Raw genomic sequence first — 57,522 nt, 5'->3', positions numbered from 1 at the left:
AATCTCCAACGGTGTCGAAAACACGCGGTGTTCCACATGACCCGTATTGGTAACGAGCACCGCTACAGCTTTTTCATGAGACAGAGGAGTAATCTGGATTTGTTTAAGTCTGGTTTCGAAAACTTCCGGCCCGAGAATGATAGAGGTGTAGTTGGTAAGGTCAGAAAGTATTCCTGCCGACTTTTCCACCACCTGTTCAAACTCCAGCGTTTTCTTCCCGAAAGATTCCCGAATGAGGTTTTTCTCCCTGGAACTCAGCGTGGAGGGAGAAAGCAGATGATCCACATAAAATCGATACCCTTTCTCAGACGGTGCTCTTCCTGAAGAGGAATGAAGCTTTTCCAGAAAACCCATTTCCTCGAGGTCCGCCATCTCATTACGAATAGTCGCCGGACTGAAGTCCACGGTTTCTTTCTTGGAAATGTACCGTGAGCCCACCGGCTGGGCAGTAAGAATAAAATCATCAACGATTACTTTTAGTATTTGCAACTGACGATTTGTTAGCATCGATGATCACCTCTGTTAGCACTCATTGGTTCCGAGTGCTAAATCTATAATTAAGTTATCAAAAGGTCAGAAAGATGTCAACGAATAAACCGGAAAAATTCTCAGTCGATTAAAAAAGAAGCAAAGACGTCATTGCCGAACAGCTTCCCCTGTTCCGTCAGCTTTATATATCCGCCATCCTCTTCTAAAAGGCCCCGGTCGATCAACGTATCGACAGCTCCTCCGAAAACTTCGTCAGGGTCCCTGTCGTACTTCTCTTTAAATCGTGCCCGGGAAACACCTTCCATCTTCCTCAACCCGAGAAACATTTCTTCTTCCATCATTTCTTTCAATTCTACCGGCTCTTCATGCAGTACCGGCTTTCCATCTTCAAATACTTTCTTCAAATAGGCAGGGAGCGGCCTGATATTAATGGTCCGTTTTCCGGGCAGGTACCCGTGAGCGCCTGCACCGATTCCATAATAATAAGCGTTGTCCCAATAAGTGAGGTTGTGCTCGCTCTCATAACCCGGGCGGGAAAAATTGCTTATTTCGTAATGGTAAATGCCTTCTTCCCGGAGTTTTTTCTGCAGAAGATGATACATTTCCACTTCATCTTCTTCCGGGGGTTTTGAAAGTTCACCTTTTTTGTACCGCTGATGGAACACCGTCTTCGGCTCTATCTGTAACGAATAAGAGGAATAGTGGGGCAGGTTCAGTTCGAGTGCCTTGTCCACAGATTCCTCAAAGAGTTCGACGGACTGGTTCGGAAGGCCATACATAAGATCGATACTTATATTGTCTATTCCTGCGTGACGCAACCTGTCAATATTAAGATATACATCTTCTTCTTTATGGACCCTGCCGAGTTCTTCCAGAAGTGTATTATCAAAAGTCTGAACTCCGAGAGAGATCCGGTTCACTCCGTACTTCGCAAGCAGATCGGCTTTCTCCTGATCAAGATCACCCGGGTTCGCTTCAAAAGTATATTCTTCACATTTATCTATATCAAAATGGCCATCGATCATTTTAAGCAGTTTTTCCAGCTGTGCGGCTGTCAGAACGGTAGGTGTGCCGCCTCCTACATAAATCGTCTTCATCACCTGTTTCGCACCCGGGACATACCCGTCCATTTCTATTTCCAGCGCTTCCAGATACTGATCTGCAGCTTTCTCGTCGTAAAAGAATTTAACAAAATCACAATAGTGACAAATCTGCTGACAAAACGGAATGTGGATGTAAGCTGAAGAAATTTTCATATTCTATTCCTCCCCACTAAAGAAAACCGCAAGCATTTCCCTGCGGTTTTCCGTTGATCAATCATCATTAATTTCAAGCACGGACATAAAAGCCTCCTGAGGGACTTCTACAGACCCTACCATCTTCATACGTTTTTTACCTTCCTTCTGTTTCTCAAGGAGCTTCCGCTTTCTGGAAACGTCTCCGCCGTAACACTTGGAAAGTACGTTTTTCTTCATGGCTTTGATAGTGGATCTGGCAACGATCTTATTACCGATAGCTGCCTGAACAGGAACTTCAAACTGCTGTCTCGGTATGAGATCTTTCAGCTTCTCCGTAATCTGCTTGCCGCGCTCGAAAGCGAAATCTTTATGGACGATGAACGAAAGAGCGTCAATCGTATCGCCGTTCAGAAGGATTTCCATTTTCACGAGATCGGACGTACGGTTACCTATGAACTCATAATCGAAAGAAGCATACCCTCGAGTCTGTGATTTCAGCGTATCGAAAAAGTCATAAACGATTTCGGATAACGGGATATCATAGATGATGTTCACGCGATTATCATCAAGGTATTTCATGTCCACAAAATTACCGCGTTTCCTCTGGCAAAGTTCCATCACAGGTCCGACATACTCGTTCGGCACCATTACGGTCGCCTTCACATAAGGTTCCTGAACTTCTTCAAGTTTCTGGTTGTCAGGCATCATGGAAGGGTTATCCACCTGTTTTTCTGTTCCATCCGTCAGGATAACGTTGTAAATAACACTTGGAGCCGTAGTTATCAGGTCGATATTAAATTCCCGTTCAATCCGTTCCTGTATGATTTCCATATGCAACATACCGAGAAATCCTGTACGGAAACCGAAACCGAGAGCCTGCGACGTCTCAGCTTCGAACTGCAGGGAGGAATCGTTAAGTTGAAGCCTCTCCAAAGCATCTCTCAGGTCGTTATAGCTGTTGGAATCAACCGGAAACATTCCGCAGTAGACCATAGGATTCATTCGTTTATACCCCGGCAATGGTTCGGCAGCCGGATTTTTGACGAGAGTAATCGTATCCCCGACCTGGGAATCTCCGATATTTTTGATGGAAGCTGTAAGGTAACCGACATCACCCACTATCAATTCTTTAACCGGAGTAGGTTCCGGGCGGAAGACGCCGATTTCCGTCACTTCAAATTCCTTACCTTTCGCCATCATCCGGATTTTGTCACCTACCCGGATCGAACCTTCCCTTATACATGTATAAGCGATGACTCCTTTGTAAGAGTCATACAGGGAGTCGAAGATCAGCCCTTTTGTCGGGTTCTCTTTTGCTCCGGCGGGAGCCGGAATGTCCGTTACTATCCGTTCAAGTATTTCGTCGATGCCGACTCCATCTTTGGCGGAAGCGAGAATGGCTTCCGACGCATCGATACCGATAACGTCTTCGATTTCCTGTTTTATCCGGTCCGGATCAGCGCCTGGCAGATCAATTTTATTGATGACAGGAATGATTTCCAGTTCGTTCTCAAGAGCGAGGTACACGTTCGCGAGCGTCTGGGCTTCAATCCCCTGGACAGCGTCCACGACTAAAATCGCCCCTTCACAGGCGGCCAGGCTCCGCGACACTTCGTATGTAAAATCCACGTGACCCGGTGTATCTATAAGGTGAAATAAATAATCCTCATCCGCTGCAGAGGTGTAGTTCAACTGGACTGCGTTCAGCTTAATGGTTATACCTCTTTCACGTTCAAGATCCATTCCGTCAAGGAACTGCTCCTTCATTTCTCTCTGCGTCAACGCCTTCGTTTTTTCCAATATACGATCGGCGAGCGTAGACTTTCCGTGGTCAATGTGGGCTATAATTGAAAAATTACGCACATTCTCCTTTTTGATTTGCGTTGTCACATATATCACTCCTAGTAAAATCGCGCATACAGCTAGGTTGATTATAGCAACTGAACAGGAATTATTCAATTACATCCCTTCATCTGTATCAACCTTTTCAGCTACGGTTCCTGCGTAACGTCGATTCAGAGCGGAACTGATCCCCGGAGCGTATTCTCCTTCTTTGTTATTTTAAAGATTGCAGAACGAATATCATTGAAATAACAGCGCCGCTTTGATACAATATCCCTTGTTCGAATGCAATTATGCTACTGTTTTTACCTAGGAGGTGAAAGAATGGCTAACCTTAAACAATCCAAAAAACGCGTACGTGTTAACGAAGAAGCTCGTCAACTGAACGCAGCTTTCAAATCAGATATGCGTACTGCGATTAAACGCGTAGAAAAACTGGCGCAAAGCAATGACCAAAACGCAGGAGAAGCTCTTGACGGGGCAATTAAGAAGATTGATAAAGCCGTTAAACGTGGAGCAATTCATGAAAATAACGGTAACCGTAAAAAATCCCGCTTGACGAAGCTTGTTCAAAACGCGTAACAGGTTTTCTTTTATGACCAACAAACGATCCGTGAGCGGGTCGTTTTTTTTATACCGTATATAAATGAACATAACAGAGGCGCACCTCCCCGTTACGGGGTCAGTGCGCCTCTGTTATGTTCAGCTATAATATCGTAAAGCATCATCTCAAAAGCCAGTCCCTTCTCCATCTGTCCGGTTTTCATATACTCATCCGTCCTTGCGAGGGTAAGAAGAATGTGGTCCAGTTTCTCCTGAGTGAATTTCTTTTCCCTCTGGCCTGCCAGTTTCAAAACGTAGGGGTGAGCTTTAATGTAATTTTTCATATGGTTTTCCGTATACCCTTTCTGCTTCAGAATCTTCACCTGGGCGATCATTCTGAACTGGGAGGCCAGCAGAGCAATGAGAGCAATAGGTTCTTCATTCATCCTCAACAGTTCTTTATAAATGGACACGGCTTTGCCTAAATCTTTATTAATAACAGCATCCACGAGCTTCAGTCCTGAAGTGTCAAGAGAAGATGAAAGAAGCTCCTCGGCAATATCCGTGGAGATGTAGTTATTTTCTGCATAAAGACCGAGCTTTTCAAGCTCACTTCTCATAACCATAAGGTTGGTGCCGGCAGATTGTATAACCAGTTCTTTCACCCCGGGTGCCAGGTCAAGATTCAGTTCCACGGCTAATTTGTCCACCCACTCTTCCATGTTCCATTCCCTGATGGCCGAAAAGGATTTCACTTCCGCTTTTTTCTTCAGTTCCTTCATCACTTTTTTCCGTTCGTCCACTTTTTCATATGGAGCAATAAGAACGAGAGTTGTGTAAGGTGCGGGATCATTTATGTACGTCAACAACCGGTTTATATCATGCTCCACTTCCGACTTTGGAGGTTTGGCAAGTAAAAATACAGGGTTTTCTGCGACGATAAGTTTACGATCTCCGAGAAAAGGCAGAGTTTCAGCGTCCGCCACTACTTCTTCTACAGGCGTATCTTCAAGATTAAACGTACTGTAATTGAATTCTCTTTCCTCTTTCGTCGTTTCTGCTCTGACAATCTTTTCTTTTTCCTGCTCGATCAGGTATCTTTCTTCTCCGTATAACACGTAGATTTTCCCCATTGTATAACCTCGCTCACATTTAAACGTACCGACTTCCTGTCTGTTTCATCACTATTATTTTAAAAAGGAATCCTTCTCCTGTCAAAAAAACCTCCGGAAGGCGGCGGGACCATTTTATACAAAGAAGTTTACATACACAATGGTAATCCCTTACAATGATAATATATTTTCATCTGGATTTTTTTCTATAATTCTTTTATACTTAATGAAGATATAGGAGGGTGAGTCATGAACCAATTTGAAAAAGAAATTCAAACAAAAACAAATGACGTCATCGATTCGGGGCTCGGATTTGTTTTTTCATTCGTTTTCTTCTTTATCATTTTCTTTATCGGAACGGCTTTTTCCGTATTAGGATCATAGTCGTGTAAAGACTGCTTCGGCAGTCTTTTTTTTATGGAGAAAGAAAACCCGTAACCGCCGCAATGTTGTCATCCGTAAAAGTGACAGTGACAGCACCATGTCTGTCCGTTCTCCACACTTCGACCCCCGCCTTTTCCAGTGTATGGAGCACTTCGGGATGGGGATGGCCATATCTGTTGTTACGCCCGGCCGAGATAATTCCGATACCGGGTTCAAAAGTATCGAGGAAAATTTCCGAGGTAGAAGTTTCACTGCCGTGGTGAGCCACTTTCAGAATATCAACAGGAAGCAGCCCATGAGCCTCCTTCACCGTTTTCTCCACCCCTGCCGAAATATCTCCCGTAAATAGCCATCCTTTTCCGCCGAGTTCAATATGTAAAACGAGTGAATTATCATTTTTATCCAGGTGATCTTCCTCCGGGGACAGTACGTGGAATTCGTACCCCTCTATTCCGTAAGTATCTCCGGCGGAGAGTTCCGTCTTTTTGAATTTGTAGTCCCCCTCATCATAAGGGGAGACGAAAAGACGGCCGACATCGATATCTTTAAGCAAACCGGCGAAACTGCCGTTGTGATCAGTATCATTATGAGTGATGAACACTGCATCCACTTTCTTTATCCCCCGGGAGTTGAGAAAAGGCATAAGAATATTTTCCGCTATTTTATCCCGATTCTCCTGGAAGTGTGGAGGACCTGCCGCATCCACTATAATTACACCTCTTCTGCGAGGAAGTTCTATAACTGCACTGTCCCCCTGACCGACGTCCAGAAAAGTCACTTTCCCTTCTTCATTCATGTAAGGGAGAGAACTGTGGACAATAAGTACCAGAGACAGTAGCGTTCCGTAACAGAACGCTGCCCGGTTTTCTCCTTTCACAACATGGTTCATCATTACGTAAAAGCATAAATAGTACGGAAGAAACCAGGAAAGAGGGAACTCCCCTGTCACCCACTGTACGTTAACTTCTTCTCCCAGATAAAGAACTGCATCGATAAATTTGACGTGTATTTCGCCCAGCATTGCTGTGAACGCTTCATATACGAACTCCGGAAGGCTGAAGAACATCAGAAACAAAAGGAAAATGGAAGGAATAAAAAAGAGGGTGAAATAAGGAACGAGCAGTAAATTGATCAGGGGCGATAAAGGGGAGAATCCATAAAAGTAGTAAAGCTGGAGAGGCAGGAGCGCTAACTGGGATATCAACGCGACCCGTAGGGAAAGAACCCACGCCCGCGTGTCCCTTACAAGGAAATTAGCGGAAAGCAGCAGACTGAATGTTACAGCGAACGAAAACTGAAACCCTGCGTTATAAAGAAGTGAGGGGTTTATGAAAAGAAGTATAAAAGCGGCGGCCGACAATATATCAGTCATGGAAGGCTTCATTTTCAAATACCACAATATCGCCATAAAACATGCCATCAGGGAAGCACGGAGTACGGAAGGCTGTGAGCCTGCCACGAAAGCAAAAATCGGGAGCACGGACAGAATCAGTATTTTCACCTGTGACAACGTCATAACACCGCTTCGGTAGAAAAGAACGTATATCAGGCCACACAATAACCCCACGTGTAAGCCGGATATAGCCAGGATATGAGAGGCTCCCCATTTACGGAACGCCTGGAGGGTCTCTTCCCTGATTTCTGTCTGTTCCCCGAAAACAAGAGCTTTCATCCAGGGCCACAGGGCAATTGAAGTCTTCCCTGCCAGCTCGTCCATAACCATTTCTCTTCGTTCATAAAACTCACCGAGCAGACTCGATCCGTCACACGTAATTTCAGCAGGATGTTCGACCTTCACCTGACCCCCATAGCCGCGCTTTTGCATAAAATCGGAGTAATCGAATTCACCGGGGTTGGACGCTGCAGGGAACGTTTCAATTTCTCCCTGCACCCTGCATTCAGCGCCTGCTTTGAATTCATCAAAGAAAAAGGATCTCTCTTCTCTGACAAAGTGAGTTATGTCCAGAATCCCCCCTCCGTCTGTCTTCAGTGAAAAAGATTCTGCACTTCCGTTATATTTGGGGGGAGAAAGAATTTTTCCCGTATAAGGGCTTCCTGCATCTTCAATCGTCTGGACAGATAAACTGTATACAAGCACGCCGGAAAAGAAAGCTGCGAGCATCACCGGAAACAAAACTCCCGACCGTATAAAGAAGAGCATCCATATCAGAAAAAACGGGAGGATCACCCACGATGGTGAAAACTGGATCAACGAGGCGCCTAGTAAAAAACAGAGAAGGGGAAAATGCCATTTCCCCTTCACAGATTTGAACTTATCCGTTCATTCGTAAGGTTCTCAACTTTCCTGCGGAACTCTTCGTACTCCGGATCGTCTTTTTCCTTCAGACGTTCCAGCATTTCATCCATAAGCCGGCTCTCTTCCTCGGAATCTCTTATAGCTACTGTCGATGGTACTTCTTCTGTATGTACGCCTGCGTGCTGAAGCAATTCTACGGCATAAGGGTGATTTTTATAATCCCCCCCATAATACACCGCTCTGATACCCGCCTGGATGATAGCTTTTGTACAATGCACGCACGGGAAGTGACTTACATATATCTCTGCGCCTTCTGTGGCTACTCCGAATTTGGAACACTGGAGCAGCGCGTTCATCTCTGCATGGATCGTTCTGATACAGTGACCGTCCACAACGTAGCACCCTTCATCTGTACAATGAACACCACCGGTGACACTTCCGTTATAACCTCCGGCGATCATTCTCTTTTCTCTTACTATCACTGCTCCGACGGAAAGGCGTTCACACGTACTTCTCGACTTGAGTAAATGAGCCTGGGCCATGAAATATTGGTCCCATGCAATTCTAGCCATTGCTCTCACATCCTTTTTGAAAAAGTTTAAATATTTCCACCTGCTCCGTCAAATCTTTTCAGGGGATCAGAATATATTCCTCCATATTTTCAAGAGTTTTCTCTCCTATCCCACTGACTTCCAAAAGTTCTTCGGGCTTCCTGAACATTCCGTTTTCTTCTCTGTAGGCTATAATAGCTTCTGCTTTTGAAGGTCCTATACCATTGATGGTGGTTATTTCATCCACTGTGGCATAATTAATTTTTACTTTGTCGCCTTGCTCCGAAACGGCCACGGCTGTGCCGCCCTCCGTCCCGGTATCAACTGTTACAAGAATCACCATTTCGTCCTCAAGTTTCTGAGCGAGATTTACGCTCGCCTCGTCCGCCTGATCGGTAAACCCTCCGGCCATCTCCACAGCGTCATATACCCTCATCCCGGCTTTCCCTTCATAGATGCCCGGGGCGTTGACTTCCCCTTTAACATCGACGATCAGATCACCTTCGGCAACTTCGGCAACTTCTGCTTCATCATTGCCCTCCGGCTCCGCCTTTGTGATTAAAGGGTTTTCTTTCTGCTGCAGTACTTCCTCTCTGCTGCCGGTCGTAAAATTGAACAATAGGCTGATAACGATAATAAGTACGATGCCCGCCGGCCAATATCTTTTTATGAACGTCATATCCGAGCCTCCATATCCGGGAGGAGAAAGTGGACATCGGAGACGAAAAGGAAGGGGATGGATAGTGGTAATTGATTATGATGTGTTATTTGAGGGGGATGGTGTCAGTAAGTAAATATTCGACATTTATTCTCATATTCCTCTTTTACGTCCCTTTAAGTTACACACCTATGAAAAAAAGATGTGAAGTTATCACACCTTTTTACATACAAAAAATAACCGGTCGCCGTCTTCTGCTTCATCCATCGAAAAGTCGCTGTAAACACCCGAAATTTCAAAGCCGGCATCCGATAGCGCTTTACGGATATAGTCCGGTTGGTATATGCGCTGATGATGCACTTCATCAAAACGACGGTAGACCCCCTCATGTTCTACGAAAAATGTAAGGTCATGAGTCATCACATCGTCCTCTTCATCACAGAACCATATATAGCTGAGGTCATCATAAACTTCTGCAAAAGTCTGACCCGACATATGTTCATGGGCATGGGAAGGCGAATGGATATCAAAGATGAACACCCCTCCTTCTTCGAGAGCCTCATAAGCGTTCAGAAACATCGATTCAAGTCCTCTCGCTTCTGTGATGTAGTTGACTACATCACAAAAACTGATGACCGCCCCGTATCCCCGCAGGCCTTCTAGGTTTGCAATATCCTGCTGCACCCAGCGGACGGAGGAGTTGCGTTTAGAGGAAGCGATCGCAAGCATCTCTTCCGACAGGTCGACGCCGGTCATCTTAAAACCTTCCTCTTCCAGCCGCTGAGTGATTTCACCGGTACCGCACCCGAGTTCAAGTACATATTCGGCACGGACCTCTTCGTTTGATAAAACGTTCAGAAAAAATGCTTTCCACTCATCATATGGAGCATCCTCCATCAGCCGGTCGTAAACGACGGCTAACTGCCCGTAACTCATGAACTCGCTATTCCTTCAAGTGACATTGTTTCGGCATCTCCCCATAGTTTTTCGAGATTGTAATGGTCGCGTTCGTCTTTGTGGAAGATGTGGCATACAACATCTTCAAGGTCTACAAGAATCCATCTTCCTGTCTTTTCTCCTTCTACGCGCTTTACTTCAATTCCATTTTTATCCGCCTGGTCTTTCACTTCCTTGGCAATAGCCTGCACCTGTCTTTCATTGGAACCGTCGCAGATCAGGAAATAATCAGTGATCAGTGAAATTCCTTCCATATTCAGAGCAACTATATCGTTGGCCCTTTTATCGTCGCAGGCCTGAGCCGCTATTTTCACAAGTTCTTTACTATCCATAATGTTCCTCCTGTTTTCGTTGTAGTTCGTTATAAGCATGAAACGTATCCGGGTAGACGGTCTGCTTCTTCTTCATCAGAAAACCGATCGTATTGGTAAGGGCAGCGAGACAGGCCTGGTCCAGACTCTCTTCGGCGATCTCCCTCACTTCCTCCACTCCCGGAAAAGCACGGGCAGGTTCTATATAATCGGCCAGGAAAATAATTTTATCATACAGGGACATATGAGCTTTCCCCGTCGTATGGGAAGCGATGGCTGTACGTACCTCCGGCTGCAACGGCCCCCATTCCTTCTCAAGCATCTTCACAGCTACCGGTCCGTGCCAGAGAACCGGGGAATAATCCAGAAGATCCTTCGGCAGCTCCACGCTCCCGGAAATCCAGCGGGCCATTTCCTCTTTCGGCCTGAACTTGGCATAATCGTGGAGCATACCCGCTTCCTCAATTTTATCACTGTCTCCGCCGAATCTGCCACTCAGCTGATGCGCAGTATCCGTCACCCGGATGGTGTGTCTGAACCGTTCCTCTGTTAAATGAGGGCGGACAAACTCTTTCAGCACTTCTCTATTCGTGTTCATACAGACCCTTCCTTTTGATATAAAAGTAAACCGGCTCGGGTACCATATAGCGGATGGTCAGATTCTTCTCCATCCTTCCCCTTATTTCACTGGAAGATATAGACAGAGGAGGAATTTCCACCTTCGACACAGGATAATCAGTTCCGAATGAGTAACCGGGCCGGTTCACTCCGATAAACGAAACCTCCTGCATAAGCTCTTCAATGTGGTACCAGCTTCCGAGAGACTCGACCATGTCTCCGCCTATGATGAAAGAAAACTTTTTATCCGGATACCGTTCTTTCAACTCACGTACCGTTTTCAAAGTGTAGGATTTATCACCCCTCAGGAGCTCCAGATCACAGACTTTGAACTTTTCATTCTGGCTGATGCTCTCCCTCACCATCTCCATACGATCCCTGCCGCTGACGGAAGCTTTCTCTTTGTGTGGAGGAAGGTGAGAGGGGATAAACCATACCTCATCAAGCTTCTCAGCTTCCCGAACAGCTTCTGCAAGAATCATGTGACCGATGTGAAGAGGATCGAACGTACCTCCAAACAAACCTATTTTCTCCATTTAAGTACGCTCCTTCTAAGGAAGCTCGATCTCTTTATTTTCTTCCGATTCTCTGTAGAGGATGATCGTTCCTCCGATCACCTGTACAATTTCAGCATCTGTATCCTGCGCTATTTCTTCTGCAGCAACAGATGGTTCTTCCATCGAGTTCTGAAGAATACTGACTTTAATCAGTTCTCTTTTCTCCAGTGCTTCGTCTATCTGAACGACCAGATTGCTGTTCAGACCGCCTTTTCCAATTTGGAATATAGGCTGTATATTATGGGATAATTTCCTTAAGTGTTTCTTTTGTTTACTTGTGAGCATGATATCATCCTTCCAGTTTCGATTCCATTTCTGTTATTAAAGAAGCGGGCAGCACTTCTTCGTTCGTCCAAAGAGCAAATGAGTAAGCAGCCTGATAAAGCAGCATCAGATGCCCGTAATGAACTCTAGCTCCTTTTCTTTTTGCTTCCAGCAAAAATCGGGTCTCAAGCGGCCTGTACACTATATCACTGAACAAAGCATCTTCTTTCACTTTCTTTACATCAATCGGAATTTCTTCCGGCTTCGGTGCCATTCCCACTGAAGTGGTCTGGATCACCCAATCATATTCATCCAGCGCAAGGGCAGCTTCATTCAGTGTTAAAACGCGGCCCCGAACAGCTTCCGGAAGATCCGAAAGCAGCTCTTCGGCCCTGGAGGGAGTGCGATTCGTAATGTCGATTTTAAGCGATAAACCACTTAAAGAAAAAGCGATTCCCCGGGCGGCACCCCCGCTTCCGATGATGAGCACCCTCTCGGCAGAGGAAATGATGTCAGGGTAGACAGCACGGACTGATTCGAGATAGCCGTCCCCGTCAGTGTTATACCCCCTCCATTTTCCATCTTGCACTACCACTGTATTTACGGCTCCCAAATGGGAAGCCCGGTCATCAATGCTGTCCAGAAACGGAATGATTTCTCTTTTGAAAGGAACTGTTACATTAAACCCGTTCATTTCCCTGTCTTTCAACGTGCTGATTTCCCCGGAGAAATTCTCCGGCTTAATCTCCATCAACTGATATTCACCCTTCAGTCCTGTCTGCTCCAGGAAATTGCTGTGAAGCCACGGGGATAAAGAGTGTCCGAGCGGTGATCCGATCAATCCTAATTGTAACATGTAAGACCTCCCTCTTTTTAAATAAGTGATTCGCGAAGGGAAATTTTCACTCCCTCGGGTGCATGGATGTGGACAGTGACTTCACCCTCGGGAATCATGATCCAGCCGAGCCCGGATATGACTACATCGTGTTTTCCTTCAGGAACTCTGAAAGTCTGCCGCTTCCACTGAGGCAGTTTTGATAATGAGTTCTCATCCGGAGGCACGAGCATTTCCCCTATCCTGTTTTCGGTGATATGCCCGGCTTTTTCCATCTTCGTACGATGGATCGGTATACGGTTAGAAAGATAGCATACAAAGGAAGAGTGCTCCCCTTTAACGAAATCCATACGTGCCAGGCCACCGAAAAAGAGGGTCTGCTCCTCGTTCAGCTGATAGATTTTCGCTTTAATTTCTTTCTGGGGAGTGATGAGTTTGAGATCCTCATCCGAAACGTAATGTGCCAGCTGATGACGTTGAATTACACCAGGCGTGTCATATAGAGAGCTGTGATCATCCAGCGGGATGTCGATGAATCCGAGTGTAGTTCCCGGGAAGTAAGATGTAGTAATCGCATCCTTGATTCCTGTCGACCGGTTGATGAGCTCATTGATAAGCGTGGACTTCCCGACGTTCGTCGTGCCCACGACAAATACATCCTTCCGACTCCGGTTCTGTTCAATCGCTTCGGCAAGTTCGTCGATCCCCTGGTTCGTGGAAGCGGAGATAAGATGGACGTCTTCCACGAGAAGGCCTGCTTCCTTCGCTTCCCGTCTCAGCCATTTCTCAACTTTGTTGAGGTTCACCGATTTCGGAAGTAGATCCATTTTATTCGCCGCAAGTATGACAGGATTGTTCCCCGTCAGACGATTCAGGCCGGGGATCAGACTGCCATTAAAATCGAATATATCTATAAGCTGTACAACCAGGCTGTCTGTATCGTTAATTTGCTGCAGCATTTCCAGGAAATCGTCATCGTCGTAATCGACATCCTGTACTTCGTTGTAGTGTTTCAGCCGAAAACACCGCTTGCAGATCACCGTTTCTCTTTCGAGTGCCGACTTCGGAGCGTAACCCGCTGCCGATTCATCCTCCGTCTGGATTTCCGCGCCGCACCCTGCGCATATCAATTTGTCCATATTTGGACCTCCCATGTTATATTTTTCCTTTATGTTTGAGATTCTTCATAATGACTTTTTCTATTCTTCTGTTTATCTTCGTCCAGAACCCGTCACTGTCTACGATAGGGGTAACGAGTACTGTGTAATACCCGGCCAGGTTCCCGCCCAGTACGTCTGTCAGGAGCTGATCCCCTACTACGATGATTTCTTCTTTCTTAAGTCCCATATCTTTTCTCGCTTTCTGAAAAGCCCGCGCCAGTGGTTTTCTGGCACTATGGATAAAGGACTTGTCCAGAGGTTCGGAGAAAAGTTTGACGCGGTTCTCATTGTTGTTGGAGGTAATTACTATCTCAATTCCAGCGTCTCCCATCCTTTTGAACCACTCTATTATTTCCTCCGGAGCGTCCGGCTCGTCCCAGGCGACAAGTGTATTGTCGAGATCCGTAATGATACCTTTAACATTCTCTTTTTCAAGTTCTTCCGGAGTTATTTCCAGAATGTTGTTTGCATGCCTGTCAGGAATAAATATATTAAACACCTGCTTCTCACTCCCCGTTCCGATATATACCTTTTCAATCATATACAAAAATTGCTCAGGGTTCAAAGCCATTCTATTCTTAACAGCTGATTCTCTCCCCGGGACATTCATAATGTCAGATAATCTATGATTGTTTATATGTTAACTGTTCTGTTTTATTTTATTAAATTACTGTTCAGATAACTACCCTATTGTACCTCACATGTCATCCGTTAGTAACCTCTCCAATGACCCGGCACTTATTTTTCGCTTATGTTCCTTTGGTTTCACACTGCTACTTATGTATATGTACACGCTCAGGCGTTCCGGAAAACCGATAATCCGTCCCCTGCAAAGAATTTTTATTAGTCTCGAACCCTCTGTCTCTTCCTATTTAATAAATAAACAAAATGGTGTATGTATCTGCTGCACAGGAAGAAAGATTAGTTGAATAATAACTGTGTTTTTGATTACAATTGAGAAGACATTCTAAAAGGACGAGAGATTGAGGGAGGCACCTTTAGATGATACTACCCGTATTATTACCATTTATCATTGCTATTTTCATCCCTTTCCTGAGCAAATGGAAAGAAAAGTTTCATACAGGTATAGTGGCTACAATTGTACCGCTTATAATATTCATTTATTTTGCCAGTTTCTTTGCAGGAGGTTTCAGCAGCGTAACGAAAAGCTACAGCTGGATTCCCTCTCTCGACATGAACCTGGTTTTTCATCTGGATGGCTTAAGCCTTCTGTTTGTGCTTCTTATTTCAGGTATAGGGACACTGGTAGGTCTGTATTCTATTTACTATCTACATACGACAGAAAAACTGGGCCACTTCTATGTTTACTTTCTGATATTCATGGGGTCTATGCTCGGAGTAGTGCTTTCCGATAACGTATATGCACTTTACAGCTTCTGGGAATTCACTTCCCTGTCTTCATTTCTTCTGATCGGGTTCTGGAACCACAAACACGCTTCCAGATACGGTGCTCTGAAGTCGATGCTCATTACGGTGTTCGGCGGACTCAGCCTTCTCGGGGCGCTCGTTTTCATGCACTCCATCACCGGCACTACGAGTATCCAGCAGATGCTGGGTGACAGTGAAGCTATTTTAAATAGTGAATTCTTCCCGTTAATCCTTACACTTCTATTATTAGGAGCATTCACAAAATCGGCACAGTTTCCTTTTCACATCTGGTTACCGGACGCTATGGAAGCTCCGACGCCGGTCAGTGCATATCTGCATTCGGCTACCATGGTAAAAGCGGGACTGTATCTCGTAGCCCGCTTTTCACCTATGCTGTCTTCTTCCGAATGGTTTTTCATCATCGTCTCCAGCTTCGGAATCCTCACTTTGTGCTGGGGTTCCTATATGGCGGTAAGACAGACGGATCTGAAAGGGATTCTGGCCTTCTCAACCATTAGTCAGCTTGGTATGATTATGGCTATGTTAGGATTTGGTACGAAAGTAGCTGTATTTGCAGCCATGTTCCACATTTTAAACCATGCCACTTTCAAAGGAAGTCTGTTTATGGTCGCGGGAATTGTCGATCATGAAACCGGAACACGGGATATCCGCAAGCTGGGCGGTCTAATGAATTACTTACCGATGACCGCGACTCTGGCTATGTTCGGCGTATTTTCGATGGCAGGTTTCCCGCTTCCGTTTTTAAACGGATTCTACAGTAAAGAAATGTTCTTTTTATCATCGCTGGATCTGAGCGGGCAGGGAGAGTTTGCGTCGATAGTCGCAAGCCTCGTTCCTTATCTGGCGGTTTTTGGAAGTATTTTTACATTCGTATATTCCATGTACTTTTTCTTCGGAACATTCCGGGGACGGGCGAACCTTGGAAAACTGCCAAAAAAACCGCACGAAGCACCTGTGGGTATGCTTATTTCTCCTGCGATTCTGGTGCTGCTCGTAGTGATTATCGGACTATTCCCGTCTTTCATCAATGAACCTTTCATCAGTCATGCAGCATCAGCCGTTTACGGCGGAGACGTTTCCAAGGATATATATTTCTGGCATGGGTTCAACCTTCCGCTCATCATGTCTCTGACGGTGGTGGCTTTCGGAACGATACTGGCGTTGACCATCCCTCGATGGAGTACCGTCTACAACTACGTGCCGGGTATACTGAGCATGAACAAGGCCTATGATTACACAGTCGATAAGTCTGTGACCTTCTCGACGAAATTGACCAGAGGGTATATGAACGGCTCTCTTGCTCTTTATATGAAACTGATACTCGGGGCTATTATAATAGTCAGTTTCTCGTTTTTCTTCCTTACGGATGGGTTTGCGATAGATACATCACAACTTGCACCAGTCACCACGATTGAAATCATCGTAGCGATCACAATGGCTATTGCTGCGCTCGGGACGATATTTACGAACAATCGGATTGCGGCTATTCTGATACTAGGAGTGGTCGGGTACGGGCTTGCCATGCTGTTTATCATCTACCGGGCCCCCGACCTTGCTCTTACCCAGCTGATTATTGAAACGGTCACAGTAGCACTGTTTCTGCTGGTATTCTACCACCTCCCTTCGCTTAACAGCAGGGATGAATCCAGACCGGATCAGATATCCAACTGGATCATTTCCATAGGGTTCGGGTTGCTCGTTACCACTGTAGCGATCTCTTCCCACAGTAGTAAGTTGTTTGATTCGATTTCCAGTTACTTTGTCGAAAACTCCTATAAACTGGGAGGCGGAGACAATATAGTAAACGTCATCCTCGTAGATATGCGGGGACTGGATACTATTTTTGAGATCGCCGTTCTCGGTATCGCAGCTATGGCTATTTACAGCCTGATCAAAATCAAGAATAAGAAGGAGGAATAAGAATGGAAATAGTGATGTCCGTCCTCGCCGGTCTCTTGTTTATGACCGGCGTGTACAACCTCCTCCAAAAACAGTTACTGAGGATTGTCATAGGAACAGCGCTCGTTTCACACGGTGCTCACTTGACTATCCTTACTATGGGTAAGTTGAAAGAAGGGGCTGCTCCTGTGCTGACCGACGGTGTGGAAAATTACACCGACCCTCTCCCGCAGGCGCTGATCCTTACTTCCATCGTTATCAGCTTCGGAGTTACCAGCCTCCTGCTAGTATTAGCTTATCGGGCATCCAAGATAAATCACACGGACAATATGGAAAAACTGAGAGGTAACGACTATGAGTAATTTAGCTGTACTGCCTATCATCCTGCCGTTTCTGGCAGGGATACTGGTAGCTTTCTTCCACAAAAATTTAATTGCATCAAGAATTTTTTCAATCATAGCGACGATGCTTCATCTGGCCCTTACTATTTTCGTCTTTTTGAATGTACAGGAATCAGGCAGTTATGTGCTTGAAGTCGGAGGCTGGGAGGCGCCTTTCGGTATCGTCATAGTGGCTGATCCCCTGTCTTCCCTTCTGACTATGACCACGGCTGTCGTAGCAGCGGCAGCGGTCATTTATGCACCGAAATCACTTTCCCGGATCCAGGAAGAGTTTTACTTTTACAGCTTTTTCTTCCTGCTGATTGCCGGGGTGAACGGAGCCTTCCTGACCGGAGACCTCTTCAACCTGTTCGTTTTCTTTGAAGTACTGCTCATGGCTTCTTATGGACTCATTGTTCTCGGGAACGGAAAAGCTCAGTTAAGGGAGTCACTGAAGTATATTTTGATCAACCTGTTCTCCTCTATGCTTTTTGTGACCACTATTTCGTTCCTTTATTCGGTAGTTGGTACAGTGAATATGGCGCAGGCGGCCGAAAGAGTGGGTGAGGTCGAACAGCAGGGCGTACTTACCGTAATAGGTATACTACTGTTTTTCGTTTTTGCTACAAAAGCGGCTGTTTTTCCTCTTTACTATTGGCTCCCTTCTTCCTATACCGTGCCTAACGCTGTCGTATCCGCATTGTTCGGAGCGCTTCTGACCAAAGTAGGGGTGTACTCCATCCTCCGTACGTTCACGCTCATCTTCAACTATGAAGTCGGTTTGACGCATACTCTATTCATTTACCTGGCGATGTTCACGATGATATTCGGGGTAATAGGAGCATTATCAACGAACAACGTGAAGTTGATCATAGCCTATAATGTAATTCCGGCTGTCGGTTTTATGCTGATGGGGATCGGCATTTTCACGGAAACGTCCATTGCCGGGTCCATTTACTACCTGGTCCATGACATGATTATTAAAGCCGTTTTATTCCTTCTGATCGGTGCTGTCACTTATGCTGCCGGCACGTCCGATCTGAAGAAGATGGGAGGACTCATCCACCATTATCCGGTTCTCGGCTGGATGTTCTTTCTATCCACCCTGGTACTGGCAGGAATCCCGCCCTTCAGCGGATTTATAGGGAAACTTCTGCTGCTTCAGGGAGGACTGAATCAGGAAGAGATTCTGATTGTAATCGTAGCTTTAATCTCCAGTCTCGGGATACTGTTTTCCATGATCCGGATATTCATTGGAGGATTTTGGGGAGCAGCTGATATAATGGAGCTACCGAAACAGAAACCTTCTCTGGGCGCGATGACCTGGCCGATCGGTATCCTTCTCAGCCTTTCCATTCTTCTCGGTGTGGGTGCAGAGATGTTCTATCCTGCGGTTTCGTCTATCGCCGATTATGTTATGAACCCTGAATTATACATTGAATCTGTCCTTAAGGAGTAAACGTCTATGCCATTTCAAATAGTTTTAAACATTATTATCGCTGTTATGTGGATGTTTTTGAGTGAAACATATAACTTCTCAACTTTCGTGGTCGGATATATTTTAGGGATTTTCCTCCTCTTCGTCATGCGGAGATTCATTAAAAGCCCTTTCTATCTGAACAGAGTCTGGAAAGTGAACCTGCTGCTTCTGTTGTTCATCAGGGAACTCATTATGTCCTCTATCGACATCGTGAAATTCGTTTACAAAAAGGACCTGGATAACCGCCCGGGGATTTTCGCTCTCCCTCTCGAGGTGAAGAGCGACTGGGAGGTGACGCTTCTGGCCAACCTGATTTCTCTTACCCCGGGAACTCTTTCACTTGCGGTAAGCGAAGACCAGGAGACATTGTATATACATGCCATGGATATTCCTGATATTGAATCCTCCATATCAGATATCAAAGACACTTTTGAGAAAGCGATTATGGAGGTGACCCGCTGATGGAAAATGCATTGAATGTAACAAGGACCATTATGGAAATCTCAACCCAGGTGGCCATCGCAGGCGTCGGGATATCTATTTTCATGTTACTGTACCGGGTGATCAAAGGGCCCACCAACCCTGACCGGGCCGTAGCCCTCGACGTAATGGGCATTACTCTGATGGCGCTGGCCGGACTGGTGACTATTCTTCTCGTTACAACAAAACTGAACGATGTGGTCCTGTTGATCGGGATACTTCTTTTCATAGGAACGATCGCCCTGGCGAAATTCATAGAAAAGGGTGTTATTATTGAACGGGACAATCATTAATTTGCTGATAGATATTCTGATTATATTTTTCCTGCTTTCCGGCACGTTTTTCGTTTTTTCCGGAGCTTTGGGAGTAGTAAGGTTCAAAAACGTATATTTACGCCTTCACGCCGCTACCAAGAGTTCAACTCTCGGTGTGGCCGGCCTTATGCTGGGGGCTTTTCTTTTCATGCTTAACGAACACGGCATCGTCAGCGGAAAACTGCTGCTCGGTATTCTGTTCGTTCTCATCACAGCCCCCGTCTCCGCTCATATGATCGGTCGTGCCGCCTACAAAAGCGGTATTCCTCTTTCTGAGGAAGCGGTCCAAGATGACTACAAAGAAACTTTTGAAGAGTAACCCGGCTGCTTTTTCCTGAGGACAGGAATTTATTTAATCCATACAAAACCCGGAGCAGAGAAGATGCAGTATGCATCCTCCCTTCTCCGGGTTTTTTTCTGACTATTCCCTTCTGACTATATGAGAGCTTTGATTAAATCGGTGGAATTTTTCGCAGCCTGATCGAGAAACTTCTGAAAAGATACAGCCGATTCTTTTCCTGCCACGTCGGACAGGGCGCGTATGACGACGAATGGAGTGTTGTACCTGTAACATACCTGCGCCACCGCGGCAGCTTCCATCTCGACAGCAATAAGCTCGGGAAAACGTCCTCTCACTTCGTTGATTCTCACTTCTTCCTGCATAAACGTATCTCCGGAAGCAATGACCCCCAGTTTTCCGTTCAGCCCCATTTCTTTAAGCTGACGCAGTGCATCAAAAGCAAGCTGTTTATCGGCAGGGTATACAGCCGGCATCCCCGGGACCTGACCGTGAACGTAATCGAATGCGGTAGCATCCACATCGTGGTGCAGAACGGTCTCAGAGATGACTATATCTCCTGTTTCCAGTTCATAATCAAAACCGCCTGCAGAACCTGTATTGATGCAGTAGTCTATGTCAAACTCTTCATGCAGAATGGTAGTGGACATGGCGGCATTCACTTTCCCTATACCTGACAATAACAGTACTACGCTTTTTCCATTTAATTGCCCCTTCGTAAAAACCTGCCCTGCTACTGTACGTTCCTCTTCTACTTCCATCGCTTCTTTCAAATGCTTTATTTCCTGATCCATCGCTCCAATTATACCTACACTCATCCAAAAGCTCCTTTATTCCATCAATCGTATGGGTTATTCTCTAAAACTTCTTTTTCAATCGGCTTGTAACCCTGCCCCTCCTGCCATTCGATGAGCACACGGTAAACACTATTCTGCTGACTGTCCGAAACAACGGTATTCACCAGTTGAGGTCCGCCGCCGTTTTCGACCCTCCAGGCGATCATGTCGCTCCGGTTCAGACCGGCAGCATTAGCGGCTGCCTGCAAAATCTCATTCCAGTCCTGTGAGCCCCGGTCGTAAGTGACTCTGTGAGACCCTGAAGTATCCTGTTCCGTTTCTACAACCTCGAACTGTCCGTCTTCCTCACTGTTTTCCTTCTGCTCTTCTTCAGAGGATGCATCTTCATCCGATTCATCACCGGAAGACTTTTCTTCGTCTGAAGAACTTTCCTCGTCTGAATTCTTTTCCTCTTCGGAAGAATCTTTATCTGAGGAAGACTCATTCTCTCCGGAAGAATCTTTATCTGAGGTAGATTCATTCTCTCCGGAAGAATCTTTATCTGAGGTAGATTCATTCTCTCCGGAAGAATCTTTATCTGAGGAAGACTCATTTTGTGAACTCCCGCCTTCAGACTCCTCTTCACTGCCCGAGCTCCCGTTTCCGGACTGCGTTTCTTCCGTGCCGGAAGCAGACTGATCATCCGCCTGCTGATCATTTCCTCCCGTCAGGCTGCCTGCCACCCAGAACAACAGGAGCACGGCCACTAATACAATCGCTGCCGAAACTACCGTCTTCTTCTTTCTTTTTTCTTTCATCCGTTCCTGTCTGGAATTGTTTTTCGATTCACTCATGTAAGAAATCCTCCTTCACATATGTATTATACTACGTATTGAAAAAAGATGAATATAGCAAAAAAGCAGGAAATGTATTCCTGCTTATGAAACCGATATAATTTTAACTTTCAGATCACCTGCCGGAGTCTGTACCGTAACTTTATCCCCTATTTCTTTACCCAGCAGACTTTGCGCCATCGGAGATTCGTTGGAGATTTTACCTTCGAAAGGATCGGCTTCGGCACTACCGACAATCGTATACTCCTCTTCGTCTCCGTCAGGAAGTTCCTGAAATGTGACGCTTTTACCGAGAGTCACGACATCCGGATTATCGGACGTATTTTCAATGATAACTGCATTTCTGATCATATTTTCTATCTGCTGAATACGGCTTTCCACAAAAGCCTGTTCATCTTTAGCAGCATCATATTCAGAGTTCTCGGAAAGATCCCCGAAATCTCTCGCTGTTTTTATACGTTCCACTACTTCCTTACGTTTCTCTGTCTTCAATTCATGAAGTTCGCTTTCTAAATTCTTTTTACCTTCTTCTGTCATATAAAAGCTTTTTTCTTCTGCCATTTTTTACACTCCTTAATGAACTTCTCCACTATTCATAACAATCTCTCTATACTTTACCAAATTATGAAAAACAGTCAAATAATTTCCCGTATCAAAGGCTGTCCGGGATGAGGCCCCGCTCTCTCAGAATAGTATGGATCTTCGTAGCCATGATATCAATAGCGACATAGTTCTGTCCGCCTTCCGGTATAATGATGTCCGCATAGCGTTTCGTCGGCTCCACAAATTGCAGGTGCATGGGACGCACAACGTTCGTATACTGCTCTATGACAGAGTCCAGCGTCCTCCCCCGCTCATTGATGTCACGGAGCATTCTTCGTATAATGCGGACGTCCGCATCAGTATCTACGAAGACCTTGATATCCATAAGATCACGAAGTTTTTCGTCCTCGAGAATCAGAATGCCTTCGAGGATAATTACGTCTCTCGCTTCCACCTGCACCGTTTCTTCGGAGCGGGTATGCATTTTATAATCATATACCGGTTTCTCAATCTGTTCCCGTTTAATCAATTTGTTGATATGCTCGATTAACAGATCGTTGTCGAAAGCAAGAGGGTGATCATAGTTCGTATTCAGTCTCTCCTCAAAAGGGAGATGAGACTGATCTTTATAGTAGTAATCCTGCTCTATCATTAATATGGACTGTTCTGTGAACTGCTGAATAATTGATTTTGTCACACTGGTTTTTCCGGAACCGGAACCACCGGCTACTCCTATTACAATCGGTTTATCTTTCATCTGAAAATTTTTCTCCCCTCTTTGGTCTTCTGGGCTTCCGGGTAGTGATTGCCACGCCGTCTCCTGAAGGGACGATGGACGTTTCGAAATCTTCAAGCTGCATAAGCCAGTCGTTGAAACTGCGGATTTTCCCGGCAATCTTTCCAAACCTTTTTTCAGCATTATCCGGGTCGGCCACCAGCCCTTTGAATAGCACGTTGTCGGTGACGATTACCCCTTCTTCCCTCAAAAGAGGCGTGTATAGCTCAAAAAACCGTTTGTACTGTCCTTTTGCTGCATCGATGAATAATAGATCAAACGGCCCTTCCTTCTGTATAACGTCTTTCATCTCAAGAGCGTCTCCATGGTAAAGAATGAGATCAGCTCCACAGGGAGACTTTTCCCTGTTTTCCCTCGCCTCTTCATACCGTCCGGCATCTCTTTCTACAGATACGACACGCATCCCCGGAGACGCCTCGGCCATCTGAATAGCAGAATAACCGATTGCAGTTCCGATTTCCAGAATGACTGCGGGTTTTTGAAGACGTATCATCTGTCTGAGAAAATGGATGGAGTCTTTCTCCATGATAGGTACGTGATTTTCTGCTGCGTATTCTTCCATCTCACGTATATGGCCTTCCGAATCAGGAAGGAGTTCCCTGATATATTCGTTATCATTATTCATAGACATCTTCCTTTATTAAATTCCGTTCACAACTTAATTATTCTAACATAAAAAAATTAAGGAAAGCGAGGGTTATTCCCGCTTTCCCTATTCAATTACCGGAGATGTATTTTTCCTTTTTCCTATTGTGTTCCTTCAGCGTTTTTGAGTAGTGTATATTACCTTCCCCATCCGCAAGGAAGTACAAGTATTCAGAATTTATAGGGCTTGCCACAGCTTCCATGGAGTTCTTGTTGAAATTGGAAATCGGTCCGATAGGAAGTCCGCTTATATGATAGGTGTTGAAAGGAGACTCAATCTCCAGATCATCATATTTCGTACGTTCCAGGTGCTCCCCGTGTGCGTAAGCGACAGTAGGGTCCGTCTGAAGGCGCATATCTTCTTCCAGACGATTATAGAACACTCCGGAGATTTCCCTGCGGCTTTCAGCTGTTCTTGCTTCATTTTCAAGCAGCGAGGCCATCGTTACCGCTTCATGAATGTTGAGACCCTGTTCCTTCACTTGTTCTTTATAAGGAATAACGACCGAGGATGTTTTCGACACCATTTTCTCTATGATCTTTTCGATACCCACCTCTTCTTTGTAAAAGGAATAGGTGGCTGCGAACAGATATCCTTCGAGCGGATAACGTATCTCTTCCTGCATGATAGCTTCGCTCAGCAGTTCCGGATATTTCTCTCTCAAGCTCGAGATGTAGTCGGTGTCCTTCATCTTGTCCATAAATTCCTTTTTGGAAAAAGAAAATTCACCCGCGTAAATCTCCGCTATCTGTTCCACTGTCTGCCCTTCCGGAATAGTGACCCGTTTTTTGGGTTCTTTAACGACTTTTCCGGACTGAAGTGAATCTATAATACTATCCGTCTTCATCGCGGGCGTAAATTCGTATGAACCGGCCTGGAAGCCCGTCTCATTTTTGAACTTCGTATAAAATCTGAAGATGGTAGAATTCGATATAACTCCTTTGTCTTCCAGAATCGAAGCTATCTCGGAGTTGGTGGATCCGCTGGGAATCTCTACGTTCACGGGTTCTTCATCATTTTCGTCCACAGGTTTTAAAGCACTCGAGACGTAGAAATACCCGCCCACCACACCAACGATAAGTACGATTGTTATAACAATCAGCACAGATGCTACAATCTTCCGGACTTTACCGGCTTCTTCGGTGCGGTTTTTCTTATTCTTTTCGTATTCTTCCTTGAACTTGGAATCCGACACGTCACATCCTCCTTCACCGGGTTTATTATACTATAATTCAGAGGATTGTGTCGAAATTCTTCACTTTTTCAACAAGCGGTTTCACTTGTCCCTCATGAATGCTATGTATTCCGCTTAATGCGGAACAGTTGTATTTAAAGGAAAAACCCCCGGTTTCAAACCGGGAGTTAACTTAAGTCAAATCTTCATCAGTAAGGGTATTCAGCATTTCTTCGACCATTTCCCATTCCTCGTCGGATTCAATCTGATAGAGGGAAAGATTTTCATCATCGTCTTCTTTTTCTTCATAACGGAAGGCGAAAACTTCTACCTCTTCATTATCTTTCTGCTCGGCGGGCACAACTGCGATATACGATTGTTCCGTTTTGTCGACATCGAACGTGAACAATACTTCAAAAAGGTGCTCCTCTCCGTTTTCATCCGGTATTACTATTTTTTCTTCTTTTTCCAGTGCCATGATATTTCTCCTCCTTATTTTGAGGCATCCAGATATCCCTGAAGGATCATTACAGCTGCCATTTTGTCCACTACTTTCTTACGCTTTTTCCGGCTTACATCGGCTTCTAACAGCACGCGTTCAGCCGCCATCGTAGTCAATCTCTCATCCCACAGGCGTACAGGAATTTCGAAGTTCTTCTCAAGCCAATTCGCGAATCGTTCGCTCTGCTCAGCCCTCGGTCCGATGGACCCGTTCATGTTTTTAGGATACCCGACTACTGCTTCGGTAATCATTTCCTGTTCGATGATCGGCGTCAGAGCCTGCCTCGCCGTCGAATAATCATCTTCATCCCAGTGAATCGTTTTGATTCCCTGCGCAGTCATCCCCAGAGCATCGGAGACAGCTACACCTATCGTTTTTTCCCCGACGTCCAGCCCCAGTTTCTTCATTCCTTACCCTCTTTTTGTTTATTCAGGTATGATTTCACCAGCTCTTCGATCAATTCATCCCGCTCCACGTTTCTGATCAGATTACGCGCTTCCCGGTGACGAGGGATATAAGCCGGATCACCTGAAAGAAGATAACCGACAATCTGATTAATCGGGTTATATCCTTTTTCCTGAAGCGCATCGTAAACGTTCATTAAAATCGATTCTATCTCCCTGTTATCAGGATCTTCCGGAGAATTGAATTTCATAGTCTTATCCATTGAACTCATCTTTATCACCTCGCACGTTTAGTTACCCTCCATTATATACTATTTAACGAAGAATAAAAATCAGACTGTCCCGGAGACGTAATCATAAGCATAGTCGAGAGCTTCCGAGATTTTGGAAGTATCCTTCCCGCCTGCCTGTGCCATATCCGGGCGTCCGCCTCCGCCTCCACCACAGCGGGAAGCGGCACCTTTGACGAGATTTCCTGCATGGTAACCTTTCTCCACAAGATCTTTCGAAACTCCGGCTGTGAGCTGAACTTTATTACCCGAAGGGGTGGCAAGCAATATTATCCCTGATGAAACTTTCTGTTTCAAGTCGTCCATCATTGCGCGCAAAGCGTTCATGTCTTTGGCCTCCACCTGTTTGGCAAGAACGTTCACTCCGTTCACTTCTTTAAACTCATCGAGAATGGACGAAGCTTCGAGGTTCGATAATCTGGAAGTCAACGATTCGTTTTCTTTCTTCATCTCCCTGATTTCCTGATGGAGAGTCTGAATTCTTTCCGGCACCTGCTCCATACGTGCCTTAAGAAGTTCTCCTGACTCACGCAATACGGCCTCCCGTTCATTCGTCAATTCATACGCAGCTTTTGATGTCAGAGCTTCAATACGTCTTGTACCTGCTCCGATTCCCGTTTCGGACTGGATCTTAAACACACCGATTTCAGAAGTATTTGCTACGTGACAGCCGCCGCAAAGTTCAAGGCTGTAGTCGCTGATACTGATGACTCGTACTTCCTCTCCGTATTTCTCACCAAAAAGTGCCATGGCGCCTTCACGTTTGGCTTCTTCGAGAGTCTTGTAATCGACCGAAACCGGAAGAGCCTGCCATATTTTCTCGTTTACTGCATTTTCTATTTCTTTTAACTCATCCTCAGTAACAGCTCCGAAATGGGAAAAGTCGAATCTCAGCCGCTCGCTTTCCACGAGAGATCCGGCCTGATTCACATGCTCACCCAGTATATCTTTGAGAGCCTGATGCAGAAGGTGGGTAGCAGTATGGTTTTTGACAATGAAAGACCTCGAGTTCCTGTCCACTGTGGCCCGGACCTCTTCTCCCTGACCGATCGACCCTTCTTTCACTGTAACTTCATGCAGGTTCTGATTATTCGGCGCATTTTGTACGTCCGTCACTTCAAGAGTGGCCTCCTCAGTCGAGAGGAAACCTCTGTCAGCGATCTGGCCTCCGCTTTCCGCATAGAAAGGAGTACGATCAAGCATCAGATACACCGTTTCTCCTTTTTCCGCTTTTTCCTCGAGGGCTCCTTCTTTCACTATCGTCGTCACTACACTTTCCGTTTCGAGCAGATCATACCCCACGAACTCACTCTCCGTATGGATGTCACCGAGGACGCTGTTCTGGATCTGCATGGAGTCCGTTTTCTGACGGGCGCTCCTGGCGCGCTCCCTCTGGTTTTCCATCTCTTTCCGGAAACCTTCTTCATCTGCAGTGAAGCCTTCCGCTTCCACATATTCCACCGTCAGCTCTTTAGGAAAGCCATATGTGTCATAAAGCAGAAATACATCCTCACCGGGGAAGACCTGACTCCCCTTTTCCGCTTCCCTCTTCATGATCGAAGAAAGGATATCGAGACCTTCATTCAAAGTTTCGTGGAACCGCTGTTCTTCCGATTTGATGACCGTCTGGATAAAGCTCTCTTTGTTCTTCACTTCCGGATAGAAATCTTCCATGATGCCGGCAACTGTAGGAACGAGTTTATAAAGAAACGGCTCATCGATGCCCAGCTGTTTTGCAAATCGGACAGCGCGCCGCAGAAGTCTCCTTAATACGTACCCCCGGCCTTCGTTGGAAGGCAGAGCACCGTCTCCGATGGAAAAAGCTACCGTACGAATGTGGTCGGCGATTACTTTAAAAGCCGCATCCGTCGTTTCATTTTCATCATAGGAACGACCTGACACTTCTTCAGTATGCTTGATAAGAGGAAGGAAGAGATCCGTCTCGAAGTTCGTCCTCGTACCCTGGACGACCGAAACGATCCGCTCGAGCCCCATACCGGTATCAATGTTCTTCTTCGGCAGTGGAGTGTACGTATTATCCGGATTGTGATTGAACTGGGAAAACACGAGGTTCCATATTTCAAGGTACCGTTCATTCTCTCCTCCCGGATAAAGTTCCGGGTCTTCCGGGTTATTCCCGAAGCTTTCCCCGCGATCATAGAAGATCTCTGTGTTCGGGCCGCTCGGTCCTTCTCCGATGTCCCAGAAGTTTTCTTCGATTCTGATGATTCTTTCTTCGGGCAATCCGATTTTGTCTTTCCAGATGTTGTATGCTTCGTCATCCTGAGGGTGAACAGTTACAGAAAGTTTGTTTTCATCGAATCCTATCCATTTGTCACTGGTAAGAAATTCCCATCCCCATTCAATCGCTTCTTCCTTGAAATAATCACCGATGGAAAAATTACCTAGCATTTCAAAAAATGTGTGGTGTCTCGCGGTGAAGCCCACGTTTTCAATATCATTGGTTCTGATCGACTTCTGCACGTTCACTATTCTCGGATTCTCAGGCACGACACGTCCATCGAAATATTTCTTCAATGTAGCTACTCCGCTGTTGATCCAGAGAAGCGTCGGATCTTCATGAGGAATAAGGGAGGCGCTCGGCTCTACCCCGTGCCCTTTCTCTTTAAAAAAATCGATGAACATTTGCCTGACTTCTACTGATGATAAATTTTTCATATGTTTGCCACTCCTTTTTTTCTTTTAATAAACTCAACGTCAGAAGGTAATATTCACCTCCCTGATCTCTCTAATAAAAAAATCCCTCAGAAATATTCTGAGGGACGGCTGTGACCGCGGTACCACCCTGGTTATGGATAAACCATCACTTAGTGGACCTGTAACGGCGTCCATAGAACCGTCGGGGATTAACCCGCACTCCGGGAGAGCTTTCCGCATTCAGTTACATAACACCCCTTCCAGCCTCCGGGGGTGCCTCTCTGGATGAACGATATGCGTACTTCTTCCCATCTTCGCATTAGTCTTCATATCTAAATTAAATTATAAGCAACGGATATTCCCGTGTCAACGGTTCTAAGGGAAACCGGCTCTTTACATGAAGTCATATGGAGAAAGAGCCTCATCCTCTTCATCTTCATCGTAAGTAAAGTCCGTCTCTTTTTTCAATTTCTCCTGAAGGTACGTGTATCTCTGGTTGGTATCCTTCGTCCGTATGCCTTTGATAAACGCCTGCGGATCCCCGCAGAGAATCAGCGACTGCTTAGCACGGGTCACTGCCGTATAAAGAAGATTCTTTTTCAACATACGATTGTACTGATAGGTGACCGGAAGAACCACTATCGAGAACTCACTGCCCTGGGACTTATGGATAGAAGTGCAGTAGGCAAGCATAATGTTGGAGAGCTCTTTTTTGGCGTACGTCACTTCTTTCGTATCGAACTCCACTACCACCTGTTCAACGTGATCGATGTTTTCCTCCGCACGGAAAATGGCGGCCACTTCCCCTATATCTCCATTGAATACTCCCACTTCCGGCTGGTTTACAAGCTGGATGACTTTATCCCCTTTTCGGAAAATGTTGCCTTTCCACTCTATTTCACGCTTGTTTCTACTTCCGGGATTCACCCTGTTCTGTAAAGAGCGGTTGATTTCATGGATTCCCGTCTCCGCTCGGTACATAGGAGCAAGAACCTGGATATCTTTCATATCGATAGATTTTTCATGCGCTTTCGCCACGATGTTGGTCACCACTTCGTTCAGGCGGCTGTCGGGAGCATGGATAAAATTAAAATCCTGCTCTTTCTTCAGCATATCAAGCGTACACGTATCATTTTTTATTGCGTGGGCGAGGTGGATAATCTTCGACCCTTCTTTCTGCCGATACACTTCACTCAGCTGTATCAGCGGAATGACATCGGAAGCTATCAGGTCGGCGAGCACCTGCCCCGGCCCGACCGAAGGCAACTGGTCCTCATCCCCGACGACCACTACCTGCATGTCTGAGGGAATCGCACGGAATAACTGATTGGACAGCCACATATCCACCATAGAGAATTCATCAATGATCAAAATCTTTCCTTCGATCTGATTAGTACTGTCCTTTTCGAACGTCTGATGGCCATCCCAGCCGAGAAGCCGGTGAATAGTACTCGCAGGAAGACCCGTAGACTCATTCATTCTTTTAGCCGCCCGTCCGGTAGGAGCTGCGAGCACAAAAGGGAAAGGCACATCTTTCGTATAGTCTTTCGGGTCGAGCGAGCAGTCTTCAAGTTTGGAGTACGCGTGTAACAGGCCTTTGATTACGGTCGTTTTTCCCGTTCCCGGACCTCCGGTGATTACCATCATCTTCTCTTTCAGCGCTGTCTCGATAGCTTCGAACTGTTCTTTTCCGTAACTCATCGTCTCTTCCTCTTCAATGGAACCGATCACTTTCAACAATTCGGCCTGGGTGAAGTCGACCTCCATCTCTCCGGAGAGAATGCGCTCCACCTGTGTAACGAAACCGTTTTCCGCAAAATAAAGGGTCGGGAGGTAAATACGATCCTCTTCAATATATACGTACTTCTCTTCCCCGAGGTGAATCACTTCCCCGGAAAGCTGTTCATACGTAAGCGGCGACTCCCCGGGGTGATGGAGCAGCTGCTCCATCTCAAGGAGACATGTTTCAAGCGGCAAATAAATGTGACCGGCCTGCAGATTCTGATGAAGAGTATACAGGCACCCGGCCCTGATGCGTGTAGGATGATCATGGGTCAGGTTCCTGTGTCTTGCCAGCTCATCCGCTCTATGGAAGCCGAAGCCTTCGACGGCGAAGACGAACTGGTAAGGATCCTCTTCCAGAATATCAAGCGTTTTATCCCCGAATGCACCATAAATCTTCTGTATCGTTTTGAGGCCGAGACCGTGCTTCGTAAGCTCTACCATCACCCGTTCGAACCCCCGATGCTCCGTGAGAGAATAATAAAGCTTATCTTTTATCTTCGCCGACATCTTCGGCACCTGATCGAGCACCTGTTTGTCGGAGAGAATTCTCGGTACTGCATTTTCCCCGAGAGTCTCTACAATCCTCTCGGCCGTCTTCTTCCCGACACCGTCAAACAGTTCGCTGGAAAGGTAGGCGATCAGCCCGTCCTTCGTCTCCGGGAGAAGTCTGCGATACTCCTCCACTACGTATTGTTCCCCGAATTTTTTATGATGTTCGAAGTATCCGTGGAATATATAGGTTTCCCCTTCTTCAAGTGGAGTGAAATGACCTTTGACAATCAGTTCTTCCGCTTTAAGATTTTCGGTCGTTTCCAGCACTCTCACGGAAGCTATCGAAAATGCCTCTTCTTCTTTATGAAAAATCATCCGCTTTAATTCCGCTTTTACATACGGTCTCTTTTCCTGTTCGATCGGTTGCTGATTATCCATCACCCGGCTCCTTACTTCCCATTCAGTGCTTTTTCGACTTCCCCTTTTGCATGGGCAGCGAGCATATGATCACTCTGCACCTTCAGTGCTTCATTGAAATAATCGAGGGCTGCTTCGGCTTCTTCTTTATAAATGCAGATCACGCCGAGGTTGTAGAAAGCATCCGCATGTTCCGGAACTATATCAAGAAGCGCCTTTAATACCCGTTCCGCTTCATCGAATTGTTCATTCTGTGCAAGACAGAGGCCGAACTGAAACTGAATGTCCACATCGTTCGGATCTATTTCGGCTGCCCGGGACAGATAGGGAAGAGCCAGCTTGTGATAATCCTGCTGAACGAGACTCATTCCGAGCAGAAAATAAACGTCCGCTTCATCCAGCCCTTTTTCGATCGCCTGCAGGAATTGATTCTGGGCTTTCGTAAAACTATCCTGTTCATAATACACATTACCGAGACCGTAATAAGCGGTGGCTGCAGTATCATCCAGCGAAATCGCACGTTCAAAAAACCTTTCTGCCCTTTCGTATTCCTGCATATGCAAAAGCAGATTTCCGAAGTTTATATAGCCGAGCGGCTCCCCGGGATTCTCCTCAATAACACCCGTAAACAATTTCGCAGCTTCCTCAAATTTCTGTTCCTGCATCCGGTCGATGCCCTGTTGCAGTTTATCCATGCCGATACCCCTTTCTTTTATGTAGGAAAAAAGCCATGCCGTATAACTACATGGCTTCCCTCTATTAACCGACGTGTTGCATCGGTTCCTCGTTCTTTTCGACTTCATCGATCGTGGCTCCTCCGAGACACACTTCGTTATCGTACAGAACAACTGCCTGGCCCGGTGTGATAGCGCGCTCCCGTTCATGGAACACAACTTTGATCCGGTTGTCCGTCAAAGGATGGACGGTGACTTTGGAGTCTTTCTGACGATATCGGAACTTGGCTGTACACTCGAATGAATCTTCGGGCACGCGATTGTCCATCCAGTTCATATCCACAGCAATTAAAGAATCGGAATAAAGCGCTTCGTGGTCAAAGCCCTGACCGACGTAGAGAATATTTTCGCTTACGTTTTTGCCGACGACGAACCACGGATCACCCGCACCGCCGATGCCGAGACCCTGACGCTGTCCGAGCGTATAATACATAAGACCGTCGTGCTCACCCTTAGTTTCCCCTTCCAACGTCTCCATTTTACCGGGTTGGGCAGGCAGATACTCGCTCAGAAATTCCTTGAAATTCCGTTCTCCAATGAAACAGATGCCCGTCGAGTCTTTCTTTTTGGCCGTTGCGAGTCCGTTTTCGAGGGCGATTTCCCGCACCTCCGGCTTCGGTATATCTCCGAGCGGGAACATAACTTTAGTCAGAGCTTCCTGGTCCAGCTGGTTCAGGAAATACGTCTGGTCTTTGTTCTCATCCACGCCCCGCAGCATTTCCACTCGTCCGTCCCGCTCCCGGACACGTGCATAGTGACCGGTAGCCAGATAATCGGCTCCAAGAGAGAGAGCATGGTCGAGAAAAGCTTTGAATTTAATTTCTTTGTTACACATTACATCCGGGTTCGGTGTCCGTCCGGCTTTGTATTCATCAAGAAAATACGTGAATACTTTATCCCAGTACTGTTTCTCAAAATTCACTGCATAATAAGGAATATCAAGCTGGTTACAGACACGGATGACGTCTTCATAGTCTTCCGTAGCGGTACACACGCCATTTTCGTCCGTGTCGTCCCAGTTTTTCATAAAAATGCCCACAACGTCATACCCCTGCTCTTTCAAAAGAAGAGCAGCCACGGATGAATCGACCCCGCCACTCATTCCGACAACCACCCGTGTGTCTTTCGGTTCTTTCATTAAGGATCCCTCCTATTTGTTTAATCTTCTGTAAATGGAAGCCACCCGTCGAGCAGCTTCTTTTACGTTCGTCTCGTTGTTCGCTGCTCCGAAACTGAAGCGTATGGAATTTCTCATACGTTCCGGATCATCAGGAAACATAGCGCTCAAAACGTGGGAAGGTTCAAAAGAACCGGCAGTACATGCGCTTCCGCTTGAAGCGGCTACTTTTTCCAGATCAAAATTCGTAAGCATCGTCTCTACGTCCATATTATGAAAACTGATATTGACGATGGCAGCTGTCGTATTCTGTCCGTTCACCTCGAACGACACTTCTTCCTCTTCAAGGACCGACAGGAACGATTTTTTGTAGTTTTCGTACTGCGCCACATTCTCCTGCCGGGTCTCTTCCATCATTTCCATCGCTTTTTCAAGACCTTTCACAGCCTGAACGTTTTCCGTGCCGGCCCGACGTTTCCGTTCCTGTTCCCCTCCGTAAGTCATCGGAGTGAGAGGTACACCTTCCCGGGCGAAAAGAAAACCGATGCCTTTCGGTCCATTAATTTTATGGCCGGAAAATGCTAGCAGGTCCACAGCCGTCTCCCTTACATCAATGTTCTCGATTCCAAGAGCCTGAACTGCGTCCGAATGGAAATAAGCCGGATGATTTTTCAAAGCTTCTCCGATCTCTTCCACGGGCTGCCGCACTCCTGTTTCATTATTCACCATCATAACAGAAACAAGTACTGTATCCTCGCGGAGCGCTTCTTCGACAGCTTCGGCCGTTACCGCTCCGTCCGGTTCCGGAGCGACGTACGTCACGTCAAATCCCTGTTTTTCCAAAGCGGCCACGGCGTGTAGTACAGCGTGATGTTCAATGGAAGTGGTGATGATGTGACCTTTATCCAATTCTCCCGTCACACCGAAAATCGCAAGGTTATCAGCTTCCGTTCCACCGCTTGTGAAAATGATTTCTTTTTCCCCGGCTCCGATGAAGGCAGCCACCTTCCGTCTCGCTTCATCCAGCACCTGTCGCGCTTTTCTTCCATACTGATGAATGCTGGAGGGGTTTCCGTATATTTCCCGGTAAACAGGTACCATAGCTTCAATCACTTCGTCGTGTACTGGCGTCGTGGCAGCGTGATCAAGATAAATTGCTTCCATAACTGATTTCCTCCTGGTCTTAAATGTAGAACATAAACTCATCCTGCGTCTGTTCTCCGGTATGATTCTTCAAATCTTCCAGAGTAGTCGTGTCGAGCACTTCCCTGACCGCATCCCTGATCCGCAGCCACAGTGCCTGTTTTGCCGGCTCCTCTTCTTCGATTCCTTCAACAGGGGTGATCGGTCCTTCGAGGACTCTGATCACATCTCCTGCCGTAATTTCGTCGGGACGATCCTTAAGCATATAGCCCCCGTAAGCACCGCGCACGCTTTTTACGAGACTGGCGTTTCTGAGAGGAGCGATAAGCTGTTCGAGGTAATGTTCGGATAAGTCGTTATCTCTCGCGATCTGCTTGAGAGACACAGGACCTTCCCCGTATTTTCTGGCCAGTTCAATCATTATCGTAAGACCATAACGTCCTTTGGTCGATATTTTCATTCTTCTCACCCTTCTTCATAAAAAACTTCAACAAACGCTTTGCCATAGGCAGGCTGTATCCTACCATTGTACCGAGCATAAGTGCTATAAATACTGTCCCTACACCTACCGGCCCCTGTAGCAGCCATCCGAGGACCGCCACGGATACCTCCATCACGTTCCTGGAAGTGGAGATCTTCCAGCCGAGCACATCGGAAAGCATCAGCATAAAGCTGTCCCTCGGTCCCGCACCTAGATCAGGAGCTACATAGATTCCTATCCCGAACGCCATAATCAGTGTCCCGAGCGCGAAAACGGTGATCTGCATCGCAAGCGTCTCGGGTTCTACAAGCATCCAGTTGAATATATCTATAAATACGCCTATCAGAATCATGTTTAAAATAGTTCCGAGTTTCGGCCACTGCCTGTAAAAAATGGAGGTGGCGACTACGATCGTTATCCCTGCGATTATCGACCACGATCCTATCGTAAGTCCGAGTTGCCTGTACAATCCGTAATGGAACACGTCCCACGGTCCGATACCAAGAGCCCGGCCCTGGATTGTAAGAGAGATACCGAACGCCAGAATAATGAGCCCGATGGTGAAAAACGACCACCGTAACTTTTTATTGTCAATAGTTTTCCGCATAATCAATCCTTCTCCCTATTTTACCACACGCCATTATACCATGAAGGGTGGAGTGCTTGCATTTTTTCTGTACAAACTCTACGATTATCGTATATTACCCACACCAAGGAGGACATAATGAGTCAACAACCACTGGCGTTTCGAATGAGACCTGCACACATAGAAGACATTATCGGCCAATCGCATCTCGTAAGCGAAGGGAAAACGTTACGGCGGATGATCGATTCCGGAAGACTTCTGTCAATGATTCTGTACGGCCCGCCCGGCACCGGAAAAACTTCCCTCGCTACAGCTCTTGCCAAGAGCCTGTCTCTCCCCTACAAAATATTGAATGCGGTGACGGATAAGAAGAAGGATATGGAAGTAGCTGTAGAAGAGGCGAAAATGCACGGAGGGATGGTGCTGATTCTGGATGAAGTTCACCGGCTTGATAAAGCCAAACAGGATTTCCTTCTTCCTCATATAGAAAAGAATACTATCACATTGATCGGCTGTACTACAAGCAATCCCTACCACTCGATCAACCCTGCAATCAGAAGCCGGGTGCATCTCTTTGAACTTGAGAAACTGTCTCTCGATGAAGTGAAGGAAACGATCGGACGTGCCGTAGATGCCGAGGAAGGCCTGGCCGATCTTTCCCTTGATATTTCCGAAGAAGCTCTCGATCACTTTGCACTGGCTTCGAACGGAGACTTGAGAGGGGCTTTGAACGGTCTGGAACTTGCCGCTTATTCAACGAAGGAAGATGAAAACGGAGTTATATCAATCGACTTGAGCGCTGCGGAGGAATCGATGCAGAAGAAAAGCTTCTCCCACGATAAAGACGGGGACGCACACTACGACGTATTATCCGCTTTTCAGAAATCGATTCGCGGGAGCGACGTCAACGCTGCTCTTCACTACCTCGGAAGACTGATAGAAGCCGGTGATCTCGAAAGTATCGCCAGAAGACTGGTTGTCATAGCCTACGAAGATATAGGAGTCGCCAATCCTCAAGCCGGCCCGAAAGCTTTATATGCGGTACAGGCAGCGGAACGTCTCGGTTTTCCCGAAGCGAGAATTCCTTTGGCGGTAGCCGTGACGGACTTATCACTATCACCGAAATCTAACAGTGCATACAAAGCACTCGATGCAGCTATATCGGATATTAAAAAAGGAAAAAGTGGGGAAGTTCCTGCTCACTTAAAAGATTCTCACTATAAAGGAGCGGAATCCCTCGGACACGGCGTCGATTACAAGTATCCTCACAATGCACCGGCGGGGTGGGTCAATCAGCAGTACCTCCCGGATGAAATTAAGGACAGGCGCTACTACGAACCGAAATCGAGCGGGAAATATGAGCAGGCGCTGCAGAAGGTTTACGAAAATATAAATCAGCAAAAGAAAAAATAGGGCAGCTGTAAGTGCTGAGCTGCAAACTAAAAACCCGACTCATTGAGTCGGGTTTACTTACATTAAAAAAATCAATCCCGATCGTGCCGTCGTGTCATGAGTTTTGAACCCGCTACTGGCAGGTGGGTGTCCTGTTCTGCATTTCTTGAGTCCTCTAAGTATAAATATACAACGAGGCATTCATTCCATGCAGAAACTTCGGACTCCCTTCTCATAAATGTTCGGTCAAAACGTACAGTTTTACAACGAACACATCAGGATTGATTTCTTTTACTTTGTATTCAAATCATAGCATATATGCATAACGTTATCAAGGAATCTTATTTCTTTTTGTTCAATTTCAGGTGCAGTTCCTCCAGCTGCTTCCCGGCAACTTCAGACGGCGCGTCCGTTAAAAGATCGGAAGCGGAAGCCGTTTTAGGGAACAGAATCGTGTCGCGGAGATTTTGGCGATGTGCCAGAATCATAATCAGCCGGTCCAGTCCGAAAGCAATCCCGCCATGAGGAGGTGCTCCGGAATCCAGTGCTTCCAGAAGGAATCCGAATTGTTCCGAGGCTTCTTCTTTGGAGAAACCGAGAGCTTCGAACATTTTTTCCTGAAGTTCGCGCTTATGAATACGAAGAGACCCTCCTCCAAGCTCATATCCATTCAGTACAATGTCGTAAGCTTCGGCCTGTACGCTCTCCGGGCGGTCGAGAAGATGCTGTTCGTCTTCAGCCGCCGGCATAGTGAACGGATGGTGGGCAGCGTAATACCTTCCATCGTCCTCGTTGTACTCAAACAGCGGCCAGTCCACCACCCAGAGAAAGTTGAAGCTGGAATGATCGATAAGGTTGAGACGGCTCGCCAGTTTCTGCCTGAGCGCTCCCAGACTCTCCTGAACCACCCCTGTTTTGTCGGCTACGAACAGCAGCAGGTCACCATCTTTGGCGTTAAGGGCTTCTTTAAGAGAAGAGGCTTCCGTCTCGCCGAAAAATTTAGCTATGGGACCGGTGATTTCCCCGTCCTTGATCTTCATCCAGGCAAGCCCTTTCGCTCCGTAAACCTTCACATCTTCGGTGAGCTGGTCTATATCTTTCCGGGAAAACTGGTCAGCCTGCCCTTCCACATTAATGGCACTCACCTGACCACCCGAAGAGACGGCTTTTTCAAAAACCTGAAAACCGCTCCGGGAAACAACCGAAGAAACGTTAACGAGCTCGAGTCCATACCGGGTGTCCGGTTTATCGGACCCGTATCTTTCCATAGCTTCCGTATAGGATAATCTCGGGAAAGGAGTATCGATCTCTAATCCTTTCACTTCTTTCATGACCGCTTTCATCATACCCTCTGTCATGCGCATAATGTCTTCTTTTGTTACGAAAGAAGCTTCGATATCCACCTGGGTGAATTCAGGCTGACGGTCCGCCCGGAGATCTTCGTCCCGGAAACACCGGGCGATCTGATAATATTTCTCGAATCCGCTCATCATCAGTAATTGTTTGAACAGCTGAGGGGACTGGGGCAGAGCGTAAAATCCGCCGCCATGAACACGGCTCGGCACAAGATAATCCCTTGCTCCTTCAGGTGTACTTTTAGTCAGAATGGGAGTCTCCATCTCCAGGAAATTATCGCTGTTGAGATAGTCACGGATGACCTGCGTCGTTTTATGACGGATGAGGAATGTCTCCTGCATCTCGCTTCTCCTCAGATCGATGTAGCGATGTTTCAATCTCACATCTTCTGCAACGTCCGTGTCGTTCTCGATCATGAAAGGAGGGGTTTTCGCTTTATTTAAAACCTGAACATCTGTCGCTACCACCTCGATACCCCCGGTGGCTACCTGTTCGTTGACAGTGCTCTCATCCCGCTGCACCACTTTTCCTTCCACTTCAAGGACATACTCGCTGCGCACCGATTCTGCTACCGCCAGTGCCTCTTTGGACGTTTCCGGATTAAACACCACCTGTACAATACCCGAACGGTCCCGGAGATCGATGAAAATAAGACCTCCGAGATCCCTCCGCTTCTGTACCCATCCTTTCAGTAACACGTTCTCTCCTTTGTGTTCTTCCCGTAACGATCCGCAAGACGTACGCTCCATTCTCTATTCCTCCTTCATTTTCTTCAGCTCGGCCGTAACATTTTCAAGGGAAACTTCCTTCTGTTCTCCCGTGGCCATATCTTTAACGTTCACCAGGTTGTTTTCCACTTCTCTCTCTCCAAGAATCAGCACTTTTTCAGCCTTCAGTCGATCCGCAGCCTTAAACTGTGCTTTCATTTTCTTATGGAGATAGTCTTTATCGACGCGAAGTCCTTCCGAACGTAATTTATCCACCAGTTTCACCGCTTCAAGCTCCGGCTTTTCACCGATTGCGACGATGTAACAATCAAGCTCTTCGTGTTTCGGCAGTTCCACCCCTTCGGCTTCCAGGGCCATCAGAAGACGTTCGATACTAAGAGCGAAACCTATACCCGGTGTCGCAGGACCGCCGATGTCCTCCACGAGTCCATTATACCGGCCGCCGCCGCTCAATGTTGTGATGGCTCCGAACCCTTCCGCCTCACTCATGATTTCAAAGGCTGTATGATTGTAGTAATCAAGCCCGCGTACCAGATTAGGATCGACTTCATAATCGATATCCATTGCGTCAAGATAAAACTTCACTTTTTCAAAATACGTTCTCGAGTACTCATTCAGAAAGTCCAGAATAGACGGAGCAGTCTTCATTGCCGGATGATCCCTGTCTTTTTTGCAGTCAAGTACCCGCAGCGGGTTTTCTTCAAGACGGATCTGACAGTCACTGCAAAGTTCCTCTTTATGAGGAGAGAAGTGGTTTACAAGTGCTTCCCTGTGCGCTTCCCTGCTTTCCTGATCCCCAAGACTGTTCACGATCAGTTTTAACGAAGAGAGACCGAGCTCCTGATATGCTTTCATCGCGAAAGATAAAACTTCGGCGTCTACAGCAGGATCTTCACTGCCAAGGGCCTCTATCCCGAATTGCACGAACTGGCGGGTTCTTCCCTGCTGAGGACGTTCATAGCGGAACATAGGGCCGATGTAGAAAAGTTTGGTAGGCTGGTTCGCAAGACCGTGAAGTTTGTTCTGTACGAATGAACGTACCACCGAAGCCGTGCCTTCGGGTCTTAACGTTATGCTCCGGCCACCCCTGTCTTCAAACGTGTACATTTCTTTCTGTACGATATCGGTGGAATCACCCACCCCGCGCTGAAAAAGCTCCGTATGTTCGAATATCGGCGTGCGAATTTCCTTGTAATTAAAGCGATGCGACAAATCTTTAAGAGCGTTTTCTATATATTGCCAATCCTCTATAGTTCCCGGCAGTATATCCTGAGTCCCTCTCGGCGCATTCATTGCCATAGCCATTCCTCCTGATTCATATTATGAATATTCATTGAACCTTACCGCTCAGGGCGACAGAGTCACTAAAAAAAGCCCCGCCCCTTTTTCTGCAGTGCTGCAGAAAAAGGGACGGGACTGCCCGTGGTGCCACCCTAATTGAAGATAATTCTTCCACTTTGGACCTTTAACGCAGGTTTTACGTCCGCACCTACCAATAACGTTCGGCACGGCACCTAAGAAACGTCTTTCACCGATGCATCATAGGGAAGTGTTCTCAGCCGTGACACTTCTTCTCTGAACTACGTGGGTACCGGTTACTTTTTCCCTCGATGGTTTTATCTTTAACTGAATTGCTTTCTATCATATAGACGTCCTGTCATTCTGTCAAGACTCACCGCTCTTTGCTGTCCAGAATCAATGTGACGGGTCCGTCGTTCACAAGGTCCACCTGCATCATTTCTCCGAAACTCCCGGTGACCACAGGGACTCCTTCCCTGCGGACGTAAGCGTTGAATTTCTCATACAGGTCATTGGCCATATCAGGCCTGGCAGCCTGCATGAAATTGGGCCTGCGGCCTTTTCTCGTATCGCCGAACAAAGTGAATTGAGATATCGACAGTATCTTCCCTTCCACGTCCACCGCAGAATAATTCATCTTTTCGTTTTCATCTTCAAAAATCCGCAGATGAGGTATTTTTTTCGCCAGATACAGAGCGTCTTCTTCCGTATCATCCCGGGAGACGCCAAGAAGAACTACGAGACCTTTATCCACTCTGCCCGGCTCTTTTCCCTCAGCCGTAACTTTCGCTTCGGTCGTCCGCTGTACTACTGCTTTCATTTGATTTCACCTCTATTGCATTACTCTCCGTACCGTATATACTTCCTGGATCTGTTTGATTCTCTCCACTATCTTCCTGAGATGGGAAGTATTCTGAATCAGTATTGTAATATTGATTGTAGCCATCTTATTGCGGTCGGATCTTCCTGAAACTGCCGTAATATTCGTTTTCGTTTCGTTGACGGCCTGTAACACTTCATTGACAAGACCTCTCCGGTCATACCCCCAGATCTCGAGATCCACGTGATACTGTTTGCCGTTATCTTCCTCTTCTTCCCATTTAACGGGCAGGAGACGGTCTTTAGCTTCTTCAGTCTTGACGTTCGGACAGTCGGTCCGGTGCACAGACACACCGCGGCCTTTCGTTATATATCCGATAATTTCGTCACCCGGCACCGGACTGCAGCACTTGGCCAGGCGGACGAGCAGATTGTCGACCCCCTCCACTACGACTCCGGCATCTTTTTTCACGTTGGGCTGTTTTTTTAAATCTTTTTTGTTTACATTGGCTACCGTATCTTCCAGAGCCTCCTGCTTTTCTTTCTCACGACGGATCCTCTCCGTAAGACGGTTCGCTACCTGAATTGCAGTGATTCCCTGATATCCTACCGCTGCATACATATCTTCAAGCGAGGTGAAATTGAATTTATCGAGCACCCGCTGAATATTATCCTGCGTCAGCACCTCTTTCGGAGACAGGTGAATGTTCTTTATTTCGCGTGCCACTGCGTCCCGGCCTTTGGAAATGTTCTCTTCCTTCCGCTGCTTCTTGAAAAATTGCTTGATTTTATTTTTTGCCTGGGAAGTCTGGGCAATATTCACCCAGTCTTCAGAAGGACCATAGGAATGTTTCGAAGTCATCACTTCTACGATGTCTCCGGTCTTCAGCACGTAATCAAGAGGCTCCATTTTGCTGTTGACTTTGGCACCTATGGTCTGATTACCGATTTCCGTATGGATCCGGTATGCAAAATCAAGAGGGTTCGAACCATACGGCAGTTCGATCACATCACCTCTCGGAGTGAAGACGTAAACCATATCGGAGAAAAGGTCCATTTTTAAAGATTCCATAAATTCTTCCGCATCATGGGTCTCACTCTGCCATTCCATAATTTCACGGAACCAGGACAATTTTTCTTCAAAGGACTGGGTGCTGCCGGACTGTTTCCCTTCCTTATATGCCCAGTGGGCAGCAATGCCGTATTCGGCGATTTCGTGCATGTCATGTGTTCGGATCTGCACTTCGAGAGGATCGCCTTTCGGGCCGATGACCGTCGTATGCAGAGACTGATACAGGTTCGGCTTCGGCATGGCGATATAATCCTTGAAGCGTCCCGGCATCGGTTTCCAGCACGTGTGTATAATGCCCAATACTGCATAACAGTCTTTAATGCTGTTTACCAGAATACGTACGGCAAGCAGATCGTATATTTCGTTAAACTGTTTGCTTTGCAGCACCATTTTTTTATAAATGCTGTACAGATGCTTCGGGCGGCCGTCCAGATCAGCCTCTATATTCACATTATCGAGCTCGCCCCTTATCTGATTGATGACTTCATCCACGTAGTGCTCCCGCTCATTTCTTTTCTGTTTCATAAGGTGCACGATACGGTAATACTGCTGGGGATTCAGATAACGCAATGCTGTATCTTCCAGTTCCCACTTGATAGTTGAAATACCGAGACGATGAGCGAGAGGTGCAAAAATCTCCAGAGTTTCGTTGGAAATTCTCCGCTGTTTCTCAGCCGGAAGGTGTTTGAGAGTCCTCATGTTATGAAGTCTGTCTGCAAGTTTAATCAGAATGACACGAAGATCCTTCGCCATTGCAACGAACATCTTCCTGTGATTCTCGGCCTGCTGTTCTTCTTTGGACTTATATTTGATTTTCCCTAATTTAGTTACTCCGTCCACGAGCATAGCGACTTCCTCATTGAAAGTCTCCTTCAGATCTTCCACCGTTACGCCCGTGTCCTCCACCGTATCATGAAGAAAGCCGCTGGCTATCGTTTCAGCATCGAGTTCCAGATTGACGAGGATCCCGGCTACCTGGACCGGGTGTATAATATAAGGCTCCCCTGACTTTCTATACTGATCACGATGTGCCCAGGCTGCATATTCATGGGCTTTCCGAATAAATTGTAACTCTTCTTCATTCAGATAATGTCTTGCCCCATCAATCACTTCTTCCGCAGTCAACACATTATCATTCGCCATAACAATCACCCTGATTTCTATATGTTGAATTATCTTTCACTGAAATGCTGAACATAACCTCCGCCTTTCCAAGGGAAATGATAGCAAAAGAGCGCCCTTACAGAGGGCGCACTCTTCTACTCGTATTGCATTAGTGTCAGTACATCGTATCCTTCGAGCTTGTCTCTGCCGTTCAGGTATTGAAGTTCGATGAGAAAGGCACACCCGGCCACTTCTCCGCCCAGCTGTTCCACCAGATCTATAGTTGCTTCAATTGTACCTCCGGTAGCGAGCAGGTCGTCGATGATAAGTACGCGCTGGCCAGGTTTTATTGCATCTTTGTGTATAGCCAGGATGTTCTGGCCGTATTCCAGACCGTAATCCACTTCAATCGTTTCCCGGGGAAGTTTTCCTTTCTTGCGAATCGGGGCAAAACCTATTTCAAGAGCGTAGGACACAGGGCACCCTACTATAAAGCCACGGGCTTCAGGACCTACTACGATGTCGATGTCGCGCTTTTTGGCATAAGTCACGATGTCATCCACAGCTGCTTTAAAAGCAGGACCGTTATCCATAAGGGGAGTGATGTCTTTAAACTGAACTCCCTCTTTCGGCCAGTTTTCAACAATTGCTATATGTTCTTTATAATCCATATCCTATTTCCTCCTTGACTTCCGCCCCTGTAATTTGCAGCCGGGTTTCCATCCAATCTTTCAATTCTTTATATGTCGAATAGTATAGTACTTTTTCAACTTCCATCTGTTCCTGTCTCGTCTGGAACGTCCGGGATTCTGTCAGGCTTTTCTGTTCGGGTTGTGTGTTCATAAACAATTGACCATCTTTTATTGTAACAAAACCCAAATCAAAAAACACGTTACAAATGAATTTTATCGAATCGACTTTCCATCCCTTGTGTCTTGCGAGAAGAGCCGAATCTTTTTCAAGGTCAAACGTTTTCTTCTTCTTCAGCATTCCATAAAAGTACTTGAAATGTTCCCGGGACGGCAGCGTCTGCATGAACGCATCGTCTCTCAAAGAGTAGACGGCGTAAATACGCTCAGGTGATACCTCCCCGAGGAGCACATGCAGATCTTCAAGCCGTTCGGGGAGATCGAGTAAAATCAAGGTACTGTAATCTTTGACCCTGCTGTCGTTGAACCCAATCACCGGTAACTCTCCGGGTCCTTCCGTCTGCAACCCGAAAGTGACACAGGCGGCTTCGTCTTTCTGGAAGGAAGGTAAAGACTTCTGCAAATGTTTCGTTCCTCTCCAGTCGAACAGCTGCCACTCTTTCACTGCAATGTCTTCCACCATCATCTGTGGTTTCCTCGTTCCGTTCCACTCGTTGATACTCAGCTGCCCTACCATATCTATCGGAGACTGAGGAGCGATCGAGTGATATGCGTCTCCCTGTCCGAACGCGATAGCGTCGAGACGGGAGCCGTTCTGCTCCAGCGTTACTTTCATATGATTCTTTTTGCTGCCTATCAGCCTCAATTCCTTCGCTTTGCTTCTGACGTGGAAATACGGTTTCGGATTAGCCATTCCGAATGGCCGCAGCTGATTGACGAATTCTATCTGCTGTAATGACACTTCACTGAGATCGAGACTCATCGTGACAGGTAGTGACTGACCGTAGTCCTCCGGCGAAAGTTTTTCTCTCGCCAGTCGGGACAACTCTTCTCGTAGCGAAATTATATTGTCCTCCGCCAGTGTCATGCCTGCAGCCTGGGAATGCCCACCGAAGTGAAGAAACAGTTCCCTGTGCTCCATGCAATTTTCAAACATATCATAGGCATCTATACTTCTGGCGGATCCTTTTGCCTGACCTTTCTCCTTATCAATGGTAAGAACAATCGCAGGCCTGTCGAATTTCCTCACAAGCTTGGAAGCGACGATACCGAGCACTCCGGCATTCCAGCCTTCCCTGGCCACCACAATCACTTCATCTTTCACATCTTCCCCGAGCAGTGCCTCGGCTTCGTCAGCTATTTCCTGAACAATTTTCTGACGCTCTTTATTCAGTTCCTGAACGAACCCGGCCAGTTCCTGTGCCTCTTCTTCATCCCCGGTAAGTAAAAGATCCACGGCAGGAGAAGCATCCTGCAGGCGACCGACTGCGTTCATTCTTGGACCTATCATAAATCCGACCGCTTCTTCGTCTACGTCTCCGTCTATGCTATTCAAATTTTTCAGTTGACGAAGCCCCGGACGCCTCGTCTTTGTAATAGCCTCAAGTCCGAAGGAAACAAGTATCCTGTTCTCATCTTCAAGTGGCACCAGGTCGGCGACCGTTCCTATAGCTACAAGATCGAGCAGGTGAACCGGCTTTTCTTCCAGAAGAGCGTGGGCGAATTTGAACGCCACCCCGACTCCTGCCAGTTCCTGAAAAGGATACTGGAGAGAAGTTTTCGGATGCAGAATCGCAAATGCCTCAGGCAGTTCGTTCTGAACTTCGTGGTGATCCGTAATAATGAGATCGATCCCCAATTCTTTTGCAACTTTCGCTTCTTCCACAGCGGCTATACCGTTGTCCACTGTAATTATAAGCGTGTATCCCTGTGCGGAGGCCCATCTGAATGCATTTTCGTTTGGACCGTATCCTTCCGTAAACCTGTTAGGAATATAAAAGTCGCATTCCGCTCCGAGCGATCGCAGACACTCCATCATTAACGCTGTCGAACTGACACCGTCCGCGTCATAATCCCCGAAAATCAGAATGGGCTCTCCGTAATGGATAGCCTCTTTGACCCGGTTCACAGCTTTCCGCATTCCGTTTATGAGAAAAGGATCATGTAAATCAGCAAGCGCCGGGTGCAAAAACCTGTTTCTTTCCTCTTCCGTATGCAAGCCGCGCTGCTCCAGTAACTCATTTATCAACTCCTGCCTGTTGGCAGAATCCGAACTGTATGTAAAATCCCATTTCATTTTACTTTTTAACATAACGACACCCCTGACCTGTTAATTATACTAAAGGCCGGGGGTGTGAACAACCATATTACCTGTCCTTATGTTTATCCGGCTCATCGTTCGAGCCTTTCTCCTCATCCTTTTCACTGACGGTTGGCTCTTCCGGTGTATTTTCCGTGCCGTTCTGCATTTTCTTCTCCAGAGAACGGTAATTCTGTTTCAGCCGGAAATACCGGAGTGAGCCTACGGAAGCAGTTATAATTCCACCCATCAGTACGGAGATGAGGATGACAAGTATGAGGGGAGCTTCACCGGATCCGAATAAATAGTCCACTTGTACAGGATCCACGTTAATGACTGCAAATATAGCTACTAAAAGAGCAAATATAATGGCCAGTATAATGTAAGTCTGTCCCTTCACGACAGCCACCTCCTTTCTTCTGTAGTATACCCCCGCGGAAAGTGATTCAATCAGAAAACAGGTAAGCCCGGCCCCCCTTTTTCCAGCGAATAGAAAGAGTAAGTGTCATCTGTCGGCTTTCCTTCCTTTCGTAAGCTGTGAAACGGAACGAAGGTAACGTTTATGCCGGAATCGTGACATTCACCGCTCCTTCATACCTCTCAACGTCACGAAAAGAACATTATCCTTACCTTCGCATCTGAAGGGAAGGATAACAGGCTCGCTCCGGGCAGAGGTGCCCAATCCATCTCCCCCTTACTCGTAAGAAATACAAAAACCGAACACAAGGGTCCGGTTTTTGTTATCTGCTATTCAATTGTGCCGAAAACTTTTCGTTATTATACCTGCGGTCCGTTCGTTTTCTTCTTCTCAGAGTACTCGATCGGTTTCTTCTCGATCGTACGTCCTCTCATTACCAGCCAGAGCTGTGCGGCAATAAAGAGTGAAGAGTACGTACCGGCTACGAGTCCTACTACAAGAGCAAATCCGAAATTCGTTATAGAGGAAGCTCCGAACAGGAAGATCATCAATGCTGCGAACACCACGGTGATTACAGTATTGAAACTCCTTGCAAGCGTCTGCATCAGACTTTCGTTGACCACTTTCGCCAGTTCACCGAAGGTCTTCACTTTCCGCTTAAGTTTCAAGTTTTCGCGTATCCTGTCGAAGGTGACGATTGTATCATTGACGGAATACCCGACGATTGCCAGAATGGCGGCAATTATCGTTATATCGAATTCAAGCCTGGTTATGCTGAATAGAGCTATGATAAAGAAAGCATCGTGCAACAGGGCCAGAATTGCCGTGAGTGCAAAAAAGAACTCGAATCGGATCGTAACATAAATAACGATTCCTATAGAGGCATAGAGAACAGCCAGGGCTGCGTTCTTGGCCAGTTCCTGTCCCACTATCGGAGATACAGTACTTACGTTGGGCGTGTTGCCATATTTTTCTTCATAGTGGGCCTGGATTTCTCCTACCTTATCTTTCGGAAGAACCGTTTCGAACCGGGCCACAGCAATTTCGTCGTTGTCCCCTGAAATCACTATCTGTTTCGGAGTGACGCCGAATTCTTCCTCGAGCGTCTCTTCCACCTGGGGAGCTTTGATATTACCATCGGAAAGAATAGACACTCTGGATCCGCTTGTGAAATCAATACCTAAGTTAAGTTTGAATATCATAAGCGCGATACCGCCGGCGGCGATCAGTATAATCGAAACTGCAACGAATCGCTTCCGTAACCCTGCAAAATCGAAAGTTTTACCTTTTACAGTCGTATTCACCGGTGTTGTATCATTAATATCCTGGATTTGTGAAGGTTTCACCCCGAACCAGCCGGGACGTTTATTCAGCAGACGGCTGTGGATCCACAGACCCATGAAAAGACGGGTACCGAACACGGCGGTGATGAAGCTTACCAATATGCTCACTATCAGCATCGTGGCAAATCCTTTAACGGAACTCGTTCCGAATATGAACAGTACGCCTGCAGCTATCAGTGTAGTTATGTTCGCATCAAGGATAGTCGCAAGAGATCGCTTATTCCCCGATTTGAAAGCGGACATCACCGATTTACCGGATTTCAATTCTTCTTTGATACGTTCATACGTTATGATGTTCGCATCTACAGCCATACCTACCCCCAAAATAAGAGCGGCTATCCCGGGCAGTGTCAGCACCCCGTTCATGAGTTCGAACACTACAAGTATAAGGTATATATATACGGAAAGTGTGACTGCTGCAATAATCCCCGGAAAACGGTAGTAGGCAATCATGTAAAGGAAGATTAGCGCAATACCTATCGCTCCGGCAATAACGGTTTTATTCATCGCCTGCTCCCCGAACTGTGCTCCGACGGACGTCGAGTACATTTCTTCGAGGTTCACGGGAAGCGATCCGGCGTTCAGCATGTCGGCCAGCTGTTTGGCTGATTCCACCGTAAAGTTCCCGTCAATCTGGACGTCCGTGCTTCTGATCGGCTCATCATTATTAAATCCGAGAGCGGAAATATACGCCGGGTCTTCTTTTCCATACTCTTCCGGGAACGTCGTCTCGGACTCGTTATAGTCGAGCCAGATGACCATCATCCGGTCGTCATACGGAGTCTCCGGATCCTGTTCCTTGCTCGTAATAGTATCCGAAACTTCGTAAAATTCCTGGGCACTTTCCATTTTCACAGTAACCACAGGCTGGTTCGTGTTGGCATCAAACGACTGCTGGGCACTGCCCTCGACAATATCACTGCCATCAAGGTATTCATTGCCCTCTACGTCACGAAAAGACAGTTCAGCGGTCGTCGACAGTAATTCTCTCGCTTCCTGCTGGTTATCGACACCCGCAAGCTGCACCCTGATCCTGTTGGGCTCTTCGATGTTGATATTTGCTTCACTGATACCAAGGGAGTCCACCCTTTCTGTCAGTGACTGTACAGTCGCTTCAAGTACTTGACGGTTGACTTCCTGTTCCTCATCGATCGGATCCACCTCATAGAGAATCTCGAATCCTCCCTGAAGGTCGAGCCCGAGCTTGATGTCTTTGGCAACACCCGTAACAGTCGTGCCTATCATCGTTCCAAGTAAAGCTACTATAAGAAAAAAGGCGACAATGCGACCTCGTTTTTTCATTTCCTTCGCTCCCCCTTATCGTCCCTATCTTCAGGGACTCTTTCCTCTTGACTTCAATCGTACGGGACTTTCTTTGATTCACAAAAGCAGCCCCTGCTTGCATTGCATACCTTTTTCATCAATATATTATCACTGTTTCACCATTGTCCGCCCGTGCTTTCATAATATCCTCCCGTCCTTAAAAAGAGGGCAGATAAGCGTACACCCTCCGCGAACCACAGAGGCGCCGGCCTATATGTACAAGCATATAATCTATTGTAGCGGAAAATCATTTCTTTGAGAAGATGAACACGCTATTCATTGAAAAACTGTACTGAATGGTCAGATTGTTACAGGCAGTTTTAAGTCGAAAGAATTCCAAAACATACCCTCACAATAAAAAACAAAGAGTGACTCCCGGCCTAATGCAGGAATCACTCTTTTTCCTCAGGTATCGATAAAATCCGGCTTCTGTTATAAGCCGTCTTTCATTTACCGGGTCTTAGTCGTTCTTTCTTTCTCTGACTGAGGAACGATCCATCTTCAACGAAGAGCCATCGTTAACCGTAACGACGACGGTGCCTTCGTCAAGCGCGTGAATCGTACCATGAATGCCGCCGATTGTAATGATTTCATCACCTTTTTGCAGTTCGGATTGCATCTGCTGCACTTGTTTTTGCTTTTTCTGTTGAGGACGAATCAGCAAAAAGTAAAAGATAACAAACATTAAAATAATAGGCAGTAGCCCTATCAATGTTTCCATCTCTGTCTTCCCCCCCTAAAAGTTTTTCGCATCTGGCCTGTTGAAACCATATTGTTCAAAGAATTCTTCACGGAAATCTCCGAGTCTGTCTTCTTTAATGGCTTCTCGCACTTGCCTCATCAATTTTAACAGAAAATACAGGTTATGATAAGTAGTAAGTCTGATTCCGAACGTTTCGTTCGATTTTACGAGGTGACGGATATAAGCTCTCGAATAGTTACGACACGTATGACAATCACAATTTTCGTCGATCGGCCCGAAATCACGGGCGAATTTAGCGTTACGGACGACCAGACGTCCGTTAGACGTCATACAGGTACCGTTACGGGCTATGCGTGTCGGAAGCACACAGTCGAACATGTCGATCCCCCGTATTGCACCATCCACCAGGGAATCAGGGGATCCTACGCCCATGAGATATCTCGGCTTATCTGTAGGCAGCAAAGGAGTCGTCGATTCAAGCATCCTGTTCATTACATCTTTCGGTTCCCCGACCGACAGACCGCCGATCGCATACCCGGGGAAGTCCAGCGATGTAAGATCACGCGCACTCTGTTTCCGCAGATCTTCGTATTCCCCGCCCTGAACGATACCGAACAGGCCCTGATCGTGGGGACGTTTATGAGCCGACAAACAGCGCTCCGCCCAGCGGCTCGTCCTCTCTACGGAATCCTTCATATACTTATGTTCTGCAGGGTAAGGCGGGCATTCATCAAATGCCATCATAATATCCGCGCCGAGCTGATTCTGTATGTGCATCGCTTTCTCCGGAGAAAGGAACAGCTTTTCCCCGCTTATATGGTTACGGAAATGGACGCCTTCCTCTTCGATTTTTCTCAGATCACTGAGACTGAAAACCTGGAAACCTCCCGAATCTGTAAGGATAGAACCTTTCCAGTTCATAAATTTGTGAAGACCCCCGGCCTCTTCGACGATATCCGCTCCCGGACGCAGCCAGAGATGATAAGTGTTCGAAAGAATCATACCGGCCCCCATGGACTCAAGCTCTTCCGGACTCATCGTCTTAACGGTCGCTAACGTACCTACAGGCATGAACGCAGGGGTTTCGAACGTTCCGTGAGGAGTATGGACCTTCCCTAACCTTGCACCTGTCTGCTTACATGTTTTTATATGTTCATATGTTACTGCCATCTGTATCTTCCACTCCTACTTTAAAATTAGCATTGCATCCCCGAAACTGAAGAAACGGTATCTCTTTGTCACCGCCCTGCGATAGGCTTCCAGTATGAATTCTCTGCCGGCAATCGCACTCACAAGCATAATCAGCGTGGACTTCGGAAGATGGAAATTCGTCACGAGTCCATCGATTGATTCCACCTGGTGCGGAGGATAGATGAAAATGTCCGTCCACCCGCTCTGCGCCACAAACCGCTGATGTTCCCGGTAGATCGTCTCAAGCGTCCGGGTAGACGTCGTACCTACCGAAATGATGCGCCCACCGTTTTCCCTTATACGATTTAGCGTCCCGGCTGAGTCTTCCCCCAGGGTATAAAACTCTGCATGCATGTCGTGTTCTTCTACGTTCTCCACACTCACCGGTCTGAACGTTCCGAGGCCTACGTGCAAAGTGAGATATACTAGTTCAACCCCCGACTCCTCCAATTCCCGGAGCAGCCTTTCCGTAAAATGAAGACCGGCCGTGGGCGCAGCAGCCGATCCCTCTTCTTTTGCATAAACCGTCTGGTAACGGTCACGGTCTTCCAGTTGCTCGGTAATGTACGGAGGGAGTGGCATTTCTCCGAGAGAATCCAGCACTTCAAGGAAGATGCCCTCGTAAGAAAACTCGACGATTCTCCCGCCATGCTCCAGCTCTTTTGTACAAACGGCTTTCAGTCGTCCGTCACCAAAGGTGAGTTCCGTACCTTCCTTCACTTTTTTGGCAGGCTTCATCAGTACTTCCCATTCGTCGCCTTCGCGCTGATGAAGAAGAAGCACTTCCACTTTTCCTCCCGTATCTTCTTTCACGCCATACAGCCGCGCAGGAAGTACTTTTGTATCGTTCAAAACGAGACAGTCTCCGGGGTGGAGATAATCTTTCACATCCGAGAATACCCGGTGTTCTATCTTTTCTGCTTCCGTGTTAAGAACCATAAGACGGGAAGAATCCCGATCCTTAAGCGGCGTCTGGGCGATGAGTTCTTCCGGCAGTTCAAAATCGTATTCATTGATATCTGTTGTCATTATCCTTCAACCTCACTTCAATCTGCTGACTATATAAAATATTAAAGACAAAATAATGCTCACGACGATCGACGTCATTACCGGAAAATAAAAAGTCGTATTTCCCTTCTTAAAAATCAGATCTCCCGGAAGTTTACCGATAAAGGCTCCAATGATTCCAAACAAAAGAAAAACGATGCCGATAATGATAAAGATTTTACTGAACTCGTTCATGTCCCTCCGGGCGTCTCCCGGTCAAAGTGCATGTAAGTTTTAGGAGTAGCCGTCCGGCCCCTCGGCGTTCTCTGTATGTACCCTTTCTGTAACAGGAAAGGTTCATACACATCTTCGATAGTCTGGGATTCTTCTCCGATGGTGGCCGCCATCGTATCAACACCGACAGGTCCCCCGCGGAAAGAGTCCATCAGCGCAAGAAGGAGTTTGTGATCGATGTGATCCAGCCCGTCTTCATCCACCTGCAGCATACCGAGCGCTTCACGGGCAGTAGCAAGAGAAATTTCACTTTCCCCTTTCACCTGGGCTATATCCCGTACGCGTTTCAGCAGACGGTTGGCAATCCTCGGAGTGCCCCGGGAGCGGCTGGCAATTTCGTCCGAGGCTTCTTCATCTATCGTTACATTGAAAATTTCCGCCGTTCTTCTGATGATGTCGGAAAGAGCTTCGTTCGAATAGAATTCAAGCCGGCCATGCACCCCGAACCGGTCACGGAGCGGAGCCGACAGCAGTCCTGCCCTGGTGGTGGCTCCCACGAGAGTGAACGGCGGCAGGTCGAGACGGACGGATCTCGCGCTCGGACCGGTGCCGACCACAATATCAAGACAGAAGTCTTCCATTGCCGGATACAGCACCTCCTCCACGGAACGCGGAAGGCGATGAATTTCGTCGATAAACAGAACATCCCCCGCCTCGAGCGAAGAAAGGATGGCCGCAAGATCTCCGGCTCTTTCTACGGCCGGACCGGAAGTCGTCCGAAACTGCACTTCCATTTCGTTGGCGATTATGGAGGCAAGCGTTGTTTTACCAAGGCCCGGCGGTCCATAAAGCAACGTATGATCCAGAGGTTCTTCCCGCATTTTCGCAGCCTCTATAAATATACTGAGATTGTGTTTCGTTTTTTCCTGACCGATATACTGGGAGAGAAGTTCAGGTCTTAAACTTTGTTCGATTTCATCTTCTCTTCCCTGCTGTTCCCCGGAAATGATCCGATCTTCCATAGGATGTTGCTCCTTTCTATGTCTTCAGTAGTAACTGCAGTCCCTGTCTTACGTAATCATCCACCCGGTCCGCTTCCATCGTCTGAAGTTCGGGCTTTATCGACCTTAGTTCCTTATCCGAATAACCCAGAGCTTCCAGTGCCTCCAGTGCTTCCGCAATAAGCGACTGATCGGCTCTTGCTTTGGTATAGAAGATGGTCGCTTCATTCTCTTCCTCGGGCAGCCAGTCGACCAGTTTCCCTTTCAGATCCAGAATCATCTGTCTGGCGGTTTTCTTTCCGACCCCGGGAAATTTAGTCAGATATTTATCATCTTCCCGTTCAATGGCACTGATGAAATCCGATACGCTCACTCCGCCAAGAATGGCCAGCGCCCCTTTTGGTCCGATTCCCGAAACGCTGAGCAGCCTGGCAAACAGTCGTTTATCTTCTTTTTTCGGGAAACCGAAAAGAATTTGAGCGTCTTCCCGCACGTGATGGTATGTATATATTTTCACTTCTTCCCCGAGTTTCGTTTCAAAATAAAAAGGGTTGGCACAATAAACTTCATAGCCAAGACCTTGAACTTCCACATTAATGGTTTCTTCTTCTACCGCTGTCAATGTACCCTTAACGTATGCAATCATTCATTTCGCTCCATTCCTGCGTTGTCCCTGATATTATAACATACATACACACGTTCGTATGAGAAAAAGTGATGACGTTGCGTCTGTAGATATTTCTATACAAAAAGAGTGATTTCCTTTAAATGTAAAGAAAACCACTCTTTCCAACGACGAATTCAGGTCAGCTTCTCCAGTACTTCCTGATCGGCATCAAGGTTATGCCAGATATCCTGAACGTCGTCATTATCTTCGAGCATATCAATGAGCTTCAGCATTTGCTCCACAGTCTCTTCCTCCTCCAGAGGAGTGTAAGTCTGAGGAATCATAGTCACTTCAGCTGTCTGCACAGGATAAGCTTCCAGCGCGTGTTTTACATTTTGAAAATTTTCGGGTTCCGTATATATTTCAAAAAAGTCATCCGTAGTCTCAAGCTCATCTGCACCCGCTTCGATCGCTTCAAGCATAATATCATCCTCTTCCACTTCCGTGGCGGAGCGGTCGATGGTGATGAATCCTTTTCTGTCGAACATAAAGGAAACGCACCCGTTTTCCCCCAAATTCCCTCCATGTTTACTGAAGGCGTGACGGACTTCGGGAGCCGTTCTGTTTTTATTGTCTGTCAGCACGTTGACCATGACGGCGACTCCTCCGGGACCATATCCTTCATACACGACGTCTTCGTATTCATTTCCTCCGACATCGCCCTTAGCTTTTTTTACGGCTCTGTCGATATTATCTTTCGGCATATTATTCGATCTGGCTTTTTCTATAGCTAACCGCAAATCCGGGTTCATCTCCGGATCCGGATCTCCCTGTTTTGCAGCAACGAAGATTTGGCGAGCCAGCTTCTGGAAAAGTTTTCCCCGTTTCGCATCCTGAGCACCTTTACGATGTTTAATGTTACTCCATTTTGAATGACCGGCCATGGTGCATTCTCCTCTCCAAATCAAGTTTTTTCCTTTAATAACTATATCAAAATTCATTCCTCTGTCAAAACTGTACACTTTTTCATTAAAAAACGTGCCTCGGAAGGCACGTTTTACTTCATTACGGGAGAAGAAGTTTCAATTTCATAACTTGGATACGTGCCGAGGACTTTAAGTCTGCAGCCAAGTGCTTCCAACTCCTGCTGTACTCCCGGGAAGAGTACCTGATCATACGGCTGGTCCACGTCCACAAGGAAGAAATAATTGCCGAGACCCGTCTTCATAGGGCGTGACTCGATCTTCGACAAGTTCATTTTTCTCCAGGCAAAAGCAGCGAGAACCTGATGAAGCGCTCCAACGTAGTCCTGAGGGAGAGTGACCATTACGGTAGTTTTGTGTTTTTTCACAGGCTGATCTTTCACTTTCAACGTTTTCGGCTCTTTTTGCACTACAGCGAACCTCGTGTGATTGTTGTCATAATCATGAATGTTACCTTCCAGAATATTCAGCCCGTTCATTTCGGCAGCCAGATGATTACCGATAGCCGCTGCGTGCACACCTTTTTCCCTGACGATTTCGGCTGCCCGCCCCGTAGAAGCAGTATAATGGATTGCCGCTTCCGGATAATGCTTGTGCAAATACTGATGGCACTGGGCAATCGCATGACTGTGAGAATGAATTTCGGTTATGTCGTGTTCGTCATACTCCGGATGCGTCAGCAGGTGCTGACGTATGGGAACAGTAAGCTCTGCTATAATCGCCTGGTTCACCTGATGGATCAAATAATCGATGGTAAGATGAACGGATCCTTCGATCGCATTTTCAAGCGGGACGACCCCCGTATCGATTTCTCCCGCTTCTACTGCATCAAGACAGGCAGGGATGGTATCGAAGCTTACAAACTCCCCGCCGTCGAACAAAGAATCCACCGCCATTTTCGTAAAAGTACCCTTCGGTCCCAGATACCCTATCTTTTGCGTCTCCATTCTATCACCCCTCCATTGTTAAGCACCGGAACTTAAAACTTCCACATTATCGACGAAGGAAAGTCCCTGCATATCCTGCATCAGACTGTTCATCTCCTCCGTCATCCCCGCCGTATTAAGCGACAGGGTAACATTCGCCTTTCCCTGGATAGGGATCGTCTGGTGTATCGTGAGTACGTTGCACCCGAACCCGGCAGCCACTGCAAGCAGGTTCGAAAGACTCCCCTTCTGATCTTCCAGGTGAAAAAACAGTGTAACGATCTGTTCTTTTACCATCGTCTGGAATGGGTAAACAGCATCCTTGTATTTATAATAAGCGCTTCGTGATAAACCGACGTCGCGGACAGCTTCGTATATGGACTCGGCTTTTCCACGCTCGAGCATGGCTTTCACATCAAGTGTTTTTTTCATCGCTTCCGGAAGTATATCACTTCGTACCAGATAAAATTTCTCGCTGTAATCTGCCATGACTTCACCCCCGTTAACCGTCTACAAATTCAAATTCAAATTCAAGCAGGCGAATCGTATCGCCGTGTTCGGCCCCTTTCTTCCGGAGGGCCTCATCCACACCCATGCTGCGCATCTGCTGTGCGAACCGGTTGACAGCCTGGTCGTGATCGAAGTTCGTCCGGCGGAAAAGCGACTCTATCTTCTCTCCATAAAGTACGTAAGCCCCATCATCATCTCTCGTAATATGAAAGGCAGGTGCTTCTTTCTCATATTTATACAGAACTCTGTTTTCCGTAGTAACTTCCTCTTTCACTTCTTTAGGAATCCGGTCCAGTTCATCCGCCACTGCGTAAAGGATTTCATCCAATCCGCTTCTGGTAATCGCAGAAAGAGGATAGATCCGCAAGTTTTCCTTTTCGGTTTCGGCACGGAATTTTTCCAGATTTTCTTCCGAATCGGGCAAATCCATTTTATTGGCAATCACTATTTGAGGCCTGTCTTTAAGACTTTCATCATAGGAGGCGAGTTCGTGATTGATAGCTACGTAATCTTCGTAAGGATCTCGCGCTTCCATCCCCGACATATCTATAACGTGCAGTATTACTCTGGTCCGCTCGATGTGCCTGAGGAATTGATGTCCCAGTCCTACACCTTCGTGCGCCCCTTCGATAAGACCCGGAAGATCGGCCATAACGAAACTGCGTCCATCCTTCGTTTCCACTACACCAAGATTAGGATTCAGGGTAGTGAAGTGATAGTCGGCCACTTTCGGCTTCGCGGCAGTAACGGTGGAAAGGAACGTGGACTTACCTACACTCGGAAAACCTACCAGCCCGACATCCGCCAGCAGTTTCAGCTCTAACTGGACGTCGAGTTCCACTCCGAGCGTACCATTCTCGGAGATTTCCGGTGCACGGTTTCTGGCAGTCGCAAATTTGGCATTTCCACGGCCGCCACGCCCGCCTGCAGCAATGACAGCCCGCTGCTTGTGCTCCAGCAAATCTGCTATCAGTTCGCCGGTAGCCGCATTCCGGACGGTAGTGCCCGGGGGTACCGGGACTACAAGATCATCAGCATTTTTCCCGTGTTTCTTCTGGTTCATACCGTTTTCGCCACGTCGGGCCTTGAAGTGACGCTGGTAACGGAAGTCCATGAGCGTGTTCAAACCCTCATCCACTTCG

The 57,522-nt window shown here is 46.8% G+C and carries 58 protein-coding genes, 1 other RNA gene and 1 other annotated feature (2 of these 60 running past the window's edge); of the genes, 9 read left to right on the top strand and 50 right to left on the bottom strand.

Annotated elements, in window-relative coordinates; translation table 11 throughout:
- The 3 genes from hrcA to lepA all read right to left on the bottom strand — a co-directional run.
- A protein-coding gene (hrcA, locus tag CKW00_RS02200; protein WP_095821172.1) for a heat-inducible transcriptional repressor HrcA crosses the window boundary here: on the bottom strand, positions 1-507 show its start. 516 nt of this gene lie to the left of the window's left edge; 507 of the gene's 1,023 nt are visible here — the first part of the coding sequence; its start codon is at positions 505-507; the stop codon falls past the left edge of the window.
- Between the two features lie 101 nt (positions 508-608).
- Positions 609-1,745, bottom strand: a complete 1,137-nt coding sequence (gene hemW / locus CKW00_RS02195) for a radical SAM family heme chaperone HemW (RefSeq protein ID WP_095821171.1) — start codon at positions 1,743-1,745, stop codon at positions 609-611.
- Positions 1,746-1,802: 57 nt separating this feature from the next.
- Positions 1,803-3,617, bottom strand: a complete 1,815-nt coding sequence (lepA, locus tag CKW00_RS02190) for a translation elongation factor 4 (RefSeq protein ID WP_095821170.1) — start codon at positions 3,615-3,617, stop codon at positions 1,803-1,805.
- Positions 3,618-3,893: 276 nt separating this feature from the next.
- On the opposite strand from lepA, the gene rpsT reads away from it, so the two are divergent.
- Entirely contained in the window at positions 3,894-4,151 is a 258-nt protein-coding gene (gene rpsT / locus CKW00_RS02185; protein ID WP_008588755.1) for a 30S ribosomal protein S20, read from the top strand.
- A 92-nt stretch (positions 4,152-4,243) separates the two neighbouring features.
- On the opposite strand, the gene holA is transcribed toward rpsT, so the two are convergent.
- The gene (holA, locus tag CKW00_RS02180) at positions 4,244-5,245 is read right to left on the bottom strand and encodes a DNA polymerase III subunit delta (protein ID WP_095821169.1); all 1,002 of its coding nucleotides are present in this window, start codon (positions 5,243-5,245) and stop codon (positions 4,244-4,246) included.
- 228 nt (positions 5,246-5,473) lie between these two features.
- Here holA and CKW00_RS02175 point away from each other — a divergent pair, with 228 nt between their 5' ends.
- Positions 5,474-5,608: a YqzM family protein gene (locus CKW00_RS02175; RefSeq protein WP_008588751.1), complete on the top strand. Its 135-nt coding sequence runs from the start codon at positions 5,474-5,476 to the stop codon at positions 5,606-5,608.
- Between the two features lie 31 nt (positions 5,609-5,639).
- Here the strand turns inward: CKW00_RS02175 and CKW00_RS02170 are convergent, their stop codons facing one another.
- The 11 genes from CKW00_RS02170 to CKW00_RS02120 form a co-directional block, all read right to left on the bottom strand.
- Entirely contained in the window at positions 5,640-7,796 is a 2,157-nt protein-coding gene (locus tag CKW00_RS02170) for a DNA internalization-related competence protein ComEC/Rec2 (protein WP_269845264.1), read from the bottom strand.
- 71 nt (positions 7,797-7,867) lie between these two features.
- A complete protein-coding gene (locus CKW00_RS02165; protein ID WP_095821167.1) occupies positions 7,868-8,437 on the bottom strand; it encodes a ComE operon protein 2 in 570 nt (189 codons plus the stop codon).
- A gap of 58 nt (positions 8,438-8,495) precedes the next feature.
- Positions 8,496-9,095, bottom strand: a complete 600-nt coding sequence (locus CKW00_RS02160) for a helix-hairpin-helix domain-containing protein (RefSeq protein WP_095821166.1) — start codon at positions 9,093-9,095, stop codon at positions 8,496-8,498.
- Between the two features lie 192 nt (positions 9,096-9,287).
- Positions 9,288-10,010, bottom strand: a complete 723-nt coding sequence (locus tag CKW00_RS02155) for a class I SAM-dependent DNA methyltransferase (RefSeq protein WP_095821165.1) — start codon at positions 10,008-10,010, stop codon at positions 9,288-9,290.
- The gene (rsfS, locus tag CKW00_RS02150) at positions 10,007-10,363 is read right to left on the bottom strand and encodes a ribosome silencing factor (protein ID WP_008588740.1); all 357 of its coding nucleotides are present in this window, start codon (positions 10,361-10,363) and stop codon (positions 10,007-10,009) included. The genes CKW00_RS02155 and rsfS overlap by 4 nt, the downstream gene beginning before the upstream one ends.
- Complete coding sequence (gene yqeK, locus CKW00_RS02145) at positions 10,356-10,940, bottom strand: bis(5'-nucleosyl)-tetraphosphatase (symmetrical) YqeK (RefSeq protein WP_095821164.1); 585 nt, start codon at positions 10,938-10,940, stop codon at positions 10,356-10,358. The genes rsfS and yqeK overlap by 8 nt, the downstream gene beginning before the upstream one ends.
- A complete protein-coding gene (locus CKW00_RS02140) occupies positions 10,927-11,496 on the bottom strand; it encodes a nicotinate-nucleotide adenylyltransferase (RefSeq protein WP_095821163.1) in 570 nt (189 codons plus the stop codon). The genes yqeK and CKW00_RS02140 overlap by 14 nt, the downstream gene beginning before the upstream one ends.
- Positions 11,497-11,511: 15 nt before the next feature.
- Positions 11,512-11,802 carry a ribosome assembly RNA-binding protein YhbY gene (yhbY, locus tag CKW00_RS02135; protein WP_008588734.1) on the bottom strand — a complete coding sequence of 97 codons (291 nt, stop codon included), beginning with the start codon at positions 11,800-11,802 and terminating at the stop codon, positions 11,512-11,514.
- Positions 11,803-11,806: 4 nt separating this feature from the next.
- Entirely contained in the window at positions 11,807-12,637 is an 831-nt protein-coding gene (gene aroE / locus CKW00_RS02130; RefSeq protein ID WP_095821162.1) for a shikimate dehydrogenase, read from the bottom strand.
- A gap of 17 nt (positions 12,638-12,654) precedes the next feature.
- On the bottom strand, positions 12,655-13,755 hold the full coding sequence (gene yqeH, locus CKW00_RS02125; RefSeq protein WP_095821161.1) for a ribosome biogenesis GTPase YqeH: 1,101 nt from the start codon (positions 13,753-13,755) through the stop codon (positions 12,655-12,657).
- A 16-nt stretch (positions 13,756-13,771) separates the two neighbouring features.
- Entirely contained in the window at positions 13,772-14,317 is a 546-nt protein-coding gene (locus CKW00_RS02120; RefSeq protein ID WP_095821196.1) for a YqeG family HAD IIIA-type phosphatase, read from the bottom strand.
- Between the two features lie 461 nt (positions 14,318-14,778).
- On the opposite strand from CKW00_RS02120, the gene mbhE reads away from it, so the two are divergent.
- The 6 genes from mbhE to mnhG are packed head-to-tail and all read left to right on the top strand — an operon-like array spanning position 14,779 to position 20,058.
- The gene (gene mbhE, locus CKW00_RS02115) at positions 14,779-17,106 is read left to right on the top strand and encodes a hydrogen gas-evolving membrane-bound hydrogenase subunit E (protein WP_095821160.1); all 2,328 of its coding nucleotides are present in this window, start codon (positions 14,779-14,781) and stop codon (positions 17,104-17,106) included.
- A gap of 2 nt (positions 17,107-17,108) precedes the next feature.
- The gene (locus CKW00_RS02110) at positions 17,109-17,447 is read left to right on the top strand and encodes a Na(+)/H(+) antiporter subunit C (protein WP_095821159.1); all 339 of its coding nucleotides are present in this window, start codon (positions 17,109-17,111) and stop codon (positions 17,445-17,447) included.
- Entirely contained in the window at positions 17,440-18,924 is a 1,485-nt protein-coding gene (locus tag CKW00_RS02105; protein WP_095821158.1) for a Na+/H+ antiporter subunit D, read from the top strand. Before CKW00_RS02110 ends, CKW00_RS02105 begins: the two co-directional genes overlap by 8 nt.
- Before the next feature lie 6 nt (positions 18,925-18,930).
- On the top strand, positions 18,931-19,407 hold the full coding sequence (locus CKW00_RS02100; protein WP_095821157.1) for a Na+/H+ antiporter subunit E: 477 nt from the start codon (positions 18,931-18,933) through the stop codon (positions 19,405-19,407).
- Positions 19,407-19,718, top strand: coding sequence for a Na(+)/H(+) antiporter subunit F1 (locus CKW00_RS02095; RefSeq protein WP_095821156.1), 312 nt, complete (start codon positions 19,407-19,409; stop codon positions 19,716-19,718). The genes CKW00_RS02100 and CKW00_RS02095 overlap by 1 nt, the downstream gene beginning before the upstream one ends.
- Positions 19,699-20,058, top strand: a complete 360-nt coding sequence (gene mnhG, locus CKW00_RS02090) for a monovalent cation/H(+) antiporter subunit G (RefSeq protein ID WP_008588715.1) — start codon at positions 19,699-19,701, stop codon at positions 20,056-20,058. Before CKW00_RS02095 ends, mnhG begins: the two co-directional genes overlap by 20 nt.
- Before the next feature lie 116 nt (positions 20,059-20,174).
- Here mnhG and mtnN read toward each other — a convergent pair whose 3' ends face one another.
- From mtnN to CKW00_RS02010, 16 genes are all read right to left on the bottom strand, one after another.
- Positions 20,175-20,855 (bottom strand): 5'-methylthioadenosine/S-adenosylhomocysteine nucleosidase, encoded by a 681-nt coding sequence (gene mtnN / locus CKW00_RS02085; protein WP_095821155.1) that lies wholly within the window; start codon positions 20,853-20,855, stop codon positions 20,175-20,177.
- A gap of 20 nt (positions 20,856-20,875) precedes the next feature.
- Positions 20,876-21,667, bottom strand: a complete 792-nt coding sequence (locus tag CKW00_RS02080; protein WP_095821154.1) for a YrrS family protein — start codon at positions 21,665-21,667, stop codon at positions 20,876-20,878.
- Positions 21,668-21,751: 84 nt separating this feature from the next.
- Entirely contained in the window at positions 21,752-22,228 is a 477-nt protein-coding gene (gene greA / locus CKW00_RS02075) for a transcription elongation factor GreA (RefSeq protein ID WP_095821153.1), read from the bottom strand.
- Between the two features lie 91 nt (positions 22,229-22,319).
- Positions 22,320-22,967, bottom strand: a complete 648-nt coding sequence (udk, locus tag CKW00_RS02070) for a uridine kinase (protein ID WP_095821152.1) — start codon at positions 22,965-22,967, stop codon at positions 22,320-22,322.
- Entirely contained in the window at positions 22,957-23,637 is a 681-nt protein-coding gene (locus tag CKW00_RS02065) for an O-methyltransferase (RefSeq protein WP_180962591.1), read from the bottom strand. Before CKW00_RS02065 ends, udk begins: the two co-directional genes overlap by 11 nt.
- An 85-nt stretch (positions 23,638-23,722) precedes the next feature.
- Positions 23,723-24,847 carry an endolytic transglycosylase MltG gene (mltG, locus tag CKW00_RS02060; protein WP_095821150.1) on the bottom strand — a complete coding sequence of 375 codons (1,125 nt, stop codon included), beginning with the start codon at positions 24,845-24,847 and terminating at the stop codon, positions 23,723-23,725.
- A 172-nt stretch (positions 24,848-25,019) separates the two neighbouring features.
- Positions 25,020-25,304 carry a DUF1292 domain-containing protein gene (locus CKW00_RS02055; RefSeq protein ID WP_095821149.1) on the bottom strand — a complete coding sequence of 95 codons (285 nt, stop codon included), beginning with the start codon at positions 25,302-25,304 and terminating at the stop codon, positions 25,020-25,022.
- Between the two features lie 14 nt (positions 25,305-25,318).
- Complete coding sequence (gene ruvX / locus CKW00_RS02050; protein WP_095821148.1) at positions 25,319-25,735, bottom strand: Holliday junction resolvase RuvX; 417 nt, start codon at positions 25,733-25,735, stop codon at positions 25,319-25,321.
- A complete protein-coding gene (locus tag CKW00_RS02045; protein WP_095821147.1) occupies positions 25,732-26,004 on the bottom strand; it encodes an IreB family regulatory phosphoprotein in 273 nt (90 codons plus the stop codon). Before CKW00_RS02045 ends, ruvX begins: the two co-directional genes overlap by 4 nt.
- A gap of 60 nt (positions 26,005-26,064) precedes the next feature.
- Positions 26,065-28,701, bottom strand: coding sequence for an alanine--tRNA ligase (gene alaS, locus CKW00_RS02040; protein ID WP_095821146.1), 2,637 nt, complete (start codon positions 28,699-28,701; stop codon positions 26,065-26,067).
- Positions 28,702-29,073: 372 nt separating this feature from the next.
- The gene (gene recD2, locus CKW00_RS02035; protein WP_095821145.1) at positions 29,074-31,395 is read right to left on the bottom strand and encodes an SF1B family DNA helicase RecD2; all 2,322 of its coding nucleotides are present in this window, start codon (positions 31,393-31,395) and stop codon (positions 29,074-29,076) included.
- Between the two features lie 11 nt (positions 31,396-31,406).
- The gene (locus CKW00_RS02030; protein ID WP_095821144.1) at positions 31,407-32,069 is read right to left on the bottom strand and encodes a tetratricopeptide repeat protein; all 663 of its coding nucleotides are present in this window, start codon (positions 32,067-32,069) and stop codon (positions 31,407-31,409) included.
- Between the two features lie 64 nt (positions 32,070-32,133).
- Positions 32,134-33,246 carry a tRNA 2-thiouridine(34) synthase MnmA gene (mnmA, locus tag CKW00_RS02025; RefSeq protein ID WP_095821143.1) on the bottom strand — a complete coding sequence of 371 codons (1,113 nt, stop codon included), beginning with the start codon at positions 33,244-33,246 and terminating at the stop codon, positions 32,134-32,136.
- Between the two features lie 12 nt (positions 33,247-33,258).
- Complete coding sequence (locus CKW00_RS02020) at positions 33,259-34,389, bottom strand: cysteine desulfurase family protein (protein WP_095821142.1); 1,131 nt, start codon at positions 34,387-34,389, stop codon at positions 33,259-33,261.
- Positions 34,390-34,408: 19 nt separating this feature from the next.
- Entirely contained in the window at positions 34,409-34,828 is a 420-nt protein-coding gene (gene cymR / locus CKW00_RS02015) for a cysteine metabolism transcriptional regulator CymR (protein ID WP_008588689.1), read from the bottom strand.
- Positions 34,782-35,456 (bottom strand): YczE/YyaS/YitT family protein, encoded by a 675-nt coding sequence (locus tag CKW00_RS02010; RefSeq protein WP_095821141.1) that lies wholly within the window; start codon positions 35,454-35,456, stop codon positions 34,782-34,784. The genes cymR and CKW00_RS02010 overlap by 47 nt, the downstream gene beginning before the upstream one ends.
- 117 nt (positions 35,457-35,573) lie before the next feature.
- Here CKW00_RS02010 and CKW00_RS02005 point away from each other — a divergent pair, with 117 nt between their 5' ends.
- On the top strand, positions 35,574-36,848 hold the full coding sequence (locus tag CKW00_RS02005; protein WP_095821140.1) for a replication-associated recombination protein A: 1,275 nt from the start codon (positions 35,574-35,576) through the stop codon (positions 36,846-36,848).
- A gap of 70 nt (positions 36,849-36,918) precedes the next feature.
- On the opposite strand, the gene ssrS is transcribed toward CKW00_RS02005, so the two are convergent.
- The 19 genes from ssrS to obgE all read right to left on the bottom strand — a co-directional run.
- Positions 36,919-37,112: non-coding RNA, 6S RNA (ssrS, locus tag CKW00_RS02000), on the bottom strand.
- A 56-nt stretch (positions 37,113-37,168) separates the two neighbouring features.
- Positions 37,169-38,932, bottom strand: coding sequence for an aspartate--tRNA ligase (aspS, locus tag CKW00_RS01995; protein ID WP_095821139.1), 1,764 nt, complete (start codon positions 38,930-38,932; stop codon positions 37,169-37,171).
- A 3-nt stretch (positions 38,933-38,935) separates the two neighbouring features.
- Positions 38,936-40,210, bottom strand: a complete 1,275-nt coding sequence (gene hisS, locus CKW00_RS01990) for a histidine--tRNA ligase (protein WP_095821138.1) — start codon at positions 40,208-40,210, stop codon at positions 38,936-38,938.
- 104 nt (positions 40,211-40,314) lie between these two features.
- Positions 40,315-40,531 (bottom strand) — a binding site (T-box leader).
- 52 nt (positions 40,532-40,583) lie between these two features.
- Entirely contained in the window at positions 40,584-41,030 is a 447-nt protein-coding gene (dtd, locus tag CKW00_RS01985) for a D-aminoacyl-tRNA deacylase (RefSeq protein WP_095821137.1), read from the bottom strand.
- A 12-nt stretch (positions 41,031-41,042) separates the two neighbouring features.
- Positions 41,043-43,244 carry a RelA/SpoT family protein gene (locus tag CKW00_RS01980; protein WP_095821136.1) on the bottom strand — a complete coding sequence of 734 codons (2,202 nt, stop codon included), beginning with the start codon at positions 43,242-43,244 and terminating at the stop codon, positions 41,043-41,045.
- Positions 43,245-43,360: 116 nt separating this feature from the next.
- Positions 43,361-43,876: an adenine phosphoribosyltransferase gene (locus CKW00_RS01975; protein ID WP_008588678.1), complete on the bottom strand. Its 516-nt coding sequence runs from the start codon at positions 43,874-43,876 to the stop codon at positions 43,361-43,363.
- Positions 43,866-46,166 (bottom strand): single-stranded-DNA-specific exonuclease RecJ, encoded by a 2,301-nt coding sequence (gene recJ, locus CKW00_RS01970; protein ID WP_095821135.1) that lies wholly within the window; start codon positions 46,164-46,166, stop codon positions 43,866-43,868. The genes CKW00_RS01975 and recJ overlap by 11 nt, the downstream gene beginning before the upstream one ends.
- Positions 46,167-46,221: 55 nt before the next feature.
- Complete coding sequence (locus CKW00_RS01965; RefSeq protein WP_008588675.1) at positions 46,222-46,554, bottom strand: LapA family protein; 333 nt, start codon at positions 46,552-46,554, stop codon at positions 46,222-46,224.
- Positions 46,555-46,931: 377 nt separating this feature from the next.
- Positions 46,932-49,217 carry a protein translocase subunit SecDF gene (secDF, locus tag CKW00_RS01960; protein WP_095821134.1) on the bottom strand — a complete coding sequence of 762 codons (2,286 nt, stop codon included), beginning with the start codon at positions 49,215-49,217 and terminating at the stop codon, positions 46,932-46,934.
- Between the two features lie 481 nt (positions 49,218-49,698).
- On the bottom strand, positions 49,699-49,959 hold the full coding sequence (yajC, locus tag CKW00_RS01955) for a preprotein translocase subunit YajC (RefSeq protein ID WP_095821133.1): 261 nt from the start codon (positions 49,957-49,959) through the stop codon (positions 49,699-49,701).
- A 15-nt stretch (positions 49,960-49,974) separates the two neighbouring features.
- Positions 49,975-51,111, bottom strand: a complete 1,137-nt coding sequence (gene tgt / locus CKW00_RS01950) for a tRNA guanosine(34) transglycosylase Tgt (protein ID WP_008588672.1) — start codon at positions 51,109-51,111, stop codon at positions 49,975-49,977.
- A gap of 15 nt (positions 51,112-51,126) precedes the next feature.
- Positions 51,127-52,161, bottom strand: coding sequence for a tRNA preQ1(34) S-adenosylmethionine ribosyltransferase-isomerase QueA (gene queA, locus CKW00_RS01945; protein WP_095821132.1), 1,035 nt, complete (start codon positions 52,159-52,161; stop codon positions 51,127-51,129).
- A 12-nt stretch (positions 52,162-52,173) separates the two neighbouring features.
- The gene (locus CKW00_RS01940; protein ID WP_008588670.1) at positions 52,174-52,374 is read right to left on the bottom strand and encodes a DUF2905 domain-containing protein; all 201 of its coding nucleotides are present in this window, start codon (positions 52,372-52,374) and stop codon (positions 52,174-52,176) included.
- Positions 52,371-53,375, bottom strand: coding sequence for a Holliday junction branch migration DNA helicase RuvB (gene ruvB, locus CKW00_RS01935; protein ID WP_095821131.1), 1,005 nt, complete (start codon positions 53,373-53,375; stop codon positions 52,371-52,373). The genes CKW00_RS01940 and ruvB overlap by 4 nt, the downstream gene beginning before the upstream one ends.
- A 16-nt stretch (positions 53,376-53,391) precedes the next feature.
- On the bottom strand, positions 53,392-54,000 hold the full coding sequence (gene ruvA / locus CKW00_RS01930; RefSeq protein ID WP_076569803.1) for a Holliday junction branch migration protein RuvA: 609 nt from the start codon (positions 53,998-54,000) through the stop codon (positions 53,392-53,394).
- Between the two features lie 155 nt (positions 54,001-54,155).
- The gene (locus CKW00_RS01925; RefSeq protein WP_008588667.1) at positions 54,156-54,905 is read right to left on the bottom strand and encodes a YebC/PmpR family DNA-binding transcriptional regulator; all 750 of its coding nucleotides are present in this window, start codon (positions 54,903-54,905) and stop codon (positions 54,156-54,158) included.
- 113 nt (positions 54,906-55,018) lie between these two features.
- The gene (gene pheA, locus CKW00_RS01920) at positions 55,019-55,891 is read right to left on the bottom strand and encodes a prephenate dehydratase (protein ID WP_008588666.1); all 873 of its coding nucleotides are present in this window, start codon (positions 55,889-55,891) and stop codon (positions 55,019-55,021) included.
- 18 nt (positions 55,892-55,909) lie between these two features.
- The gene (locus CKW00_RS01915; protein WP_008588665.1) at positions 55,910-56,359 is read right to left on the bottom strand and encodes an ACT domain-containing protein; all 450 of its coding nucleotides are present in this window, start codon (positions 56,357-56,359) and stop codon (positions 55,910-55,912) included.
- A gap of 13 nt (positions 56,360-56,372) precedes the next feature.
- On the bottom strand, positions 56,373-57,522 hold the 3' portion of the coding sequence (gene obgE / locus CKW00_RS01910; protein WP_095821130.1) for a GTPase ObgE. Its footprint extends 137 nt past the window's final position; the window shows 1,150 of its 1,287 coding nt (coding positions 138-1,287); its start codon lies off the right edge, out of view — the gene reads right to left on this strand; it ends in the stop codon at positions 56,373-56,375.

Origin of the sequence: Salimicrobium humidisoli (assembly GCF_002295105.1) — a bacterium.
Taxonomy (GTDB): Bacteria; Bacillota; Bacilli; order Bacillales; family Halobacillaceae; genus Salimicrobium; species Salimicrobium humidisoli.
This window is presented reverse-complemented; position numbering and strand designations above follow the sequence as displayed.

Bases quoted from the DNA above. Each gene is read 5' to 3' on its own strand.
- ruvA (WP_076569803.1), bottom strand. From the start codon at position 54,000: ATGATTGCATACGTTAAGGGTACATTGACAGCGGTAGAAGAAGAAACC.
- recJ (WP_095821135.1), bottom strand. From the start codon at position 46,166: ATGTTAAAAAGTAAAATGAAATGGGATTTTACATACAGTTCGGATTCT.
- yqeH (WP_095821161.1), bottom strand. From the start codon at position 13,755: ATGGACAAATTGATATGCGCAGGGTGCGGCGCGGAAATCCAGACGGAG.
- holA (WP_095821169.1), bottom strand. From the start codon at position 5,245: ATGGGGAAAATCTACGTGTTATACGGAGAAGAAAGATACCTGATCGAG.
- rpsT (WP_008588755.1), top strand. From the start codon at position 3,894: ATGGCTAACCTTAAACAATCCAAAAAACGCGTACGTGTTAACGAAGAA.
- CKW00_RS01940 (WP_008588670.1), bottom strand. From the start codon at position 52,374: ATGAACGAGTTCAGTAAAATCTTTATCATTATCGGCATCGTTTTTCTT.
- CKW00_RS02100 (WP_095821157.1), top strand. From the start codon at position 18,931: ATGCCATTTCAAATAGTTTTAAACATTATTATCGCTGTTATGTGGATG.
- CKW00_RS02055 (WP_095821149.1), bottom strand. From the start codon at position 25,304: ATGGCACTGGAAAAAGAAGAAAAAATAGTAATACCGGATGAAAACGGA.
- ruvB (WP_095821131.1), bottom strand. From the start codon at position 53,375: ATGGAAGATCGGATCATTTCCGGGGAACAGCAGGGAAGAGAAGATGAA.
- CKW00_RS02010 (WP_095821141.1), bottom strand. From the start codon at position 35,456: ATGCGGAAAACTATTGACAATAAAAAGTTACGGTGGTCGTTTTTCACC.
- CKW00_RS02110 (WP_095821159.1), top strand. From the start codon at position 17,109: ATGGAAATAGTGATGTCCGTCCTCGCCGGTCTCTTGTTTATGACCGGC.
- secDF (WP_095821134.1), bottom strand. From the start codon at position 49,217: ATGAAAAAACGAGGTCGCATTGTCGCCTTTTTTCTTATAGTAGCTTTA.
- CKW00_RS02160 (WP_095821166.1), bottom strand. From the start codon at position 9,095: ATGACGTTCATAAAAAGATATTGGCCGGCGGGCATCGTACTTATTATC.
- rsfS (WP_008588740.1), bottom strand. From the start codon at position 10,363: ATGGATAGTAAAGAACTTGTGAAAATAGCGGCTCAGGCCTGCGACGAT.
- hisS (WP_095821138.1), bottom strand. From the start codon at position 40,210: ATGGCAATGAATGCGCCGAGAGGGACTCAGGATATACTGCCGGGAACT.
- CKW00_RS02080 (WP_095821154.1), bottom strand. From the start codon at position 21,667: ATGAGTGAATCGAAAAACAATTCCAGACAGGAACGGATGAAAGAAAAA.
- yhbY (WP_008588734.1), bottom strand. From the start codon at position 11,802: ATGCTCACAAGTAAACAAAAGAAACACTTAAGGAAATTATCCCATAAT.
- recD2 (WP_095821145.1), bottom strand. From the start codon at position 31,395: ATGGATAATCAGCAACCGATCGAACAGGAAAAGAGACCGTATGTAAAA.
- ruvX (WP_095821148.1), bottom strand. From the start codon at position 25,735: ATGAAGAAACTGGGGCTGGACGTCGGGGAAAAAACGATAGGTGTAGCT.
- dtd (WP_095821137.1), bottom strand. From the start codon at position 41,030: ATGAAAGCAGTAGTACAGCGGACGACCGAAGCGAAAGTTACGGCTGAG.
- udk (WP_095821152.1), bottom strand. From the start codon at position 22,967: ATGAAAGATAAACCGATTGTAATAGGAGTAGCCGGTGGTTCCGGTTCC.
- CKW00_RS02095 (WP_095821156.1), top strand. From the start codon at position 19,407: ATGGAAAATGCATTGAATGTAACAAGGACCATTATGGAAATCTCAACC.
- mbhE (WP_095821160.1), top strand. From the start codon at position 14,779: ATGATACTACCCGTATTATTACCATTTATCATTGCTATTTTCATCCCT.
- CKW00_RS01975 (WP_008588678.1), bottom strand. From the start codon at position 43,876: ATGGATTATAAAGAACATATAGCAATTGTTGAAAACTGGCCGAAAGAG.
- tgt (WP_008588672.1), bottom strand. From the start codon at position 51,111: ATGGCAGTAACATATGAACATATAAAAACATGTAAGCAGACAGGTGCA.
- mnmA (WP_095821143.1), bottom strand. From the start codon at position 33,246: ATGAAAGAACCGAAAGACACACGGGTGGTTGTCGGAATGAGTGGCGGG.
- aroE (WP_095821162.1), bottom strand. From the start codon at position 12,637: ATGTTACAATTAGGATTGATCGGATCACCGCTCGGACACTCTTTATCC.
- CKW00_RS01980 (WP_095821136.1), bottom strand. From the start codon at position 43,244: ATGGCGAATGATAATGTGTTGACTGCGGAAGAAGTGATTGATGGGGCA.
- yqeK (WP_095821164.1), bottom strand. From the start codon at position 10,940: ATGAACACGAATAGAGAAGTGCTGAAAGAGTTTGTCCGCCCTCATTTA.
- CKW00_RS02120 (WP_095821196.1), bottom strand. From the start codon at position 14,317: ATGATTGAAAAGGTATATATCGGAACGGGGAGTGAGAAGCAGGTGTTT.
- CKW00_RS02105 (WP_095821158.1), top strand. From the start codon at position 17,440: ATGAGTAATTTAGCTGTACTGCCTATCATCCTGCCGTTTCTGGCAGGG.
- greA (WP_095821153.1), bottom strand. From the start codon at position 22,228: ATGGCAGAAGAAAAAAGCTTTTATATGACAGAAGAAGGTAAAAAGAAT.
- CKW00_RS02175 (WP_008588751.1), top strand. From the start codon at position 5,474: ATGAACCAATTTGAAAAAGAAATTCAAACAAAAACAAATGACGTCATC.
- cymR (WP_008588689.1), bottom strand. From the start codon at position 34,828: ATGAAAATATCGACCAAAGGACGTTATGGTCTTACGATAATGATTGAA.
- mtnN (WP_095821155.1), bottom strand. From the start codon at position 20,855: ATGAGTGTAGGTATAATTGGAGCGATGGATCAGGAAATAAAGCATTTG.
- yajC (WP_095821133.1), bottom strand. From the start codon at position 49,959: ATGGAAACATTGATAGGGCTACTGCCTATTATTTTAATGTTTGTTATC.
- CKW00_RS01915 (WP_008588665.1), bottom strand. From the start codon at position 56,359: ATGGCAGATTACAGCGAGAAATTTTATCTGGTACGAAGTGATATACTT.
- CKW00_RS02020 (WP_095821142.1), bottom strand. From the start codon at position 34,389: ATGGAAGCAATTTATCTTGATCACGCTGCCACGACGCCAGTACACGAC.
- alaS (WP_095821146.1), bottom strand. From the start codon at position 28,701: ATGAAAAATTTATCATCAGTAGAAGTCAGGCAAATGTTCATCGATTTT.
- queA (WP_095821132.1), bottom strand. From the start codon at position 52,161: ATGACAACAGATATCAATGAATACGATTTTGAACTGCCGGAAGAACTC.
- CKW00_RS02030 (WP_095821144.1), bottom strand. From the start codon at position 32,069: ATGGATAAACTGCAACAGGGCATCGACCGGATGCAGGAACAGAAATTT.
- CKW00_RS02005 (WP_095821140.1), top strand. From the start codon at position 35,574: ATGAGTCAACAACCACTGGCGTTTCGAATGAGACCTGCACACATAGAA.
- CKW00_RS02065 (WP_180962591.1), bottom strand. From the start codon at position 23,637: ATGTCTATGAATAATGATAACGAATATATCAGGGAACTCCTTCCTGAT.
- CKW00_RS02140 (WP_095821163.1), bottom strand. From the start codon at position 11,496: ATGGAGAAAATAGGTTTGTTTGGAGGTACGTTCGATCCTCTTCACATC.
- CKW00_RS02165 (WP_095821167.1), bottom strand. From the start codon at position 8,437: ATGGCTAGAATTGCATGGGACCAATATTTCATGGCCCAGGCTCATTTA.
- CKW00_RS02155 (WP_095821165.1), bottom strand. From the start codon at position 10,010: ATGAGTTACGGGCAGTTAGCCGTCGTTTACGACCGGCTGATGGAGGAT.
- CKW00_RS02045 (WP_095821147.1), bottom strand. From the start codon at position 26,004: ATGAGTTCAATGGATAAGACTATGAAATTCAATTCTCCGGAAGATCCT.
- pheA (WP_008588666.1), bottom strand. From the start codon at position 55,891: ATGGAGACGCAAAAGATAGGGTATCTGGGACCGAAGGGTACTTTTACG.
- aspS (WP_095821139.1), bottom strand. From the start codon at position 38,932: ATGGAGCGTACGTCTTGCGGATCGTTACGGGAAGAACACAAAGGAGAG.
- hemW (WP_095821171.1), bottom strand. From the start codon at position 1,745: ATGAAAATTTCTTCAGCTTACATCCACATTCCGTTTTGTCAGCAGATT.
- CKW00_RS01925 (WP_008588667.1), bottom strand. From the start codon at position 54,905: ATGGCCGGTCATTCAAAATGGAGTAACATTAAACATCGTAAAGGTGCT.